A 57,671-nucleotide genomic window follows, 5' to 3' on the forward strand; every position below is an offset into this window, starting at 1 on the left:
CGGTTCCTACGATGTCCGCCGTGCCGACGAACGAACAGCGCCGGAAGGCCGCCAAGAAGAAGCTGGAGCGTCAGCTCGAGCGACGCGCGGAGCGGGCGAGGCGACGTCGGCAACGCCTGACCATCATCTCGGTGGTCGCGGTCGTGGCGGTGGTCGCCGTGGCGGCGGGGATCTACTTCGTCGTGACCGCCGAGGACGACCCGGCGCCGGTCGCCGCGCCGTCGACCTGCACGTACAACCCGTCGGAGGCGGCGGCCAAGCCGAACACCCCGCCCGACGCCAACCCCCCGACCACCGGCACCGTCGACGTCACCCTGCAGACCACGCAGGGCGCGATCCCGATGACGCTCGACCGCGCCTCGGCACCCTGCGCGGTCAACGCGGTGGTCAGCCTCGCCTCGCAGGGCTTCTACGACGACACGCCGTGCCCGCGCCTCGTCACCGGCCAGGGTCTCCAGGTGCTCCAGTGCGGCGACCCGACCGGCTCCGGCTCGGGCGGCCCGGGCTACCAGTACGCCGAGGAGCCCCCGGCCGGCCTGCCGCCGTTCCCGGGCGCCGAGGGCCAGGCGTCGACCTACGCCCGCGGGCTCGTGGCCATGGCGAAGAGCTCGCAGCCGGGCTCGACGGGCAGCCAGTTCTTCCTCGTCTACGGCGACTCGGCCCTGCCGCCGGAGTACTCGGTGGTCGGGCGGATCGCGACTCCCGGGCTCGCGGTGCTCGACCGCGTCGGCGCGGGCGGGGACGACGGCTCGAACCAGGCCGGGGGCGGCGCGCCGCGCATCCCGGTGCAGATCCAGCGCGCCGTCGTCGCGGCGCCGCCGGCGCCCTGACGTCGATGTCAGCGGCGTGGCGCCGCAGACGTTGAGTGTCCGTACCGCCACGCAGACGACCGCGACATCCGATTCGTCCAAGCCGCCGAGGCGGGCGTCGCCCTAGCGTTCCCCCATGGATGAGGACGCTGTCGCGCGCGAGATCGTCGCGCTCGCCCGGGACTGGAACACGGCGATCGTCTCGGACGACGCCGACAAGATCGCCGAGTTCATGACCGACGACTGGGTGATCGTCTCGTGGACCGGGGTCACGGGACGGGACGACTTCCTCGCGTACGTCCGCTCCGGCGCGCTCGGCCACACGCGGATGGAGCCGGCGAGCGAGCCCGGGTACGCGTCCACGGGGACGTCGCGACCCTCGTCGTCCGCGTCGTGAGCACCGCCCAGTTCGGCGGCGCGGACATCGACGCCGACGAGTGGACGTCGGACGTCTTCGTCCGCGCCGACGGACGCTGGCGCTGCGCGCTCACGCACATCACCCCGGTGTCGCCGACGTCCTGACGCGAACGGGGACTTCGCGCGCACAGAAGCAGCGAACATCCCATTGAGCACGCCGACAGGGCGTTCGCTGCGACTCCTCAGGCGCTCAGGGGCAGCGCACCCGGGTGCAGAGGCGCCGGGAGGTCGGTGGTGCCGTCGGGGTCGAGGTAGCGATCGACGGCCGCGGCGGCCGAGCGGCCCTCGGCGATCGCCCACACGATCAGCGACGCACCGCGGTGGGCGTCGCCGCAGACGAAGACACCGGGCGCGTCGGTCTGCCAGTCCGAGCCACAGCCGACCGCGCCCTTGGGGTTGCGCTCGATCCCGAGGGCGGGCAGGAGCGCCCGGTCGTCGGGGCCCGTGAAGCCGATGGAGAACAGCACGAGGTCGCACGGCATCTCGTGCACCTCCTCCGAGGTCGGCACGACCTCCCGCCGACCCTCGGCGTCCCGGCGCACCTCGACCGACGAGAGCTCGACCGCCCGGACGTGGCCGCGCTCGTCCCCCACGAACCGGCGCACGGCGGTGGCGAACAGGCGCTCGCCGCCCTCCTCCAGCGCCGGCGGCGTCCGGAAGACGTACGGCCAGGTCGGCCACGGCGACGACGAGTCCTGCCGGGTCTTCGGCGGCGGGGGGTACTGGTCGAGCTGGTGGACGGCCAGCGCGCCCTGGCGGGTCGCGGTGCCGTAGCAGTCCGCCCCCGTGTCGCCGCCGCCGATGATGACGACGTTCGCCCCGCGGGCGTTGATCGGCGACGGGCCGTCGCCCTCGCACTCGCGGTTCGCGGGCACGAGGTACTCCATCGCCAGGTGCACGCCGTCGAGGTCGCGGCCCTCGATGGTGCGGTCGTCGCGGCCCTCGAGCGCGCCGACGGCGAGCACCACCGCGTCGTGCTCGGCCCGCAACCGCTCCACGGGCAGCGCTGCGGTGCCGACCTCGCAGTTCGTCACGAACCGGGTGCCCTCGGCGCGCATCTGGTCGAGCCGACGGTCGAGCTCCCACTTCTCGAACTTGAACTCCGGGATGCCGTAGCGCATGAGCCCGCCGAGGCGGTCGTCGCGCTCGAAGACGGTGACGTCGTGCCCGGCGCGCGTGAGCTGCTGGGCCGCGGCGAGCCCCGCGGGCCCCGACCCGACGACGGCGACGCGACGCCCGGTGCGGTTGCTCGGCATCTGCGGGACGACGTGCCCGTCGGTCCAGGCGTTCTCCGCGATCGACCACTCGACGCGCTTGATCGCCACCGGGCCCGGCTGGCTGGTGATCGACAGGACGCAGGCGGCCTCGCACGGCGCGGGGCACAGGGCCCCGGTGAACTCCGGGAAGTTGTTCGTGGCGTGCAGGCGCTCGCTCGCGCGGTCCCACTCGCCCCGGCGGACGAAGTCGTTCCACTCCGGGATGAGGTTGCCCAGCGGGCAGCCGGCGCTGCCGGAGTGGCAGAACGGGATGCCGCAGTCCATGCACCGCGCCGCCTGGGTCTGCGTGCCCTCGCGGGTCGCGGGGTCGGTCAGCGGCGCGTAGAGCTCGTGCCAGTCGGTGCGGCGTTCCTCGATCGGACGCTTGGGGTTGTCCTCACGGGAGTACTTGAGGAACCCGCGTGGGTCAGCCACCGGCCGCCACCTCCATGATCACCTCGTGGGGGTCGCGCCCCTCGGTCTGGGCCCGCTGGGTCGCGTCGAGGACGCGCTGGAAGTCGTCGGGCATCACCTTGGTGAACCGCGGCACGGCCGCCGCCCAGTCGTCGAGCAGCGCCGCCGCCCGCGGCGAGCCGGTGAGGTCGCGGTGGCGCTCGACGACTCCGCGCAGCCAGTCCGCGTCCTCGTCGTCCACCTCGAGCAACGACACCATCTCGGGATTCACCCGCACCTCGGGCAGGTCGAGCACGAAGGCGATGCCGCCGCTCATCCCGGCGCCGAGGTTGCGGCCCGTCGTCCCGAGCACGACGACGCGGCCGCCGGTCATGTACTCGCAGGCGTGGTCCCCGGTGCCCTCGACGACGGCCAGCGCCCCGGAGTTGCGGACGCAGAACCGTTCGCCGACCTGGCCGCGCAGGAACACCTCGCCCCCAGTGGCGCCGTAGGCGATGACGTTGCCGGCGATGACGTGCCGTTCATCGTCGCCCAGAAACGGGGCGTCCGGGTGCGGACGCACGATCACCCGGCCACCGGACAGACCCTTGGCCAGGTAGTCGTTGCTGTCGCCGACGAGGTCGAGCGTCATCCCCGGCGGCAGGAACGCCCCGAACGACTGCCCGGCGGACCCGGTGAACTCGACGTGGACCGTGTCGTCGGGCAGGCCGGCGTCGCCGTAGCGGCGGGTGATCTCCGCGCCGGTGAGCGTCCCGACGGTGCGGTTGACGTTGCGCACCGGCATCTCGAGGCGCACCGGTGTCACGTCGGACAGGGCGCCCTCGGCGAGCTGCATCAGCGTGCGGTCCAGGGCCCGGTCCAGGCCGTGGTCCTGGGGGCGCGTGCGGATGCGGTCGGTGGGCGCGCCCTCGGGCACGTCGGGGACGGTGAACAGCGGCGTCAGGTCGATGCCCTGGGCCTTCCAGTTGTCCACCGCCTCCGCGGCGTCGATCAGCTCGGCGTGCCCGATGGCCTCGTCCAACGTGGCGAACCCGAGCTCGGCGAGGTACTCGCGGACCTCCTCGGCGATGAACCAGAAGAAGTTCTCCACGAACTCCGGCTTGCCGGTGTAGCGCTTGCGCAGCTCCGGGTTCTGGGTCGCCACGCCCACCGGGCAGGTGTCGAGGTGGCAGACGCGCATCATGATGCAGCCGTTGACGATCAGCGGCGCCGTCGAGAACCCGTACTCCTCGGCCCCGAGCAGGGCACCGACGATGACGTCACGGCCGGTCTTCATCTGGCCGTCGACCTGGACGGTGATGCGGTCGCGCAGCCCGTTGATCATGAGCGTCTGCTGGGTGTCGGCCAGGCCGACCTCCCACGGCGCCCCGGCGTGCTTGAGCGAGGTCAGGGGCGCCGCGCCGGTGCCGCCCTCCCACCCGGAGATCAGCACGACGTCCGAGTGCGCCTTCGCCACGCCCGCGGCCACCGTGCCGACGCCGACCGACGCCACGAGCTTGACGTGGATCCGCGCGTGCTCGTTGGCGTTCTTGAGGTCGTGGATGAGCTGTTTGAGGTCCTCGATGGAGTAGATGTCGTGGTGCGGCGGCGGCGAGATCAGGCCGACGCCGGGCGTGGAGTGCCGCACCTCGGCGATCCACGGGTACACCTTCTGCCCCGCGAGCTGGCCGCCCTCGCCGGGCTTCGCGCCCTGGGCCATCTTGATCTGGATGTCGGTGCAGTTGACGAGGTACTCGCTGGTCACGCCGAACCGGCCGGACGCGACCTGCTTGATCGCGGAGCGCTTCGACGGGTCGTGGAGCCGGACCGGGTCCTCCCCGCCCTCGCCGGTGTTCGACTTGCCGCCGATGTTGTTCATCGCGATCGCGAGGTCGGTGTGCGCCTCCTCCGAGATCGATCCGTACGACATGGCGCCGGTGGCGAAGCGCTTGACGATCTCCGTGGCCGGCTCGACCTCGTCGATCGGGATCGGCGTCCGACTCCCCGGATAATCTGGCCCGGTGCGCAGCCGGAACATCCCGCGCAGCGCGCCGCCGGAGGAGATCAGCCGGTTGACCTCGGCCGTGTAGCGCTGGAACACGTCCCACTGCCTGGTCCGCGTCGAGTGCTGCAGCAGGAACACCGTCTCGGGGCTGAACAGGTGCAGCTCGCCCTCGCGGCGGTAGGCGTACTCGCCGCCGACGTCGAGCGCGCGGTGGGCCCGCTCCCCCGGGTTCTCCGGGTGCGCCTGCCGGTGGCGCTCCGCGGTCTCGCGGGCGACGACGTCGAGCCCGCCCCCGCCGAGCTTGGAGGACGTGCCGGTGAAGAACTCGTCGACGAACTCCTGCGAGAGCCCGACGGCCTCGAAGACCTGGGCGGCGGTGTAGCCCGACACCGTGGAGATGCCCATCTTCGACATCACCTTGCGGACGCCCTTGACCAGCGCCTTCACGTAGTGGTCGATGGCCTCCGGGCACTCGATGTCCTGCAGCCATCCGCTGGTGATCATGTCTTCGATCGACTCGAACGCCAGGTACGGGTTGACCGCCGCGGCGCCGTAGCCGAGCAGCAGCGCGATGTGGTGCACCTCGCGGGCGTCGCCGCACTCGACGACGAGGGCGGCCTGGGTGCGCTCCCGGGTCGCGACGAGGTGGTGGTGCACCGCCGAGACCAGCAGCAGCGCCGGGATGGGCGCCCACTGCGCGTCGGAGTCGCGGTCGGAGAGCACGAGGATGCTCTTGCCGGCGGCGATCGCCTCGGACGCCTGGCGGCGCACGCGGTCGAGCGCGCCGGCCAGCGCCTGCTCGCCGCCGTCGACCTCGTAGAGCCCGGAGATCACCGTCGCGGCGAACCCGTGCATGTCGCCGTCGTCGTCGATGTGGATGAGCTTGGCGAGGTCGTCGTTGTCGATCACCGGGTCGGGCAGCACGACCTGCCGGCACGAGGCGGGGCCGGGGTGGAACAGGTTCTGCTCCGGCCCGATCGCCCGCGTCATCGAGGTGACGAGCTCCTCGCGGATCGCGTCGAGCGGCGGGTTCGTGACCTGCGCGAAGAGCTGGACGAAGTAGTCGTAGAGCAGCCGGGAGCGCGCCGACAGGGCCGCGGTGGGGGTGTCGGTGCCCATCGACCCCAGCGGCTCCGCGCCGGTGGTGGCCATCGGCGCGAGGAGGACCCGCAGGTCCTCCTCGGTGTAGCCGAAGGTCAGCTGCCGGCGGACCACCGACGCGTGGGTGTGGACGATGTGCTCGCGCGCCGGCAGGTCGTCGAGGTGCACCAGCCCGGCGTGCAGCCACTCGCCGTAGGGCGCTGCGGCGGCGAGCTCGCTCTTGAAGGCGTCGTCGTCGACGATGCCCGGAGAGCCTTCCCCCGTCGCTGCGCTCGCCCCGGAGCCTTCCCCCGTCGCTGCGCTCGCCCCGGAGCCTCCTTCCCCCGTCGCTGCGCTCGCCCCGCAGCCTTCCCCCGTCGCCCCGAGGCGGGTGTCGACGAGGAACATCCGTCCCGGCCGCAGACGCCCCTTGGCCAGCACCCGCGACGGGTCGACGTCGAGCACCCCGGATTCGCTGGCCAGCACCACGCGGTCGTCGTCGAGGTGCCACCAGCGGGCCGGGCGCAGGCCGTTGCGGTCGAGGGTGGCGCCCATGACCGTGCCGTCGGTGAACGTCACGCACGCCGGGCCGTCCCACGGCTCCATGAGGCTCGCGTGGAACCGGTAGAAGTCGCGCTGGTCGGTCGGCATCTCGGCGTGGTTCTCCCACGCCTCGGGCATCATCATCATCACCGCGTGCGGCAGCGGCCGGCCCCCGAGCTCGAGCAGCTCGAGCACCTCGTCGAAGCTCGCCGAGTCCGAGACGTCCTCGGGGCACACCGGCATCGCGCGCTGGAGGTCGCCGGGGAACAGGTCGGTGGCGAGCAGCGCCTCGCGGGCCCGCATGCGGTTGCGGTTGCCGCGGATCGTGTTGATCTCGCCGTTGTGCGCCATCACCCGGTACGGGTGGGCCAGCGGCCAGCTCGGGAAGGTGTTGGTCGAGAACCGGCTGTGCACCACGGCGATGGCGCTGACCAGGCGCTCGTCGCGCAGGTCGGGGAAGAACAGCGGCAGCTGGTCGGTGGTGAGCATGCCCTTGTAGGTCATCGTGCGGCTGGAGAGCGACGCGATGTAGAGCCCGCACCCCTCCTCGGCGGACTGGCGCTCCGCGCGCTTGCGCACGATCCAGGCGAGACGGTCGAGCTCGATCCCGGCGACCTGACGGTCGGGGGTGGCGACGACGATCTGCGCGAAGTGCGGCATCGCGCCGCGCGCGACCGACCCGACGTCGGCGCCGCCGGGGTCCACCGGGACCTCGCGCCAGCCGAGGACGTCGAGGCCCTCCTCGGCGACGATGCGCTCGAGCAGCGAGACGGCCTTCGCGCGGTCGTCGGGGTCGGCGGGCAGGAACGCGAGGCCGGTGGCGTACGCGAGGACCGGCGCGCCGCCGTCGGGCGACGTCCTGGGCTCGGGCAGCCCGAAGTCGACCGTGGCCCGCAGCAGCGCGTCGGGCACCTGGAGCATGATCCCGGCACCGTCCCCGCTGGTCGGCTCGCTGCCGGCGGCGCCGCGGTGGTCGAGGTTGTGCAGGACGACCAGCGCGTCGCGCACGATCGCGTGGCTGGCCACGCCGCGGGTGTGGGCGACGGCGCCGACCCCGCAGGCGTCGTGCTCGTACGCGGGGTCGTAGAGCCCCTGCGGGCCCGGGGCCGAGCCGGCCTTCGACACAGGCATCTCGTGCCTCCTCGTCGTCGCGCGGGTGGTGGAGACCCGGGGACGACGGTGGCCCAGGATGAGTGACGGCGTTGCCACCGCCGCGCGTCGTGCGTGCGGCGGGTCCGTGGGTCGAACCCGGTGGGAGGGTGACGGGCACGGGAACGGCGGCGCCGGACCCCGACGTCCTGCGCGGTGCGTGCCCGATCCTAGTCCGTCAGCGAGCCCGTGGCAGGCCCGCCGGTGAGGTGTGCGTCAGCTCTTCGCGGCCGACGGGGGCTCCGCCGGCGCGTCCTCCTCGCGCTCCTGCTCCGGGTCGGCGGGTGCGGCGTCGACGCTGCTGCTGTTCGCCGACCCGCCCTTGCCCCCGGGCTCGGCGGCGGGCGACCTCTCGTCGCGGCGCACGCTCGCCTCGTTGCGGGCGCGCTGGTCCTCGTCGGGATCCCCGGTGCTGTTGGTGCTGGCCACGGACGCAGGCGTACCCGGGTCCCCGTCGCCCGAACCGGCGGCGTCGCGGCCGAACACCTCGCGCGGTCCGCGGACCCACCACAGGTAGAACACGGCGCCGAGGAACACGACGGCGGAGACCACGACGTTGATCCGCACGTCCCCGAACACCCGGGTCGCCGGGTCGGTGCGCAGGAGCTCGATGACGAAGCGCCCCGCGGTGTAGCCGGCCACGTAGAGGGCGAAGGCCCGCCCGTGGGCCAGCTGGAAGCGGCGGTCCGCCCACACGACGAGGGCTGCGACGGCGAGGTTCCAGAGCAGCTCGTAGAGGAACGTCGGCTGCACGATCGCGATCGGCGTGGTGTCGACCGCGATGCCGGTGAGGTTGTCCGGCGCGCCCGTGACGGGGTCGATCCGGCGGTAGATCTCCAGTCCCCACGGCAGCGTCGTCGGCGCCCCGTAGAGCTCCTGGTTGAACCAGTTGCCCAGGCGGCCGATGGCCTGAGCGGTGACGATGCCCGGCGCGGCGGCGTCGGCGAACGCCGTCAGCGGGACGCCGCGCCGCCGGCAGCCGATCCAGGCGCCGACACCACCCAGCGCGATCGCGCCCCAGATCCCGAGCCCGCCCTGCCAGATGAACAGCGCCGCGATCGGGTTCCCGCCGGGGCCGAAGTACGTCGGCCAGTCGGTGGCCACGTGGTAGAGCCGCCCGCCGATCAGCCCGAACGGCACCGCGTACACCGCGATGTCGGTGACCGTGCCCGGCTCGCCGCCCCGCGCCACGAAGCGCCGCTCGGTCCACAGGATCGCCACGACGATGCCGGCGATGATGCAGAGCGCGTACGCCCGCAGCGGGACCGGCCCGAGCTCCCACACACCCTGGGGCGGGCTGGGCAGGTAGGTGGGCAGGACCGCGGCAAGCACGGCGCCACGCTATCTGCCGTGGGTCAACGACCCGTGTGCTGGCCCCGGACGCCCGCGGCGAGCTCGGTGGTGAGTCGGGCGACGGCCGCCCGGCCGTGCTCGGCGGCGCTCACCAGGGCAGAGCCCACGATCACGCCGTCGGCGAAGGTGGCGACCTCGCCGGCCTGGGCGCCGTTGCGCACGCCAAGCCCCACGCCGATCGGCAGGTCGGTGTGCGTCCGGGCCCGCGCGACGAGGCTGGTGGCGGTGTCCGAGACGGCGTCCCGGGCGCCCGTGACGCCCATCGTCGAGGCGGCGTAGAGGAACCCGCGGGTGGCCGCCGTGGTGGACGCGATCCGCTCGTCCGACGACGACGGCGCGACGAGGAAGATCGGGGCGAGGCCCTCGCGGTCGGCGGCGGCGAGCCAGCTCCCGGCCTCGTCGGGCACGAGGTCCGGCGTGATCACGCCGAGCCCGCCGGCGGCCGCGAGGTCGCGCGCGAAGGCGTCGACGCCGTAGCGCAGCACCGGGTTCCAGTAGGTCATCACCACGGCGCGCCCGCCCCGCTCCGCGAGCTGCTCGACGATCGCGAGGGTGTCGCGGACCCGGACCCCGCCCTTGAGCGCGGCGTCGACGGCGTGCTGGATCACCGGGCCGTCGAGCACGGGGTCGGAGTACGGCAGGCCGACCTCGACGAGGTCCGCGCCCGCGTCGAGGGCCTGCGTCAGCAGCCCGAGCGAGCCCTTGATCGTCGGGTAGCCCGAGGGCAGGTAGGCGATCAGCGCAGCGCGATCCTCGGCCTTCGCGGTGGTGAAGACCTCGGCGAGGCGGGTGATGCCGGTGCCGGTCGCCGTCACAGCTCCCGCTCCCCGCTCGCGACGGCCCCGTCGGCGTCCTCGGCCGGCGGCGGTTCCTCGGTGGGCAGCGACTCGGGGTCGACCACCCCGAACCAGCGCGCGGCCGTGTCGACGTCCTTGTCGCCCCGGCCGGAGAGGTTGACCAGGATCGTGGCCTCCGGACCCAGGGTCCGGCCGAGCCGCACGGCCCCGGCGATCGCGTGGGCCGACTCGATGGCCGGGATGATCCCCTCGGTGCGGCACAGGAGCCGGAAGGCGTCCATGGCCTCGGCGTCGGTGACGGGCTCGTAGCTCGCGCGCCCGGAGTCGGCGAGGAACGCGTGCTCCGGGCCGACGCCCGGGTAGTCGAGGCCCGCCGAGATCGAGTGCGTCTCCAGCGTCTGGCCGTCCTCGTCCTGCAGCAGGTAGGACATCGCGCCGTGCAGGGCGCCCGGCGTGCCGCCGGTGATCGAGGCGGCGTGCCGCCCCGTCGCGACCCCGTCGCCCGCGGCCTCGTAGCCGATGAGGCGGACGTCGGCGTCGTCGAGGAACGGGTGGAAGATCCCGATCGCGTTGGACCCGCCGCCCACGCACGCGACGACGGCGTCGGGCAGGCGCCCGTACGCGGCGAGCACCTGCTCGCGGGCCTCCAGGCCGATGACGCGGTGGAAGTCGCGCACCATCCGCGGGAACGGGTGCGGGCCCGCGGCGGTGCCGAGGATGTAGTGGGTGTGCCCCACGCTCGCGACCCAGTCGCGGTAGGCCTCGTTGAGCGCGTCCTTCAGCGTGCGCGAGCCCGTGGTGACGGGCACGACCTCGGCGCCGAGCAGGCGCATCCGTGCGACGTTGAGCGCCTGGCGCTCGGTGTCGACCTCGCCCATGTAGACCATGCACTCGAGGCCCATGAGCGCCGCCGCGGTCGCGGTGGCCACGCCGTGCTGGCCCGCGCCGGTCTCGGCGATGACCCGGGTCTTGCCCATCCGCTTGGTGAGCAGCGCCTGGCCCAGCACATTGTTGATCTTGTGCGAGCCGGTGTGGTTGAGGTCCTCCCGCTTGAGCAGGATGCGCGCCCCGCCCGCGTGCTCGGAGAGCCGGCGCGCGTCGGTGACCGGCGAGGGACGGCCGGCGTAGTCGCGCTGCAGGCGGTCGAGCTCGGCGAGGAATGCCGGGTCGTGGCGCGCCTTCTCGTACTCCGCGGCCACCTCGTCGACCGCGGCGATGAGTGCCTCGGGCATGTAGCGCCCACCCCAGCGTCCGAAGTGCCCGGTGTCGTCGGGTTCGTGCGTGGTCCCGGCGAGGCCCTGGCTGGCCGTGCTCGCCGTGCTGGCCGACGTCATCGTGGAGCTCTTCCTGCGGGATGTGCGGGGGTCGTCGGCGATGCTACGAGGCCGAGGGCCGGGAATTCAGGGCGACGGGGATTCAGCGCGCCGGCTTCGGGCACGCGGGGTGCGAGCCCGCAGTGACCAGCTGGCGCACCGCCGCCCGCGGGTCCTCCGCCGTGGCCATGGACTCGCCGACGAGCACGGCGTCGGCACCGTGGCCGGCGTAGGTCATGAGGTCGCCGGGGCCGCGCACGCCCGACTCGGCGACACGCAGCACCTCGCCGGGCAGGCCGGGGGCGATCCGGCTGAACACCGAGCGATCGACCTCGAGGGTGTGCAGGTCGCGGGCGTTGATGCCGACGAGCTTGGCGCCGGCACGCAGCGCCATGTCGGCCTCCTCCTCGTTGTGCACCTCGACCAGCGCCGTCATCCCGAGGGAGTGCACGCGGTCGACGAGGGCGTCGAGGGCGTTCTGCTCGAGCACCGAGCACATGAGCAGGACCAGGTCGGCGCCGTGGGCGCGCGCCTCGTGCACCTGGTAGGTGCCGATCACGAAGTCCTTGCGCAGGATCGGGATGTCGACCGCGGCCCGGACGGCGTCGAGGTCGTCCAGCGAGCCGCCGAAGCGCCGCTGCTCGGTGAGCACGCTGATGACCCGCGCTCCACCGTCGACGTAGCGGCCCGCGAGCCAGGCCGGATCGGGGATCTCGGCCATCGGACCCCGCGACGGGCTCGCGCGCTTGATCTCCGCGATGACACCGATGCCGGGGCCCTGCAGCGCGGCGAGGGCGTCGAGAGCCGGCGGTGCGGCCGCTGCGAGGTCCTTGACGGCCGCGAAGGGAACGGCGGCTTCGCGGGCGGCGAGGTCGGCCCGAACCCCGTCGAGGATCTCCTCCAGGACGCTCACGCCGGGTCTGCCCCTTTCCCCCGTCTGAGTTCGCTCCATGTTAACCCGCTGCCCCTTCCGTGCTGCCCACCCCGTCGGGAGGGCCGGAGCCCTGCCTGCGGGCGGTGTCCGGCGCTGGTTCGCCCGAGGGATCGTGGGTCGGTTCCCGGGTCGGGTCCCGGCCGTCGTCGAGCGCCTCCCACAGCGCCCGGTCCGGGTCCGCGGGTGGCACGCGGGGCGCGGCCGGGCCGCCGGGGGCGTCGTAGCGCGCCCCCATGCGCGGCAGGACCGCGGCCCACCGGGCGGCGAGCAGGCCCGCCGCCAGCATGAGCAGCCCGCCGACCACACCGACGATCGGGCCCGCGGGCACCGCCTCGGCGGGCAGGGGCCGGTCGCCGGGGCGCAGGCCCACGGGCAGCGCGGTGGCCGCCGGCGCGACGAGTCCCACCACGCCGCGCAGCACCGCCCAGAGGCCGGCGACGGCGACGAGGGTGCCGACGACCCGCCGGCCCCATCCCGACGTCGCGAGGAGCCCACCGACCGCGGCGAGGCACAGCAGCGCCCACGGCACGAGGATCGGTTCGGCGCGGGCGCCCTCGGCGGTGTTCGTGCGGGGCGCCGGGAGGCCGTCGATCACCTGGCTCACCCACGTGGCGCGCGACGAGCCCCACAGCACGGCGGAGGCGACCACGAGCAGCACCACGACGAGGCCGAGCAGGCGCGCCGGGGCGTGCCCGCCGGCGGGTGGCTGCGGCGCCGCCGCGCTCACGGCGCCGCCGGGAGGCGATCGGCGAGCGGGACCGCGGCGGTGCCGTTCGAGCCCGTGCCCGCCGTGCCCGACGGCGCGGCGAGCGTGCCCGCGGCCGCGACGGCGGCGAGGACCGCGCGCGCCTTGTTGACGCACTCGGTGTCCTCGGCGACCGGGTCGGAGTCCGCCACGATGCCGCCGCCGGACTGCACGTGGGCGACGCCGTCGCGCAGCAGGCCCGTGCGGATGGCGATCGCGGTGTCGGCGTCGCCGGCGAAGTCGAGGTAGCCGACGATGCCGCCGTAGAGCCCGCGCCGGGTGGGCTCGAGCTCCTCGATGATCTCCAGCGCCTTCGGCTTCGGCGCGCCCGAGAGCGTGCCGGCCGGGAAGCACGCGGCCACGGCGTCGAACGCGGTGCGCCCGGCGGCGAGGCGCCCCGTGACCGTGCTGACGAGGTGCATCACGTGGCTGTAGCGCTCGATCTCGAAGAAGCGGCGCACCGTCACCGTGCCCGGCACGCAGACCCGTCCCAGGTCGTTGCGGCCGAGGTCGACGAGCATGAGGTGCTCGGCGCGCTCCTTCTCGTCGGCGAGGAGGTCCTTCGCCAGCAGCGTGTCCTCCTCGGCGTCCGCCCCCCGCCAGCGCGTGCCCGCGATCGGGTGCGTGGTGGCGACACCGTCCCGCACGGTGACCAGCGCCTCCGGGCTCGACCCGACGATCTCGAAGGGCCGGCCGTCGGCGTCCGCGAGCCGCAGCAGGTACATGTACGGGCTGGGATTGGTCATCCGCAGCATCCGGTAGATCTCCATCGCGTCGGCCGACGTCTCGGTCTCGAAGCGCTGGGAGAGCACCACCTGGAACGCGTCGCCGGCGCGGATCCGCTCCTTGGCGACCTCGATCGCGGCGTGGTGCTCCTCGGGCGAGCGGCGCCGCCGCACCGTCGGAGGACCGGCGGGCGCATCCACCGAGGCGACCGTCGACGGCGCGGGCGCCCCGAGCTCGGCGGTCATGCGGTCGAGCCGGGCGAGCGCGTCGTCGTAGGCGGCGTCGGCCCGCTCGGGGCTGTCGTCCCAGTTCACCGCGTTGGCGATGAGCGTGACCGTGCCCTCGTGGTGGTCCAGCGCCGCGACGTCGGTGGCGAGCAGCATGACCATCTCGGGCAGCCGCAGGTCGTCGGTGGCGTGCTCCGGCACGCGCTCGAGCCGACGGACCGCGTCGTAGCCGACGTAGCCGACGAGACCCCCGGTGAGCGGCGGCAGGCCGGGCAGCGGGTCGGTGCGCAGGCGCTGCAGGGTCTCGCGCAGGACGACCAGCGGGTCGTCGGAGTGCGCCTCGTCGTCCGGGCCGCCGGGCAGGCCGACCGGCACCTGCCCGGTCCACACCGCGCGGCCGTCGGCCTCGGTCAGCGTGGCGGCGCTGCGTGCCCCGACGAAGCTCCAGCGCGACCACGACTCGCCGTGCGCCGCGGACTCGAACAGGAACGTGCCGGGTCGCCGGCCGGCGAGCTTGCGGTAGAGCCCGACGGGCGTCTCCCCGTCGGCCAGCAGCCGCCGCGTCACCGGGATGACGCGGTGGTGCGCCGCCAGGGCGTGGAACCCCGCGCGATCGGGTACGACCGCACCGAGCGGGGCGGCGGAGGGGTCGGAGACGGCCACGGCCCCATTCTGGCCCCCGGCCCCGACACCCCTCGGCAACCGGGGTCGCGGTCGCGTGCGCGCGACCCGAGAGCAGCGAACGCGCCGTTCGCTGCTTCTATGCGCCGGAACTCCCCGTTGATCGGCGCGGGCACCGCGGCTCTGTCGAACGAGGGGCACGTTCGGCAGGCGCGCCTGCCCGATGACCATGCGCAACGTGCCCGTCGCGGCGGGTCGGACGGGCAGCTCTCCATCTCGATCTCCCGGGAGTGCCGTCAGCGTGGTCTCACCCGAGAGCACTGGTGACACTCCGGAGAGATCGAGATGGAGAGGTCCACCCCCGGAGGTGGGGCCGGCCCGTCCCCGGTGGAGCGACCGTCACCGACGAGGGGTCGCGGGGGCCTCCGGCCCGGCCACGTCGGCGTCCGGCGCGGGCTCCCCCGCCGGCGCCGTCGGCGTGGCCCGGGTCCGCGCCGCCACCGCCACGGCGCCGAGGACGACGGCGCAGCCGACGAGCTGGAGCACCCCGGGCACCTCGGCGAGGATCAGCGCGCCGAGCAGGACCGCGCCCACGGGCTGCAGCAGGAGGATCGAGGCGCCGGTGGAGGACGCGAGGCGCGGCAGGGCGGACGCGATGAGCACCCAGCCGACGACCTGGCCGACGATCGCCAGCACGACGAGCCACATCAGGGAGCGCGCGTCCGGCGCGAGGTCGATCCCCTGCCAGAACGAGCCGACGGCGAACGACGTCACCGCGGCCCCGACGGTGGCGATCGCGACCGGGGTGAACCGCTGGCCCGGACCGGCGCCGAGGCGCACGAAGAGCAGATAGCCCGCGTAGGCGGCCGCGGCGATCAGCGCGGTCACGGTGCCGCGGACCGGGGCGACGCCGGTCACCGCCTCCGGGTCACCGAGGAGGCCGCCCGCCAGGGCGACACCGACGAGCATCACGGGCACGGCGAGCACGAACGTGCGGCGCACCCGCTCACCGAGGACGAGGAACGCGAGCAGCGGGAGGATCACCACCTGCACGTTGACCAGCACCGTCGACACCCCGGCCCCGACGGCGTGCACGGACTCCGCCCACAGGGTCATGTCGAGTCCGAGCAGCGCGCCGCCGACGAACAGCACGAGCGGACGGTTGCCCGTCGTCGGCGACGACCGCAGGCGGCGCCGCCGCTCGAGCAGGGCCAGCGGCACGAGCAGCGGGAGCGCGAGCGCGCAGCGGAAGAACGTCGCGGTGCCCGGGCTGACGTCGGCGAGCGCGATGAAGATCGGCGAGAACGCGATGCACAGGCTGCCGGCGACGGCGACCAGACGCGGGTCGACGCGGGGCACGACCGAGGGACCGGCCGGGGCGGGGCCGACGAGGGATCGCGTCACGCCCTCGATGGTCGGTCCGATGACCGTTGAGGACCAGCGAGGTTTCCTGCCTCGAACTCGTTAGAGTCGCTACCGTGTTCGCCCTCGACCGGCTCCGGGCCCTCGACGCTCTCGCGACGCACCGGTCGGTGGCCGGCGCGGCGGCCGCCCTGCACCTCACGCCGTCGGCGGTGTCGCAGCAGCTGGCGAAGCTCGACCGCGAGGCGGGCGCGGTGCTCACCGAGCCGGCGGGGCGGGGCCTGCGCCTCACGCCCGCGGGCCGGATGCTCGCCGAGCACGCCGCGGACATCCTCGCCCGCGTCGCCACCGCCCGGCTCGACCTCGACCGGCTGCGCGACGAGGTCGTGGGCGAGCTGCGCATCGGCGCGATCCCGACGTCGGTGCACGCCCTCGCCCCGGCCGCGCTCGCCCGCCTCCGGGCGACCTACCCGGACCTGCGGGTCGCCCTCGCCGACGGGGAGGCCGAGGAGACCGTGCCGGCCGTGCTGGCCGGTGACCTCGATCTGGCGATCGTGGAGAACTGGGACGGCTCGCCCGCCCCCGTCCCGGCCGGCACCTCGCGCGCCCGCCTCTGCGACGACGTCATCGACCTCCTCCTGCCGGCCGGCCACCGTCTGGCCGGTCCGGGACCGGTCGACCTCGCCGAGGTCGACGACCTCGACTGGGTGGCCGACGGCGTCCACACCCGGGCGGGCGCGTGGCTGCTCCAGACGCTGCGCCGGGCGGGACTCCAGCCCCGGGTGACGTGCCAGGTCTGCGGGTTCGGGATGCACGTCGAGCTGGTCGCGGGCATCGGGGTCGCGGGGCTGGTCCCGCGCCTCGCGCGTCCCCCGCTACCGGCGGGCGTCGTCGCGGCGACGACGACGCCGCCGCTGCGCCGGAGCATCGACGCCGTGTGGCGCACCGACCGCGGGACGGCGGCGGTGCGGGCCGCGGTCGCGACGTTCACCGACGTCGCCGCCGAGCGCGACGCGGCCCAGGAGGGGCCGGCTCAGGCCTCGGGGCCGAGCAGCTGGTCGGCGTCGAAGCAGGTGTGATCGCCGGTGTGGCACGCGGCGCCGGACTGGTCGACCAGCACCAGGACGGTGTCGCCGTCGCAGTCGAGGCGCACCTCGACGACCTTCTGCACGTGGCCCGACGTCGCACCCTTGATCCACAGCTCGCCGCGCGAGCGCGACCAGTAGGTGCCCTCGCGGGTCGCGAGCGTGCGCGCCAGGGCCTCGTCGCTCATCCACGCGACCATGAGGACCTCGCGGGTGTCGTGCTGCTGGGCCACCGCGCAGACGAGGCCGTCGGGGGAGCGCTTGAGCCGGGCGGCGACGGCGGGGTCGAGCGTCCACGTCTCGCTCACCGGACCTCCACCCCCTCCTCGCGCAGGGAGTCCTTGACCTCACCGATCCGCATGATCCCGAAGTGGAACACGCTCGCCGCGAGCACCGCGTCCGCCCCCGCCGCCACGGCCGGCCCGAAGTGCTCGACGGCGCCCGCTCCCCCGCTGGCGATCACCGGCACGTCGACGAGCGAGCGCACCTTGCTGATCATCTCGAGGTCGAAGCCGGCCTTCGTGCCGTCGGCGTCCATGGAGTTCAGGAGGATCTCGCCGACGCCGAGCTCCTGGCCGCGCTGCGCCCACTCCAGGGCGTCGATGCCGGTGCCGCGGCGACCGCCGTGCGTGGTGACCTCGAAGCCCGACGGCGTCGGCTGCCCGTCCGCGGGCACGCGCCGGGCGTCGACCGACAGGACGACGCACTGCGAGCCGTAGCGGCGGCTGGCCTCGCCCAGGAACTCCGGGCGGGAGATCGCGGCGGTGTTGATGCCGACCTTGTCGGCGCCGGCGCGCAGGAGCTTGTCGATGTCCTCGTTCGTCCGCACGCCGCCGCCGACGGTGAGCGGGATGAAGACCTGCTCGGCGGTGCGCCGCACGACGTCGTAGGTGGTCTCGCGCTCGCCCGAGGAGGCGCTCACGTCGAGGAAGGTGAGCTCGTCGGCGCCCTCGGCGTCGTAGAGCCGGGCCATCTCGACGGGGTCGCCCGCGTCGCGCAGGTCGACGAAGTTGACGCCCTTGACCACCCTGCCCGCGTCGACGTCCAGGCAGGGGATCACGCGGACGGCGACACCCATACCGCCCAGCCTAACCGCGTCCCCCGTGAGTGATCTTCCCGGCCATAGCCGGGAACTCCACTCACGTACGGGTCGTCGCCAGCGCCTCCGCCAGGGTGAAGTTGCCGGCGTAGAGGGCCTTGCCGACGATCGCGCCCTCGACGCCCTGGTCCGCGAGGCCGTTGAGGATCCGCAGGTCGTCGAGGGACGAGACCCCGCCGGAGGCCACCACCGGGCGGTCGGTGCGCGCGCACACCGCCTCGAGCAGCTCGGTGTTCGGCCCGGTGAGCGTCCCGTCGCGGCCCACGTCGGTGACGACGTAGCGCGCGCAGCCCTCGGCGTCGAGGCGGGCGAGCACGCTCCAGAGGTCGCCGCCGTCGGACACCCAGCCGCGCGCCGCCAGCCGGTGGCGCCCCTCGGAGATCTTGACGTCGAGCCCCACGGCCACCCGGTCGCCGAACTCCGCGATCGCCGACGCGCACCAGGCGGGGTCCTCGAGCGCCGCGGTCCCGATGTTGACCCGCCGGCAGCCGGTGTCGAGCGCCCGGCGCAGCGAGGCGTCGTCCCGGATGCCGCCGGACAACTCGACCTTGATGTCGATCTTCTCGACCACCGAGGCGAGCAGCTCCGCGTTGGACCCGCGCCCGAAGGCGGCGTCGAGGTCGACGAGGTGCAGCCACTCCGCCCCGTCGGCGGCCCAGGCCCGCGCCGCGTCGAGGGGGTCGCCGTAGCCGGTCTCGGTGCCGGCGACGCCCTGGACGAGGCGGACGGCCTGTCCGTCGACGACGTCCACGGCGGGCAGCAGGTCGATGGTCACGGCGCGCGATCGTAGCCAGCGGCCGTCAGGAGCCGAGCAGAGCCGCCTTCCGGCGCTCCAGCAGCTCCCGTTCGGCCACGGTGCGGACGAGATCGAGGGCGCGCTCGATCTCGGCGACGGCCTCGTCGACGCGGCCCAGCGTCGTGAGCATGTCGGCGCGCACCGCCGGCAGCAGGTGGTAGCCGGCGAGCGTCGGCTCCCTGGTCAGGGGCTCGAGCACCGCGAGCCCGGCCTCCGGGCCCTCGGCACGGGCGACGGCCACGGCCCGATTGAGCTCGATCACCGGGGACGGGGTGAGCGCCGCGAGCTCGGCGTAGAGGGCCGCGATCGCCGCCCAGTCGGTGTCGTCGGTGGACCGGGCGCGGGCGTGGCACGCGGCGATCGCCGCCTGCAGCACGTAGCGCCCGCGCCGCCCGTCCGCCTCGGCGCGGGCCAGCGCGGCCAGACCACGCCCGAGCAGCACGCGGTCCCAGCGCGCGCGGTCCTGGTCGCCCAGCAGCACCGGCTCCCCCGACGGCCCGACGCGCGCCCGCAGGCGCGAGGCCTGCAATTCCATGAGCGCCACGAGCCCGTGCACCTCGGGCTCCTCGGGGGCCAGGGCGGCGAGGACGCGCCCGAGGCGCATCGCCTCGACGCACAGGGACGGGCGCGTCCAGTCCACGCCGGTCGTCGCGGCGTAGCCCTCGTTGAACACGAGGTAGATCACCTCGAGCACCGCGCCCAGCCGGGCGGCGAGCTCGTCGCCGACGGGCACGGCCAGGGCGTCGGGCCCCACGCCGGCCAGCCGCTTCTTCGCCCGCGAGATCCGCTGACCGATCGTCGGCGACGGGACGAGGAACGCGTGGGCGATCTCGTCGGTGGTCAGGCCGCCGAACAGCCGCAGCGTGAGCGCGACCCGGGACTCGCGGGCGACCGCCGGGTGGCAGGTGGCGAAGAGCAGGGCGAGGACGTCGTCGCCCACCGCCGCCGCCCCGTCCCCGACCGCCGCGTCCGCGGCCGGGGCGACGCCCGGCTCGTCCAGGAGCTCGGTCTTGCGCGCCAGGTTCTGCTCGCGCCGGATCACGTCGATCGCGCGGCGCCGGGCGGTCGCGGCGAGCCACGCACCGGGGTTGTCGGGGACCCCGTCGCGCGGCCACTGCTCCATGGCCGCGACGAGCGCATCGTGGGCGAGCTCCTCGGCGAGGCCGACGTCGCGCACGACCCGCGCGACGCCGGCCACGATCCGGGCGGACTCCATCCGCCACACCGTTTCGAGGAGGGCGAAGGGATCGGTGTGGGAGGGGTCCGTGGCGGTCGTCGTCATCAGCTCCCGTGCTGCTGCGCCTGCCGCGCCCGCAGCTCCTCCTCGGCGTCGAGCACCTCCTGCGGCGCGAGGCCCTCGAAGTCCTCGGCCTCGGACACGCGCCGCACCTCGAGGCGCTCCCCGTCCCGGAACGGCGCGCGCTTGGCCCAGGACAGCGCCTCCTCGAGCGAGTCGACCTTGAGGATCCAGAACCCGCCGACCAGCTCCTTGGCCTCGGTGAACGGGCCGTCGCTGACGGTCGGCTCCTCGCCGTCGAACGTGACCGCGGCACCCTGCGAGCTGGGGGCGAGGCCCTCGCCGGCGAGCAGCACGCCGGCGTCGACCATCGCGGTGTTGAACCGGCCCATCTCCTCGAACATCGCGGGGTCCGGCGGGGTGTCCTTCTGGGCGTTCTCGTCGTACTTGAGCAGCAGCATGAAGCGCATCGGGATCTCCTGGACTCGTCGGGGTGTCGGTGGGGTCAGGCCTGCTGGCGCTCGGCGATCCGCTGCCGCAGGGTGGTCTCGGCGTCGAGCACCTCGGCGGGCGCGACACCCTCGAGCTCGGCCATCTCCGGGATGCGGCGGACCTGGAGCGTCACGCCGGGGCCGATCGGGCAGCGCCGCGCCCACTGCACGGCCTCTTCGCGGGAGGCGACCTCGAGCATCCAGAACCCCGCGACCACTTCCTTGGCCTCGGTGAACGGGCCGTCGGTGACGCTCGGGCCCTCGCCGTCGTGGGTCACGAGGAACCCCTCGGAGCTGGGCGCCAGGCCCTCGGCGGCCAGCAGGACGCCGGCCTCGACGAGGTCGTGGTTGAACCGGCCCATCGCCTCGAAGACCTCGTCGGCCGGTGGGGCGTCGGCCTCGCCGATCCTCATCGACTCGGGGGCCTCCATGATCAGCATGTAGCGCATCGGTCGCTCCTCGTGGCTCGTCGACGGGGCACTCTGCCCCGCCGCTCACCCACGCGTCGAACGGCTCCGGGGGTCTTCGACACGGTCTCGGGAAAATCGTCGGGAAATCACCGGCGGAGTGCGCCGAGCCAGTTGGTCAGCAGCTCCGCGCCCGCGTCGCCCGACTTCTCGGGGTGGAACTGGGTGGCCGACAGCGGCCCGTTCTCCACGGCGGCCACGAAGTCCTCACCGTGGTGCGCCCACGTGACCCGCGCCGGCCGGAAGTGCTCGGGCGCCTCCTGCTCCCAGCGGCGCACCCCGAAGGAGTGGACGAAGTAGAAGCGCGTGGCCGGGTCCATGCCGGCGAACAGCACGCTGTCCTCCGGCGCCGACACCGTGTTCCACCCCATGTGGGGCAGCACGTCGGCCTGGAGCTTCTCGACGGTCCCGGGCCACTGCCCCGCGCCCCGGGCCTCCTCGCCGAACTCGACCCCACGCTCGAAGAGCACCTGCATGCCCACGCAGATGCCGAGCACGGGTCGTCCGCCCGCGAGGCGCTGCTCGATGAGGCGCTCGCCGGACACCGAGCGCAGGCCTGCCGCGCACGCCGCGAAGGCGCCCACGCCGGGCACGACGAGCCCGTCGGCGGCGAGGGCCGCGCGGTGGTCGGCGGTGACCTCGACGTCGGCGCCGACCCGCTGCAGGGCCCGCTCGGCCGACCGCAGGTTGCCCGAGCCGTAGTCGAGCACGACGACGCGCGGGGACCGGGTGCGGGCGGGGTTCTCCGTGGTCGACGGGGACGAGGTGGTCACGACCTCCAGGCTACCGAGGCACCTGGAGCACGAGCAGGCGTCCCGGGCCGTCCGGGTCGGGTCCGTCGGCGCCCGCGACGGGGCTCGCGTACCCCTGCTCGGCGAGCCCGGCGACCTGGGCGTCGTACCCGGCGTCGTTCCAGGTGTCCTCGGGGATCGCGGCCACCACGTACCCGCCGGCGACGACGGCCCGCGCGAAGCCCGTGAGGGCGCCCGGTCCGAGGTGGCCCGGGACGAGGGCGCCGACGCAGGTGACGACCCCGAACTTGGCGCGGGCGCCCGGCACGCCGCGACGCAGGTCGGCGGGGCCCAGGTCGTGGTAGACCCGCCGCCGCCGGGCCTGGCGGATCATGCCCCGGGACAGGTCGAGGCCGTCGACCGAGCCGAACCCCCGGGCGGCGAGGGCGACGCCGACCAGCCCCGTCCCGCACCCGGCGTCGAGGACGTCGGCGCGCGGGTCGACGAGCTCGGCGACCCGGGCGGCGACGCGCTCGGGCCCGGCGTGCCCGAGGAGAGCCGCGACCTCCTCGCCGTCGTAGGTCGGCGCCCACTCGTCGTAGAGGCGACGGACCTCCTCGACCTCGCCCGCCGCGAGGAGGGCCGCGAGCCGGTCCTCGACGTCGGTGGCCACCTCAGGCGCCGGGCACGAGACGCAGCACCGCGGCACCGAGCGCCAGCACGGCGAGCACGGCGCACACGACCGCGCCGAACCTGTTGCGCGACCAGAAGCTGACCACGCCGCCGATGAGGAACCCGGCGAGCGCCAGCAGCCCGACGATCAGGAGGTCACCGGAGTTCACGACTCCAGGACGCCCTTGGTCGACGCGGGGCCCTCGAGACGCGGGTCGGGCTCGGTCGCGGCGCGCAGGGCGCGGGCGAGCGCCTTGTACTCGGCCTCGGTGATGTGGTGGGGGTCGCGACCGCCGGTGACCCGCACGTGCAGGGCGATGCCGGCGTGGAAGGCGATCGACTCGAAGACGTGGCGGTTGAGCACCGTGGGGTAGTTGCCGCCGACGACGAACCCGGCCATGGAGTCGGGCTCGCCGGTGTGCACGCAGTAGGGCCGGCCCGAGACGTCGACGACGGCCTGCGCGAGCGCCTCGTCCATCGGGATCCAGGCGTCGCCGAAGCGCCGGATGCCGGACTTGTCGCCGAGTGCCTGCTTGAGCGCCTGCCCGAGCACGATCGACACGTCCTCGACGGTGTGGTGGGCGTCGATGTCGACGTCCCCGGTCGCCCGGACCACCAGGTCGAGCGCGCCGTGCTTGCCCAGCGCGTCGAGCATGTGGTCGAAGAAGGGCACGCCGGTGGCGACCTCCGTGCGCCCCGTGCCGTCGAGATCGATCTCGACGAGCACGCTCGACTCCTTGGTCACCCGCTCCACGCGTCCCGTTCGCCCCACGTGTCCAGGCTACGCACCCGGGCCAGGAGCACGCTGCCACCCCGAACGGCCGATCGTGGTGGTCCGCGTCGTCACCTAACGTTGACGCGGTCGTGTGGGTCGGGGGAACGGATCACACGGGCGAGGAGGGCCGCGGCGCGCGGTCGCTCCGTGTGAGGGGGACGACGTGGATCTGACGACCGGGCTGATCGTGGCCGCCGTCGTGACCGTCGTCGTCTACGTCGGTTCGCTGTACCGCTGGCCGCGCAAGCGGTGCCGACGCTGCTACGTCTCGACCGGCCGTGACTTCGCCCCGCGTCTGCTGGGTCGGCTGGTCTATCGGCGGTGCCGGAAGTGCAACGGCAAAGGATGGCACACGCGCTTCGGACGGCGGCTCCTCGGCGGGCGACTCGACGACGACGACATGGCCTACCAGGGACCGTAAAGCGCTACCGGCGCACGACCCGCGCGTGGACGTTCCCGCTCTCCCCCGGGACCAGCGCCTCGACCCGGTACCCCGCGGGCAGGGCGTCGAGCCCCTCGAAGAGCCGCTCCCCCGCGCCCGCGAGGATCGGGACGATCACGAGGTGCATCTCGTCGACGAGCCCGTCGGCGAGGAACGCCCGCACGGTGGACGCGCCGCCGCCGAGGCGGACGTCCACACCGCCGGCGGCCTCGGTGGCCTGCGCGAGGACCTCGGCCGGGGTCGCCTCGACGAAGTGGAAGGTCGTCCCGCCGTCCATCGGCAGCGAGGGCCGCGGGTGGTGGGTCAGCACGAAGACGTCGTGGCCGTAGGGCGGGGTCTCGCCCCACCAGCCGCGCCAGCCCTCGTCCGGCCACTCCCCACGGATCGGGCCGAACATGTTCCGCCCCATGATCGTCGCCCCGATGTTCTCGCTGCCGGCCAGGAACTCGGCGTGGTCGACACCGGTGCCCTCGCCGCGGAACGACGCGGACATCCACTCGTGGAGCCCGTCGACGCCGTCGCCGAACGGGGCGTCCGCCCGCTGGTCCGTGCCCGCGGCGAAGCCGTCGAGCGTGAGCGTGAGCGCGTGGACACGCAGGCGGGCCATGGCGTCCTCCTGGACTCGGCAGTGGTTGCAGTTCACAATCGGTGAAGAGAAGGTAATGACTTCCGGTGGTAAGTTGCAACCAGTCTTCCGGGAGGTCGGATGCGACAGGACGGGCGATCGGGCTGCCCGATCAACAGGGCGGTCGAGGCGCTCGGCGACTCGTGGACGCTGCTGGTGCTGCGCGACATCGTCTTCGGCGGGCGCCGCCACTTCCGCGAGCTGCTCTCGAACTCCGAGGAGGGCATCGCCTCGAACATCCTGGCCGACCGGCTCCAGCGTCTCGTCGCCGACGGCATGCTCACCCGCGACGACCCGGGCCGCGGCCGGCGCGCCACCTACAGCCTCACCGAGTCCTCGATCGCGCTCGTGCCGGTGTTCGCCGCCCTGGGCTCCTGGGGTCGCCGCCACCGCGAGACCACCGAGGAGCTCGCCGTGCGCGCCGAGCTGCTCGAGGAGGGCGGCCCGGCGATGTGGGAGGACTTCATGGCCGAGCTGCGCGTGACCCACCTGGGCGCGCCGGACCCGCCCCACCCCCGCGAGCCGGTCCTCGCCCGCCTGCGCGCCGCGCGCGACGCGGCCCGGGAGCGCGCGGCCGGCTGAGTGCGCGGCACGAGAGGCACGCTGCGCATGATCGACGGGCCCGGGCGCCTGCCGAACGTGCCCCTCGACGGAACCTCTCCCGTTCGATCTCTCGACAGTGCCGCCGGTGCACGAGCGCTGCGTGCACTTCCGAGAGATCGTTGTGGAGAGCCCCGGATCACCCGCGCAGGACGTCTGCGCTGACCTCGAGGAACCGGTCGTTCTCCTCCGGCGTGCCCACCGTGACCCGCAGCATCCCCGGGATGCCGACGTCGCGGACGAGGACGCCGGCGTCGAGGTAGGCCTGCCAGGCGGCGTGGGCATCGCCGTGCCGGGACGGGAACCCGCCGTAGAGCAGGAAGTTCGCGGTGCTCGGCACGACCCTCGCGCCGAGGTCGGTGAGCGCCGCGGCGATCCGGTCGCGCTCGCGGGACAGGGTGGCGACGAGGGCCAGGGTGTCGTCGGCGTGCTCCAGCGCCGCCAGCGCCGCGGCCTGGGTGAGGGCCGAGAGGTGGTAGGGCAGCCGGACGAGCATCAGCGCCTCGATCACCGCAGGCGCGGCCGCGAGGTAGCCGAGCCGGCCGCCGGCGAAGGCGAACGCCTTGGACATCGTGCGGCTGACCACCAGCTTGTGGCCCAGGGGCTCGAGCAGCTCGACGGCCGAGGGACCGGACGAGAACTCGACGTACGCCTCGTCGACCACGACGAGCCCGGGGGCGGCCTCGGCGATGGCCCGCAGCTCGTCGAGCTCGACCGACTGGCCCGTCGGGTTGTTCGGCGTGGTCACGAACAGCACGTCGGGCTGCTTCTCGGCGATCACGCCGACCGCCTGGTCCGCGTCGAGCGAGAAGTCGTCGCGCCGGGGCGCGGGCACCCACTCGGTGCGCGTGCCGGCGGCGAGGATCGGGTGCATCGAGTACGACGGCTCGAAGCCCAGGGCCGTGCGCCCCGGGCCCCCGAAGGCCTGCAGGAGCTGCTGGAGCACCTCGTTGGAGCCGTTGGCCGCCCAGAGGTTCTCGGTGGTGAGCCGGACGCCCGTGGCGCGCGTGAGGTAGGCGGCCAGCGCCGCGCGCAGGGCCGTGTGGTCGCGGTCGGGGTAGCGGTTCAGGGTCGCCGCGGCCTCGCGGGTGGCGACGGCCACGCTCTCCACCAGGGCCGGCGGCGGCGGGAACGGGTTCTCGTTGGTGTTGAGGGCGACCGGGACCTCGAGCTGCGGCGCGCCGTAGGGGCTGCGCCCGCGCAGGTCGTCGCGCAGCGGCAGGGCGTCGAGGGTCACCCCGGCGCCGATCACGTCGGACATCTCAGCGGTCCTTCCGACGCCCGAAGCGCGCCGTGACGGCCTGGCCGTGCGCGGGCAGGTCCTCGGCGTCGGCGAGGGCCACGACGCGGTCGGCGACCTCGGCCAGCGCGTCGGCCGAGTAGTCGACGACGTGGATGCCGCGCAGGAACGTCTGCACCGACAGGCCGCTGGAGTGCCGCGCGCAGCCGCCGGTGGGCAGCACGTGGTTGGAGCCCGCGCAGTAGTCGCCGAGCGAGACGGGGCTGTGCGGTCCGACGAACACCGCGCCGGCGTTGCGCACCCGGGCGGCCACGTCGCGGGCGTCCGCGGTCTGGATCTCCAGGTGCTCGGCGGCGTAGGCGTCCACCACCCGGAGCCCGTCCTCGACGTCGCCGACCAGGATCGTGCCGGACTGGGGACCACCGAGGGCCGTGGTGATCCGCTCGGTGTGCTTGGTGGTGGCCACCTGGGCGTCGAGCTCGGCGTCGACGGCGTCGGCGAGCGCGGGCGACGTCGTCACCAGCACCGACGCGGCGGCGGGGTCGTGCTCGGCCTGGCTGATGAGGTCGGCGGCGACGTGCACGGGGTCGGCGGTGTCGTCGGCGAGGATCGCGATCTCGGTGGTGCCGGCCTCGGAGTCGATGCCGATGCGCCCGCGCAGCACCCGCTTCGCCGCGGTGACGTAGATGTTGCCCGGCCCGGTCACCATGTCGACCGGCTCGAGCGCCGACCCGTCGGTGTCCGTGCCGCCGTAGGCGAGCAGCGCGACGGCCTGCGCGCCGCCCACGGCCCACACCTCGTCCACGCCGAGCAGCGCGGCCGCGGCGAGGATCAGGGGGTGCGGGCGCCCGCCGAACTCGGCCTGCGGGGGCGAGCACACGACGAGGCCCTCGACGCCCGCGGTCTGGGCCGGCACCACGTTCATCACGACGCTCGACGGGTAGACCGCGAGCCCGCCGGGGGCGTAGAGCCCGACGCGGGACACCGGTACCCAGCGCTCGGTGACCGTGCCGCCGGGCACCACCTGCGTCGTCGTGTCGACCCGGCGCTGGTCGGTGTGGACCGTGCGCGCCCGCTCGATCGAGGTCTCGAGGGCGGCGCGGACCTCGGGGTCGGTGGCGTCGAGCGCCTCGCGCAGGGCGGCGTGGGGCACGCGGACCGACTCCGGGCGCACCCGGTCGAACTGCTCGGCGTACTCGAGGGCCGCCTCCGCGCCGCGGTCGCGCACCGCGTCGATCACCGGGCGGACCCGCTCGACGACGGCGTCGACGTCGACCGCCGCCCGCGGGAGCAGCGCCCGCAGCTCGGTGGGGGCGGGGACGGAGGCACGCAGGTCGATCCGGGACAGCACGGCTCCAGGGTAGACACGCTGCTCAGGTCCGAGCGCGGCTCCCGGGACGGCCGAACACGAACCAGCGCATCGCGGCGTACATGAACACCGCCTCGCACGCCCCGGCCGCGAGCCGCGCGAGCTGGTACGGGGCGCCGGCGGCCACCAGCCCGTGGGTCACGCCGAGCACGATCACCGCGTAGTTCGCGGCGACGACCGCCACGTAGCGCCCGATCTGGGTGCCGACGGGACGCTCCGGCTCGAAGTTCAGCCACCGGTTGAGCACGAAGCTCAGCGCGAACGCCGTGCCGTAGGCGACGGTGACCCCCGCCCACAGCGGGAGGCCGAGGCCGTCGACCAGCAGGGACAGCAGCAGCAGGTCGACGGCGAAGGTGAACCCGTTGACGACGGCGAACCCGAGCATGCTCGGCGCGACGACCGTCCGCAGGCGCCGCGGCAGGACGGCGACGACGGCCGCGCAGGCGCCGCGGAAGCGCGTCCGGGCGTCCGACTCCGTCACCCGGCCATCCCACCGGGCGGCCGGTCCCGTCCATGGAGGACCGGCGGACGGGGGCGTGACCGTCAGGTGAACAGCGTCTCCGGAGGACCTAGGCGCCGTTGCGCGTCACCGAGAACGACGAGGTCCGCAGGCCGGTGCCCCCGGTCCAGGGCTCGGAGCCTGCCTGGACGCTGGTCATCAGTGCCCCGATCAGCCAGCGATTCGCGTACCGCAGTCGTACCAGGCCCTCGGCCACCGTCGTCCCCCGCAGAAGTCGTCGGCCGCTCAACTGCGGGCGCCACGAAAGGATGTGATCCGGACGGGTGTGTTGTGGCCGGGGCGACGGGCCACACTGTGCGGCGTGAGTGCGAAAGCCGAGATCGGCGTCAGCGGACTGGCCACCATGGGGCGCAACCTCGCCCGCAACCTCGCCCGTCACGGGCACGCCGTGGCTCTGCACAACCGGACCTATCAGAAGACCAGGGACCTGGTCGACCAGTTCTCCGACGAGGGCACCTTCGTCGCCGCCGAGTCGGCGCAGGAGTTCGTCGACTCCCTCGAGCGCCCGCGCCGGATCGTGCTGATGGTGCCCGCGGGCGCCGCCACCGACGCGGTCATCGACGAGTTCACCCCGCTGCTCGAGCAGGGCGACGTCATCATCGACGCCGGCAACGCCCACTTCCTCGACACCCGGCGTCGCGAGAAGGCGCTCTCCGAGAAGGGGCTGAACTTCGTCGGCATGGGTGTCTCGGGCGGCGAGGAGGGCGCCCTCAACGGGCCGTCGATCATGCCGGGCGGGCCCAAGGAGGCCTACGACGCGCTGGGCCCGCTGCTCGAGGACATCGCGGCGAAGGTCGACGGCGAGCCCTGCTGCACCCACATCGGGGCCGACGGCGCGGGCCACTTCGTGAAGATGGTCCACAACGGCATCGAGTACGCCGACATGCAGCTCATCGCGGAGGCCTACGACCTCCTGCGCAAGGGGCTGGGCCTCGACCCCGCGGCGATCGCCGAGACGTTCCGGTCGTGGAACTCCGGGCGCCTCGACTCCTACCTCATGGAGATCACCTCCGAGGTGCTCTCGCACGTCGACGCCGACACCGGCAAGCCCTTCGTCGACGTCGTCGCCGACGAGGCCGAGCAGAAGGGCACCGGCCGCTGGACCGTCCAGGGCGCCCTGGAGCTCGGCGTCCCCGTCACGGGCATCGCCGAGGCCGTGTTCGCGCGCTCGCTCTCGGGCGCCCGCACCCTGCGCGACGCCGCCCGCGACCTGCCCGGCACGTCCGGGGCGGTGCTCGAGGGCGCGGCGGCCGAGGGCTTCGCCGACGACATCGAGCAGGCGCTCTACGCGTCGAAGATCGTGGCCTACGCCCAGGGCTTCAACCAGATCCAGGCCGGCGCCGCCGAGTACGACTGGTCGATCGACCTGGGCGCGGTCGCGTCGATCTGGCGCGGCGGCTGCATCATCCGGGCCCGCTTCCTGGACGAGATCACGGCCGCCTACCGGCGCGATCCGGCGCTGCCCACCCTGCTCACCGACACCTCGTTCCGCGAGGCGCTGGCCGGCGCGCAGGACTCCTGGCGGCGCGTGGTGGCCGTCGCGGCACAGCTCGGTATCCCGGCGCCCGGGTTCTCGACGGCGCTGTCCTACTACGACGCGCTGCGGGCCGAGCGGCTGCCCGCGGCCCTCGTCCAGGGCCAGCGGGACTTCTTCGGCGCCCACACCTACCGGCGCACCGACCGCGAGGGCACGTTCCACACCCTCTGGGCCGAGGACGGACGCCCGCAGGAGCAGCGCTGACCCTCGCCGACCTGCTCCCCGAGGCTCAGGCCTCGGGACGCTCGAACAGCTCGGTCGGCGCGTTCATCGCCTTCACCTTCCGACGGTGGCGTCGGTAGCGCTTGAACAGCATGAACGCGACCAGGGCGACGAGCAGGACCAGCACGACGACCTGGAACACACCGGAGTACCGCTCGACGAGGTACCACCGCGTGCCCAGGGCGTAGCCACCGTAGACGAACACGGTGTTCCAGATGAGGCTCCCGAGGAGCGTCAGGACGCCGAATTCCCACCACGGCATGTGCCGGGCGCCCGCCGGGAGCGACACGAGGCTCCGGATGCCCGGCACCATCCGACCCAGGAACACCGCCCACCGGCCGTGCCGGTCGAACCAGCCCTCGGCGCGGCGCACGTCCTCGAGGTGCACCATGGGGATCTTCGAGAGCGCCTGGCGCACCCGGTGCTCCGGGGCGAGCATGCCGATGAGGTAGAGCGCGATCGCACCGACCACGGAGCCGCCGGTGGTCCAGGCGATCGCCGCGTACACCGAGAACTCACCGCGCCCCGCGGCGAACCCCGCCAGCGGCAGGATGACCTCGCTGGGGATCGGCGGGAAGACGTTCTCCAGGGCGACGATGATCCCGGCGCCGGGCGCTCCGAAGGAGGCCATCAGCTCCTGCGCCCACCCGGCGAGTCCTCCCCCACCGGGTGCGGGTGCTGCTGCGTGCATGATCGTCCAACGTCCGCCCACGAGCGTGGGGTTCCCGGTCAGGCTGTGATCAGGCCAGCCCCTGCTTCGAGCGGTTGCGGGCCTTGTGGCGCTCGTTCGAGTCCAGGATGACCTTTCGGATGCGCACCGCGCCGGGCGTGACCTCGACGCACTCGTCCTCGGAACAGAACTCCAGGGCCTGCTCGAGGGACAGGATGCGCGGCGGGGTGAGGCGCTCGAGGACGTCCTGCGAGGACTGACGCATGTTGGTCAGCTTCTTCTCGCGGACGATGTTGACCTCCATGTCCTCGGACCGGGAGTTCTCGCCGATGACCATGCCGGCGTACACCGTGGTGGTCGGGCCGACGAAGAGGTCGCCGCGGTCGGCGAGCAGGCCGACGGCGTGGCCGGTGACCGCACCCGGGCGGTCGGCGATCAGCGAGCCGGAGATGCGCGCGCGCAGCTCGCCGACCCAGGGGCCGTAGCCGTCGAAGAGCTGGTTCGCGATGCCCGTGCCGCGGGTCTCGGTGAGGAACTCGGTGCGGAAGCCGATGAGGCCCCGCGACGGCACGCGGAACTCCATGCGGACGTTCTGCGACGACGCGGAGTGCTGCATCTCGAGCAGCTCGCCCTTGCGGGCCGCGAGCAGCTGGGTGACCGCGCCGAGGTGCTCGTCGGGCACGTCGACCGAGAGGCGCTCGAACGGCTCGTGGACCTTGCCGTCGACCTCCTTGGTGACGACCTCGGGCTTGCCGACGGTGAGCTCGAAGCCCTCGCGGCGCATCTGCTCGACGAGGATGGCCAGGGCCAGCTCGCCGCGGCCCTGCACCTCCCAGGTGTCGGGGCGCTCGGTGGGCAGCACGCGCATCGACACGTTGCCGACGAGCTCGGAGTCGAGCCGGTTCTTCACCAGGCGCGCGGTGAGCTTCGAGCCCGGCTTGTCACCTGCCCCCCCACCCCGCCCGGCCATCGGCGAGGTGTTGGTCCCGATGGTCATCGCGATCGCCGGCTCGTCGACGGTGATGCGCGGCAGGGGGTGCGGGTCGTCCGGGTCGGCGAGGGTGTCGCCGATGGTGACCTCGGAGATCCCGGCCACCGCGACGATGTCGCCGGCGTCGGCGTACTCGGCCGAGACCCGCTCGAGGCCCTCGGTGCGCAGCAGCTCGGTGACCTTGACGCGGGTGACGGTGCCGTTCTCGCGGCACCAGCCGACCTGCTGGCCGCGGCGGATGCGCCCGGAGCGCACGCGGCAGAGCGCGATGCGGCCGAGGTAGGCCGAGGCGTCGAGGTTGGTGACGTGGGCCTGCAGGACACCGTTCGGGTCGTCGGCCGGGGCCGGCACCTCGGTCATCAGCGTGTCGAACAGCGGCTGGAGGTCCGGGGAGTCCGGGACCTCGCCGTCGACGGGCCGCTGGATGGAGGCCTTGCCGGCGCGGGCGCTGGCGTAGATCACCGGCAGGTCCAGCAGGTGCGCGACGACGTCGTCGTCGAGGTCGAGGTCGGTGGCCAGCTCGAGCAGGAGCTCGAGGGACTCGTCGACGACCTCGGCGCAGCGCGCGTCGGCGCGGTCGGTCTTGTTGACGACCAGGATCACCGGCAGGTGCGCCGAGAGCGCCTTGCGCAGCACGAAGCGGGTCTGGGGCAGCGGGCCCTCGCTGGCGTCGACGAGGAGCACCACGCCGTCGACCATCGACAGGCCGCGCTCGACCTCGCCACCGAAGTCGGCGTGGCCGGGGGTGTCGATGACGTTGATCGTCACGCCGTCCCGGTGGATCGCCGTGTTCTTCGCGAGGATCGTGATGCCCTTCTCGCGCTCGAGGTCGCCCGAGTCCATGACCCGGTCGACCAGCTCGGCGCGCGCGGCGAACGCCCCGGACTGACGCAGCATGGCGTCCACCAGGGTCGTCTTGCCGTGGTCGACGTGCGCGACGATCGCGACGTTGCGCAGGTCGGCGCGTCCCGAAGTGGACTCGGAACGCTCGGGGGCGGTGACGGACACGCGAGGGACTCCAGCCGGAGAAGACAGTTCGACCTCTCCAGGTTACGGCCCGTGATCTCGACCACCGGCGGCGACCGGGGTGTCCCCGGACACGTCGGCCGCGAGCACCTCCCCGATCCGGGGTGCGAGCTTGGCCAGGTTGTCACCCCAGACGGCGTGCACGACCCCCGATCGGGCCCGGTGGACCCCGTCGCCCAGGCCCCGTCCGGACACGCAGCGCAGCTCCGCGACGGGCCTCGGGTCGAGGCGGGGCAGGTGCCGGCGGACGTGGTCGACGACCGCCTCGCGCGACCGGCGGGCGACCTCGTCGGCGCCCAGCTCCCACGCCGTGTCCTCGTCGGGCAGGTGTCCGCCGACGGCCCAGTGCCCCGAACTCGTCCGGTGCTGGTAGGTGCTGGCGAGCGGCCCGTCGGGGCGTCCGTCGAGGTGACACGGCCCGTCGGCGGGCCCGTCGAACGCGAACCGGGCGTGGTGCTCGAGCGCGTCGGGCACGTCGATGCCCAGCGGCGCCACCAGGGCGGGCGTGCCGACGCCCGCGGCGACGACGACGGCGTCCGCGGCGTCGCTGTCCCCGTCGGCGTACCGGACGGTGCCGTCGGCCGTCACGGCCTCGACGGCCCGGCGCTCCGGGCCGACGGCCTCGCGCAGGAACGCCCCGGCCCCGGCGAGGTCGAGCACCCCGCCCGCGGCGTCGTGCAGGACTCCGCGCACGACCCGGTGGACCGCGCCGGCCTCGGCCATCGCCGCCGCCCACGCGGGCACCCGCGGGCCGCTGACGATCGTGCCGCCGGCGCCGAGGAACGTGCGGCCCGCCCGGAACGACCACTCGTCCCACAGCTCCGCGGCGCGACGGGCCTCGGCGACCAGCGCGGCGTCGCCGTGCGCGGTGCGGAAGATGCGGGTGTCCCCCGCCGACCGCCCGGACATCGGCTCGCCCGCGTCGACGCACCGCACCGTCGCGCCCGCGCCGCGCAGCGCGTACGCCGCCGACAGCCCGACGATCCCGGCGCCGACCACCACGACCCGCATGTGCACCCCTCCCGACCCCGAGACGGGCTCAGGGTGCACCCCGATTCGCCGGGCCGCAGCGGCGCGCAGCATCGAGGCCATGAAGATTGTGGTGTGGGTTCTGGTGGGTGTCGGTGCGCTGGTGCTGCTCGGCGGGGTGGTCCTGCCGCTCGTGCAGTGGCTGCTCGGGACGCTGGTGTGGCTGATCCCGGCGGCGCTGGTCGTCGGCGGCGGGGTCTGGCTCGTGAAGCGGTCGAGGGACCGCAAGGAGGTGGGCGCGCCGGGGCGGCCGTACGAGATCCGCTGATCTCAGCCCTTCTGGGCCCGCGGTGACCGGGGTGAGAAGACGCCCTCGACCGCGAAGGCCGGCAGGACGGCCTTCGAGAGCGGGCGGGAGACCTCGGCGAGGCGCGCCATGCCCTCGGCGCCCAGGTGGCGCCAGGGCCCCAGGGACATCCGGGTGGTGTGCTCCTCGATCTCCCGGCGCAGCGCGGCACCGTCCTCGGTGAGGGCGCCGTCGCCGTCGAGCAGGCCGCGCTCGACGAGCCCGGCGGAGGCGTCGCTCCACTGCTCGGGCGACCACCCGCGGCTCTGCTGGGCGAAGCCGACGGTGAAGCCGGTGCCGGTGGCGACGTGGGTGATCAGCGCCTCGATGCCCGAGAGCCCCGCGGAGAGCAGGGCGTGCAGGTGGGCGTCGCCGCGGTGCTCGCGCAGGAGCGTCACCGCGTGCCAGAGCATGAGGTGCGGCTCCTCGGGCCAGGGCAGGTCGGCGTGGGCGGCGTAGAGCGGGCGGTCCTCGCCGGTGGCGCCCTCGCAGGCCTTGCGGGCGAGCTCGGCGGACTCGGTCACCGCGGCCGAGGACACCTGCTCGCCCAGCAGCCGCCGCAGCGACGAGTCGGCGGCGCGCAGCCGGGCGTTGACGATGTCGGTGGGGGCCGCCGACGCCCAGACGCCCGGCACCGAGCGCGCGACCAGGCCTGCGTTGAAGTTGAAGAACGTGGCCGCGACGACGCCGGGCCCGACCGCGCCCATCGGGGCGGCGCGCTGGGCGAAGTACTGGGCGCGCGGCTTCGTGATCCCCAGGGGTGCGAGCTCCTCGCCGACCTCCGGGACGAAGTAGATCTGCGAGTGCAGGGGCTCGAGCCGGCCGGCGAGGGCGGCGGCGTCGGCGGGGACGACGGTGTCGGTCGGGGCAGCCACGGCGATCACCGTCTCACGCGGAGCCCGCCCGCGCGCCCGGCACACTGGGACCCATGGCGTCCTGGCCCCCGCGGGCCCCGCTCGGCGGGCTGGCCCCGCGCCGGCGTGCCTTCGTGCTCGCGCTGCTCGGTGTCGGCGCCGTGCTGCTGGTGCTGATCGGGGTCGCGGTGGCCCGCGAGTACCGGGTGCCGCCGCGCGCCGACCCCGCCGTCCCCGGCGCCGTGGTGCTCGTGCCCGGCTACGGCGGCAACCGCGCGGCCTTCATCGCGCTCACCGAGCGCCTGCGCGCCGAGGGCCGCCGCTCGGTGATCGTCGAGCTGCCGTCCGGCGGGACCGGCGACCTCGTGACCCAGGCCGCCACGATCGACGACACCGTCCGCGGGCTGCTCGACGAGGGCGCGCCGTCGGTCGACCTCGTCGGCTACTCGGCAGGCGGGGTCGCCACCCGCGTCTACCTCGACCGCGGGCGGACCGCCCCGGCGGTGCGCCGCGTCGTCACCCTCGGCTCGCCGCTGCAGGGCGCCGAGCTCGCCGCCGCGGGTGGCGCGCTCGTCCCCGGGGCCTGCCCGCGCGCGTGCCAGCAGCTCGCGCCCGGCAGCGCGCTGCTCACCGGCCTCGCGACCGCGCCGGCCGGGGTGCCCTGGCTGTCGCTGTGGACCGCCGACGACGAGACCGTCACCCCGCCCGACTCCGCCGAGCTCCCCGGTACCGACGCCGTGCGCCTCCAGGACGTCTGCTCCGACGCGACGATCCCCCACTCGCGCCTGCCGGTGGACCCGCTGGCGGTCGGGCTCGTCCTGCGGGGGCTGGGCACCGGACCCCTGCCCACCGCCGACCCGGACGCCTGCGACGCCCTGCGCGACGAGGGCCGGAGCTGACCCCGTCGCTCATGATCGACGGAAGGATACGGACGCTCGACGTCTGCATCAGGGGAGCACGCCGATAGGGGCACTCCGCTGACACCGAGACCTAGCTCGTCACGTCCTTCGTCGTGAAGTTCGCCCAGGCGGCGAGCATGAGCACGACGACGTAGCCCGCCTGGAGCCACAGGCCGGACGTGATGTCGCGTAGGAAGATCGGGTCGCGGAAGAAGTCGACCCAGGCCAGCCAGTAGCGCGTCGGCAGGTAGGGCGTCACGGACGACGCCGCGTCGAGGCTGACGAGCACCTGGCTGGTGATCAGCGCGGCCAGGGCCCCGAGGGTCGCGCCGAGCGAGGACGCCGTGACCGTCGAGAGGAACAGGGCGATCGCGGCCACGCCGAGCATCGACACGACGACGTAGCCCATCGCGCCGAGCAGGCGCGCCGCGAGGTCGGCGGGCCCGAGCGCCTCGCCGGACAGCGACGACACCGACGACTGCGCCCGCTCGCGCGCGGCCTGGTCGTCGGCGACCGCCGTGCTGTCGCCGGTGTCGGCGCCCGGCTGCGCCCCGGACTGCGACGCGTCGGAGCCGCCGACCTGACCGCCCGCCGACGCCGGCTGTTGGCCACCGGCCGGTCCCGCGCCGGCGACCGCGTCGTCCCCGCCGGTGACCTCGGGCAGCGCGCGGACCACGGCCACCGGGTCGCCCGCCCCGAACAGCGAGACCCCGACGACGTACGACGTGCCGGCGACCGAGAGCACCGCGACGACGACGAACACCACGATCGCCACGAGCTTGGCGCCCAGCAGCGCGGTGCGGCGCACCGGGCGCACGAGCAGGTACCGCAACGTGCCCTGCGACGACTCGCCCGCCACGGCGTCGCCCGCGACGACGGCGACGGCGACCGGCAGGAAGATCGGCAGGACGAGCGCCAGCGCCGCGGCGGGGTAGAGCGAGCCGGACTGCAGCACCGCCGACAGGAACGCCGCGCCCTGCCCCGGCGGCGGGGAGATTCGGGTGGTCGCGAGGAAGACGGCCACCACCGCCGGCAGCAGGCACAGCAGGCCGATCGCCACCCAGGTGCGGGGACGGCCGGCGAGCTTGATCAGTTCGACGCGGATCACGCGCGGGCCTCCCGGGCGCGCGCGGTGTCCGACCCGGGCCCTGTCAGTGCGACGACGACGTCCTCCAGGCTGCGGCGCTGTTCGGCGAGCCCGTCGAGGGGCACGCCGTGCTCGACGAGGTGGCGGGCCAGCGCCGACGGGCCGCCGGGCGCGGCGTCGACGACGAGCGTGTGGTCGTGGCGCTCGGCGACCGCCCGCCCGAGCAGCCGGGCCGCGCCGTCCGGGTCGGGGGTGCGCACCACGAGCCGTCCCGTCGGGCCCCGCACCGCGTCGAGGGCGTCCTCGAGCACCAGCCGGCCCCGGTCGACGACGCCGACGGTGGTGCACAGCGCCTCGATCTCGGCGAGCAGGTGGCTCGACAGGAAGACCGTGGTGCCCGCGGCGTTCAGCTCGATCAGCAGGTCCCGGACCTCGCGGATCCCGTGCGGGTCGAGCCCGTTCGTCGGCTCGTCGAGCACCAGCAGCCGCGGCCGGTTCAGCAGCGCGCCCGCCAGCCCGAGGCGCTGGCGCATGCCGAGCGAGTACGTGCGCACCGGGCGCCGGTCCACCGCGGCGAGCCCGACGCGCTCGAGGACCTCCTCGACCCGCTGGCGCCGCCGCCCGTCCCGGCCGCGCCGGGGCCCGGACGCGTCGAGCAGCGCGAGGTTGGTCCGCCCGGACAGGTGCGGGTACGCGGCCGGTCCCTCGACCATCGCCCCGATCTCCGGCAGCACGTCGGCCACCCGGTTCGGCACCGTCGCCCCGAGCACCGTGATCTCGCCGCGCGTGGCGTACACGAGGCCGAGCAGCATCCGGACCATCGTCGTCTTGCCCGACCCGTTGGGGCCGAGGAAGCCGTAGCGGGCGCCCTCGGCGACGTGCAGGTCGACGTCGTCGACGGCGACGTGCGAGCCGAAGCGCTTGGTGACGCCGCGGGTCTCGATCACGAGCCCGGACGACGGCGGTCGGGCGTCGATGCGCTGCGTCTCCCGCGTGCTCACTGACGGCCCCCCGCCAGCAGGTCCGCGGCGCCGGAGTCGAGCGCGGCGGGCGGGACGAGCCCGGCCAGCACCCAGGCCCGGGCGCCGTCCTCGCTGCGCACCACGGCGAGCGAGAGCAGCGGGGTCTCCAGCGCCGAGCCCTGACCGTCGACGGTCAGGGTGCGCCCGGCCCCGGCGCGGTCGATCCCGCCGATCAGGGTGCCGGCGAAGTCGGCGGGCAGCGGGACCGCGATCAGCTGCCCGAGGGTCCTGCCGTACTGGCCGAGCGCCGGGAAGCGCCGCTCCGGCGGCACGCGCTCGCGCCCGGCGAGCACCGCGGGCAGCGTGCTGCCGTCGCCGCGGCCGAGGACGCCGAAGAGGTCGGACGTGGGGCTGCGCGTGACGCCGGCGCCCGGTCCCCGGCGCGGCTCGAGGGCCGTCGGGTCGGGCGGGCCCTGCTCCAGGTCGCCGAACGCCGTGCTGATCATCGGCTCGGCGACCCCGCGGGCCCGCACCTCGACGGCGACGGGCAGCCCGGTCGCCGGGTCGGCCCAGACGTCGAGTGCGTCGACCGTGGTCTCCGGGTCTGCGACCGTGACGCGGACCCCCGCGGCGTCGACGCCCGCGACCCGCCGCGCGGGCAGGGCGGTCGCCGGGTCGTCCGGGGCCGTGCCGGCCAGCAGGCGCCGGGCCAGGTCGGGCGGGAGGAGGTCCTCGGAGCGGGGCAGGCGGACCTCCGGGTCGCGGGCGACGATGGTCAGCAGCTCGGCGCCGTAGTCCCAGACGGCCTGGCCGCGCGGGGTGACGTAGCGGTCGCGCTCCCCCACCGCCGACAGCACGTCGGTGCGCGCCCGGTCCGGCCCCGCGTACCAGCCGCGCATCCGGGTCACGCCCGAGAGCAGCGTGGTGACGTCGGCGAGGGCGGCGATCCGCGGCAGCCCGAGCGTCGCGCGGGCCTCGGCGTAGCCGGTCCACCCGATGCCCGCGGACGCCGCGATCCGGTCGCGCAGCTCCTGCGGGTCGGCCTGCGCGTCGCCGGGACGCGCCGCCAGCAGCGCGGGGACCCCCACCAGGAGTGCGCCGACCACGGCCACCACGGCCCATCGCCACAGGGCACGCCCCGCGGCCGTCCCCGACCGTCCCGCCACCGGCGCCCCGACTCCCCTCGCTCACGTCCCCGTTCGAGGGTGCCACCGAACCGCGCGGGCGGTGGCTCCCTGGTGAGCCGCTAGTCGCCGGGGGTGCGGGCGACGGTGACAGGGTCGCTCGTGCCGGGCTGGTCGGTCGGCTGGTCGGTCGGCTGGTCGCTCGGCTGGTCGGACGGCTGGTCGGACTCGGGCGCCGTGGAGTACCGGACCTTGACGAGGCTCGCCACGGTCGTGATCAGCAACACACCGACGATGACCGCCAGCGAGACCTCGATCCCGATCACGGGGACGTCGAGGGGCTGGCCGTCGTTGAGGAACGGCAGCGTGTTCGTGTGCAGCGCCTCGAGGACGAGCTTGACGCCGATGAAGGCGAGGATCACGCCCAGGCCGTACGAGAGGTAGACCAGCTTCTGCAGTAGCCCGCCCAGCAGGAAGTAGAGCTGGCGCAGACCCATCAGCGCGAACATGTTCGCGGTGAACACGATGTAGGGGTCGCGGGTGAGGCCGAAGATCGCGGGGATCGAGTCCAGCGCGAACAGCAGGTCGGTCATGCCGATCGCGATCATCACCATGAGCATCGGCGTGACCATGAGCCGCAGGCGGCCCCGGGCGTCGGGGCGCCGGACGACCGACCTGGTGCCGACGTAGTCGTCGGTCACCGGCAGCACCCGGCGCACGAGGCGCAGCGCGACGTTCTCGCGGAACTCCTCGTCCTCGTCGTTCGTCATGACGACCTTGATCGCCGTCAGCACGAGGAACGCGCCGAACAGGTAGAACACCCAGCTGAACCGCTCGATCACCGCGGCGCCGGCGAGGATGAACCCCCCGCGCAGCACCAGGGCGATGAGGATGCCGAACAGCAGCACGCGGTGCTGGTGCACCTTGGGCACGGCGAAGGCGCCCATGATCAGCAGGAAGACGAAGAGGTTGTCGACCGAGAGCGAGTACTCGGTGACGTAGCCGGCGACGAACGCCGTCGCCGGCTCCTGGCCGGCCACGACGAACAGGCCGACGGCGAAGACCGCAGCCAGGGCGATGTAGACCGCCACCCAGCGCGCCGCCTCGCGGACACCCACCTCGTGGGGGCGGCGGCCGACGATCGCGAGATCGAGCGCGAGGACGGCCAGCAGGCCGACGATCGTGGCGGCCCACACCCAGAAGGGCACGTTCACAGGGGGTTCTCCGATCTCCGGGGGAACGTCGGGACAGACGCCATCCACCGGAGGTCTCTCCCGCCGCCGACCGGCGACCGAGGGCCCCGGGCACCGAGTCTCCGATGCCGTGCTGACGAGGCCGACGCGTGGGGATACTCCCCTCCGCGACGGAGTGTGTCATCGATGTGAGCGCAGGGCGAAGGCGGCCCTCGGTGGCGATGCGCACCGGCTGGTGGGGAATAGGTCGCTCACGACCGGTTCAGACGAACCGGGATAACGTGCGCAGGTGATCAGCCGCCCGCTCCGGGCCCTCGGAGTCCTGTTCGCCGTCCTGCTCGTCGGGATCGCGACGGTGGCCGCCGCCCCCGCGCCCGGCGGCTCGGTGCGCAGCGAGGACCTGCGCATCGACGTCCTCGACGGCCCGGCGCGCGACCAGCCGCAGAGCCTCGACGCCACGCTCTGGCTGCCGGCGACCTCCGGGCCGGCGCCTGCGGTCCTGGTCGCGCACGGCTTCGGCGGCAGCAAGGACTCGGTCGCCGACGAGGCCCGCGCGTGGGCGGAGCGCGGCTACGTCGCCCTCGCCTGGTCGGCGCGCGGGTTCGGCGCGAGCACCGGGCAGATCGCCCTGAACTCCCCGGAGTACGAGGTCGCCGACGCCCGCCAGCTCGTCGACCGGCTCGCCGCCCGGCCCGAGGTCCGCCAGGACGCGCCCGGCGACCCGCGGGTGGGCGTCACGGGCGCGTCGTACGGCGGGGCGCTGTCGCTGCTGCTCGCGGGCGCGGACCCGCGCGTCGACGCGACGATCCCGATCATCACCTGGAACGACCTCGGCCAGTCGCTCTTCCCCAACCGCGCCGGCCCCGACCCCGCCACCACGCCCGCCGCCAGCGCCGCCGCCCCCGACGGGGTGTTCAAGCGATCGTGGTCGGCGCTGTTCTTCGGCAGCGGCTCGCGTCCCGCGCCGGGGCAGGAGGAGGCCCCGCCGCAGGTCTGCGGGCGCTTCGTCCCCGAGGTGTGCGCCGGGTACGTCGCCGCCATCACCACCGGTCGCGAGCCCGCGGCGCTCGCGTCGTTCTTCGACCGCGCCTCGCCCGCGAGCGTGGCCGGCCGCATCACCGCGCCGACGCTGCTCGTCCAGGGCGAGCAGGACACCCTCTTCGGCCTCGACCAGGCCGACGCCACCGCGCGCCAGATCGCGGCCGGCGGCGGCACCGTCGCGGTGAGCTGGTTCGCCGGCGGCCACGACGGCGGGGAGCCCGACCAGCGCACCACCGACCGGATGCAGGCCTGGTTCGACCACCACCTGGCCGGGACCGGCGCCGACCCCGGCGCGGCGTTCACCTACGTCGTCCCGTCCGGCGTGCAGGCCCGCCGGGCGCCCACCCAGCGCACGATCACCGCGAGCGTCTACCCCGGCCTCGACGGCGGGCCGGGCACGGTCCGCACGCCGCTGCCGCTGCGGGGCGAGGCCCAGGACGTCGTGGCACCGGCCGGTGGCGCCCCGTCCGCGATCTCGTCGGTGCCGGGCCTCGCGGGCCTGGCCGGGGGCGCGCCCGGCGGCTCCGGGGACGACTCCGGGGACGACGAGGAGGACGACGGCGGCGGCAGCTCCGGCGGTGGTGGGGGCGGCGGCGGTGCCGGCGGCGGGGGCGGCGGGGCCTCGGCGCTGCTGGGCCGGCTCGCCAACGACCTGCCGGGCCAGTCCGCGCGGTTCTCCACCGATCCGCTGCCCGCCCGCACCGTCGTCGCCGGCACCCCGGAGGTCCGCCTCACGGTGTCGTCGGTGCCGGGGGCGGTCGCCGGCGAGCCGGTGCTCTTCGCGAAGGTCTACGACGTCGCGGCCGGGGACGGCGCGCCGGGCACCCGCACGCTGCTGGGCAACGCGGTCTCGCCGATGCGCCTGCCCGCCACGGGACCGACGCCGACCGAGGTGTCGGTCAGCCTCCCCGCGGTGGTGGCGACGCTCGCCGCCGGCCACCGCCTCGAGGTCGTCGTCTCGACCACCGACCAGGCCTACGCCGCCGCGACCGCCCCGGCCGTGCACCGGATCGGCCTGGCGGGCCCTGCAGGATCGGCCACGCTCTCGGTGCCGTCGGTGCCCGGCGACGTCCGCAGCGGGACCTCGGTGCCGATCGCCCCGCTCGTCACGGCGGGCGTGCTGCTGCTCGGCGTGCTCGTCGCGTGGCTCGTCGCACGGGTCCTCGCGGTCCGCCGACGCCGGCGTGACCTCGAGCCCGGCGGCGCCCTCGCCCTCGAGGAGGAGCTCGCCGGCACCCCGCTCGTCGTCCGCGGGCTCTCCAAGTCCTGGCCCAGCGGGCTCGTGGCCGTCGACGACGTCTCGTTCACCGTCGAGCGCGGCCAGGTCCTCGGCCTGCTCGGCCCCAACGGCGCCGGCAAGACGACGACGCTGCGCATGCTGCTCGGGCTCATCGCCCCGACGTCGGGCGAGCTGCGCGTCTTCGGTCGGCGCGTCGTCGCGGGGGCGCCGGTGCTCGGGCGCGTCGGCGCGTTCGTCGAGGGCGCCGGGTTCCTGCCGCACCTCACCGGGCGGGACAACCTCGAGCTCTACTGGGCGGCCACCGGACGCCCGCGCGACGAGGCGCACCTCGAGGAGGCCCTGGAGATCGCGGGCCTGGGCTCCGCCGTCGACCGCACGGTGCGCACCTACAGCCAGGGCATGCGCCAGCGCCTCGCGATCGCCCAGGCGATGCTCGGCCTGCCCGACCTGCTCGTGCTCGACGAACCCACCAACGGCCTCGACCCGCCCCAGATCCACGCGATGCGCGAGGTGCTGCGGTCCTACGCGCGCGCCTCCGAGGGCCGCACGGTCCTGGTCTCGAGCCATCTGCTGGCCGAGGTCGAGCAGACCTGCGACCACGTGGTCGTCATGCACCGTGGCCGGGTCGTCGCCACCGGCGAGGTGACCGAGCTCGTCGCGAACGGGCAGGTCGCGGTGTCCGTGTCCCCGGACCGGCGCGACGAGGCCGTCTCGGTCCTGCGCGGGCGCAACGGGGTGCGCGACGTCGAGGCCGACCCGGGCGACGCCGACGTGGTCCTCGTCGACCTCGGCGACGTCGACCGCGCCGCCGTCGTCCGCACGCTCGTGGAGGCCGGCTTCGACGTGCGCGGCGTCGGTCCCCGGCGACGTCTCGAGGATGCGTTCCTCGCGCTGATCGGTGAGGAGGTGCCGCGCTCGTGACCACCACCGTGGACGGGTCCCGCACGCTGCCCGTGCGTGTCGAGCTGACCCGGCAGTGGCGGCGGCGCCGCACGCAGGTGACGCTCGCGCTGTTCGCGCTGCTGCCGGTGATCCTCTGGATCGCCTTCTCCGTCGGCGACGCCCCCGATCAGGGCGCCGCGGCCACCAGCCTCACCGACCTCGCGCAGGCGTCGGGTATGAACTTCGCGGTCTTCGCGCTGTTCTCCTCGGCGAGCTTCCTGTTCGTGGTGGTCGTGGCGCTGTTCTTCGGCGACACGGTCGCCAGCGAGGCGTCGTGGTCGTCGCTGCGCTACCTGCTGGCGATCCCCGTGCCCCGGGTGCGCCTGCTGCGCCAGAAGGCGATCGTGGCCGCTCTGCTCTCGCTGGCGACGCTGCTCGTGCTGCCGCTGGTGGCCGTGGTGCTCGGCACCCTGGTGTACGGGGCGGGCGACTACCTCTCCCCCACCGGCGAGTCGCTGCCCTACGGCACGGCGCTCGTCCGCATCGCCCTCGCCGTCGCCTACCTCGCGATCCATCTGCTCTGGGTGGCCGGCGTGGCCTCGCTGCTCTCGGTGGTCACCGACGCCCCGCTCGGCGCCGTCGGCGGCGCGGTCCTGATCTCCATCCTGTCCCAGATCCTCGACACGGTCGACGCGCTGGGCTCGATCCGGAACGCGCTGCCCACCCACGACGTGTTCGCCTTCGCCGACCTGCTCACCCTCGACGTCGACGGCACCGACCTCGCCCGCGGCGTGCTGTCCGCCCTGGTCTGGTGCATCGCATTCGGCGCCACGGCCGTCTGGTGGTTCCGCCGCAAGGACATCACGAGCTAGCCCGACCGGCGCACTCCGTGTGCAAGCCCTGCGTCCACGCTGGCATTCAGTGCCAGGAAATCCGCGTCGATCACCGAGGGCAACGCCAGGCGCTCCGGCGCGCCGCGACGGGCACGTTCCGCAGGCCGCGACGCCGGTCGATCATGCGGAACGTGCCCCTCGCGGGGTCAGGAGTGCAGGGTCCACTCGCGCACCAGCCGTCGCACGGTCCGCGCCACCTCCACGGCCTCGGCGTCGGGGAGCCGCAGCACAGCCGTCGCGGCCGAGAGCGGCGCCGCGAGGAGCCCGACCCTCCGCCCACGGCGAGGACCAGCACGCTCGCGATCACCCGGTCGTCGTCGCTCCCGGCGCGCTGCCGGATCTCGACCACCGCGAGCCGGGTGCGCACGGTGACGTGCCGGGCGTCGAGGACGACGACGAATGCGTCGGAGTCCACTCCGGCGACGGAGTGCAGGACCCCTACGGTTGACCTCTCCAAGTCGATCTCTCGACGGTGTCGTCAGTGCGGTCGCGCCGGAGGACACCGACCACACTCCCGAGAGATCGAGATGGAGAGCCCGGTCAGAGCCCGCGGACCCTCAGCCCGTGACCTCGATCGTCAGCGGCCCCTCGGCGTCGGGCGCGTCGATGGTCGCCTTGCCTCCCGGGCGCAGGGCACCGGCGACGATGCGCTTGGACAGCGCGCGGTCGACCTCGCGGGTGACGACGCGGCGCATCGGGCGGGCCCCCAGCGCCGGGTCGTGCCCGCGCACGACGAGGGCGTCGACGGCGGCGGGCGTCACCTCCAGCGACACCTCCTGGGCCGCCAGGCGCTCGCGCGTGCCGTCCAGCAGGAGCTCCACCACCCGGCGCCGGGCGTCAGGGTCGAGCGGGGTGAACAGCACGACCTCGTCGACGCGGCCGAGGAACTCCGGACGCAGCGCCCGGGCGAGGGCGGAGAGCACCGCCGACCGCGCGTCGTCGGGGTCGCGACCCTCGGTCAGCGCGCTCGCGCCCAGGTTGCTGGTGAGGATGACGACGGCGTCGGCGAACGAGACCGTGCGCCCGCGCCCGTCGGTCAGCCGGCCCGCGTCCAGCACGCCGAGCAGCAGCGCCAGCACGTCCGGGTGCGCCTTCTCGATCTCGTCGAGGAGCACCACGCACGACGGCGTGCGGCGGATCGCCTCGGTGAGCTCGCCGGGCCGGTCGTGGCCGATGTAGCCGGGCGGCGCGCCGGTGAGGCGGGCGACGGTGTGGGCCTCGCGGAACTCGCCGAGGTCGAGGCGCACGAGGCGCTCGTCGGAGCCGTGCAGGGCCTCGGCCAGGGCGCGGGCGAGCTCGGTCTTGCCGACCCCGGTGGGCCCCGCGAACAGGAACGACGCCACCGGTCGCCCAGGCGCGCCCATCCCCGCGCGTCCGGCGAGCACGGCGTCGGTGACGGCGTCGAGCGCGTGGTCCTGGCCCACGACGCGCCGCCGCAGGTGGTCGGCGAGGCCGAGCAGGCGGGTCCGTTCGGAGTCGGTGAGGTGGGCCACGGGCAGGCCGGTGCGGTCGGCGACGACCTGGGCGATGTCGGGGACCGACACCGTCCCCGAGGCGCCCGGGTCCTCCGCCCGCCGCAGCCGCACCCTCGCCGCGGCGGTGTCGAGGGCGTCGATGGCCTTGTCGGGCAGGAAGCGGTCGCGCACGTGGCGGGCGGTGAGCTCGACGGCGGCCCGGCGGGTGTCCTCGGGCAGCCGCACGCCGTGGTGGTCCTCGTAGCGGCCCTTGAGGCCGTCGAGGATCGCCACGGTCTGCTCGATCGTCGGCTCGTCGACGGTGATCGGGGCGAAGCGCCGCTCCAGCGCCTGGTCGGACTCGACGTGGCGGCGGTACTCCTCGAGCGTCGTCGCACCGACGACCTGTAGCTCGCCCCGCGCCAGCGCCGGCTTCAGGATGTCCGCGGCGTCCATCGTCCCCTCGACGCCCGCGCCCGCCCCGACGACGGTGTGCAGCTCGTCGAGGAAGAGCACGACGCCGCGGTCGGTGGCGGTGACCTCGTCGACGAGCCGCCGCAGCCGCTCCTCGAACTCCCCGCGGTACTTGGTGCCGGCGACGAGGCCTGCGAGGTCGATGGCCACCACGCGCCGCCCCGACGGCCCGGGCACGGTGCCGGCGGCGATGCGCGCGGCGATGCCCTCGACGATCGCGGTCTTGCCGACGCCCGGGTCGCCGACGAGCACCGGGTTGTTCTTGGTGCGGCGTCCCAGGATCTCGAGAACGGCGGCGACCTCCCGCTCGCGTCCGACCACCGGGTCGAGCCGACCGGCGCGGGCCTCGGCCGTGAGGTCGCGCCCGAAGCGGTCGAGCACCGGCGTGCGGGTGTTCCCGCGCGGCCGCCCGGGCGGCGGATCGTCCCGTCCGTCCCGTCCGTCGGGGGCACCCAGATCACCGAAGCCCTCGACGAGCTTGCCGATCAGGTCCTCGAGGGGGTTGGACCACTCCCCGGGACGGTCGGGCCCGCGGCGGGCGTCGTCGCTCACCGCTCCATCATGCGCCTACGCGGGAATCAGCAGGCGGGCTCCACCGACAGGACGCCCGGCAGGGTGCGGACGCGGTCGGCGAACTCGGCGCACTCGGCGCTGGTCAGCGCGACGGTGCACTGGATGCACGAGCAGCTGACGCCCTCGTGGACGTCGACCGAGAAGTCGGGGACGCGGTAGCCGAACGAGCAGAGCGCCGACGCCAGGTCCATGACCCCGGGCATGCCGCCCGTGGTGAGGATCGTGAAAGGGCGCGGCAGCCGGGACATGCGGCGGGGGGCGGGGGCGAACGCCGGGGTGGCGGGCTGCTCGAGCGTGGTCACGAGGTGACTCCAGGGATCCGTGGGAGAGGTGGATCCGAGCCAGGTCTCGGCGGACCGCTCATCGGTCGTGAGCGGTGGTGCGCGCCGGGGCCCTGGCTACCCGGCGCGCCGAAGTACTACCTCAAGACGCTTCGCCTGCATGACGATGATGTTACCCCCGCCACTCCCGCCGCGTCGAACCGACCCGCCCGCCCGTCGGGATCAGACCATGACGATCCCGCCGTCGATCATCACCGCCTGCCCGGTCATGTAGTCCGCGTCGCGGCTGGCGAGGTAGGAGACGAACGACGCGACGTCCTCGGGCGTCTGCACCCGGCCCAGCGCGATGAGCTGCGAGTACTGCGCCAGCGCCTCGCCCTTGCCGGTGCCGAGGTAGCCGCCGAGGCCCTCGTCGATCTCGTCCCACATCGTGGTGCCGACGATGCCCGGGCAGTAGGCGTTGACGGTGATCTGGTGCGGTGCCAGCTCCTTGGCCGATGCCTGGGTCAGCGCCCGCACCGCGAACTTCGACGCCGAGTAGTGCCCGAGGTGGTCGAAGCCCTGGTGCCCGGCGATCGACGCCGCGTTGATGATCTTCCCGCCGTGGCCCTGCTCGATCATCGCCTCGGCGGCGGCCTGCAGGCACCACAGCACCCCGCCGACGTTGATCGACAGCATCCGCTGCAGGTCCTCCGGCGAGACCTCGAGCAGCTTCTTGACCTGCGCGACCCCCGCGTTGGCGACCATGACGTCGATCGACCCGAACCGCTCGCGGGTCGCGGCCACGAGCGCCTGGCACGCCTCGCGGTCGGCGACGTCGGTGACGGTCGACGCCGCCTGCCCGCCCTTGTCGGTGATCTCCTGGGCGACCTCGGCCGCGGTCGCCGCGTCGATGTCGGACACCATCACGGCCAGCCCGTCCGAGGCGAGCCGGCGGGCGATGGCCGCGCCGATCCCCCGTCCGGCGCCGGTGACGACGGCGACGCGTGTCGTAGCGGCGGTCACGGGTGCACCAGAATCTTCACGTTGGTCTCCTTGTGGTCGATGAGCTCGCGGAATCCCTGGTCGACGATGTCGGCGAGGGCGATGCGGCCGGTGATGAACTGGTCGACGTCGACGACGCCGTCACGGATGAGGTCGATGACCTCGGGGTGCCGGCCGGCGTAGGCCAGCGACCCGATGAGCCGGATCTCGGAGAACACCAGCGAGTTGACGTCGAAGGTCGCCGGGTGGCCCCAGATCGAGACGTTGATGCAGGTCCCGCCGGGGCGGGTGGACGCGACGGCCTGGGCGAGGACGGGATCGAGGCCTGCGCACTCGAACGTCACGTCCGCGCCCGCGCCGTCGGTGAGCTCGCGGATCGCCTCGGGCACGTCGACCTCGGTGGGGTCGAGGACGTGGTCGGCACCCGCGCCCGGCGCCTTGGCCTTGCGGGCGTCGGCGGGCTCGACCACGACGACCTGGCCGGCGCCCAGGGCCTTCAGCGCGGCCGCGGTGACCAGCCCGATCGGACCGGAGCCGAAGACCGCGGCGGTCTGCCCCTTCTCGATCCCGGAGAGCTTGGTGGCGTGGTAGCCGACGGCCAGGGGCTCCACCAGCGCGCCCTGCTCGGCGGTGAGGCCGGCGATCGGGTGCACCCAGCGCTGGTCGATCACCATCTTCTCGGCGAACCCGCCCTGGTCGCCGTCGAGGCCGACGAACCCCAGGGAGCGGCAGATGTTGTAGCGCCCGGCCCGGCACGCGACGCAGGTCCCGCACACGTCGTAGGGCTCGGCGACGACCCGGTCGCCCACGGACACGCCCGTGACGCCCTCGCCGACTCCGGAGACGATCCCCGAGAACTCGTGGCCGAGCGTGATCGGCACCGCGCCCCCCGTCAGCGGGTGCGGGGCCTGCGGCGTCGGCGCGAAGATCGGCCCGTCGAGGTACTCGTGCAGGTCGGTGCCGCAGATGCCGCACCACTCGACGGCGATCTGCACCTGCCCGGGCCCGGGTCGGGGTTCCGGGACGTCCTCCACGCGGACGTCACCGCGACCGTGGAAGCGAGCGGCCTTCATGGGTCCTCCTGGGGTGGGCGTGGCCCCATCCCACGGGAGTGACCCCGATCACGGCCAGGGTTGCAGCGGTGTTGCGTTGCCGGCGCCGAAGAGGCGCGTCTCGTCCAGCGGCGTCGGCGCGAGCACCTCGACGCCGGGCGCGATCCGGTACGGGCGCGCGGCGATGAGGCCGCCGAGCACGCGCCGCAGCCGCGAGAGCTCGGCGCGGACGGTGACGAGGTGGGCGCCGTCGTCGTAGAGGACGCGACTGATCGCCGCGGCGTCCATGCCGTGGCTCCCGGCGCGCATGAGGAGCGCGAGGATCTGCAGGTGGCGGCGGCTCAGGGCGTGCCGCCACACCTCGTTGCCCTCGACCACCGCGCCCGCGGGCTCCGCGTCGAGGTCGAGGCGCAGGCGCGTCCGGCCCGGGCCGGCGGCGTCGGACGGGCGCAGCAGCCAGCCGCCGGGCACGCGGTCGGGCAGGCAGGCGCCCAGACCGTGGACGAGCATCGCCTCGCCCGCCCGGGGCACGCCGACGCGCTCGCGCGGGGCGAGTCCGGTGGCCGCGGCGACCCAGCCGTGGTCGTCGACGACGAGCGCGGGCCCGGTGGCGCGCGCGAGCATCGGGGCGGCGATGGCGCGCAGGCCCTCGAGGCGCGTCTCGTGCGCGCCCCACAGGCCGGTCTCGGCGAGGCGGACCGCGGTGTGCACGAGGGCGACCGTCGTCGGGTGCACGGTCGGCGCGGGCCCGGAGAGGTCGACGACGCCGAGCATCTCCCCGGTGCGCGGGTCGTGGATGGGGCTGGCGGTGCAGGTCCACGGGTGCTGGGCGCGCACGAAGTGCTCGGCGGAGAACAGCTGCACGGACGCGTGCTCGGCCAGCGCGGTGCCGATGGCGTTGGTGCCGACGGAGGCCTCGGTCCAGTCCGCACCCGGCATGAAGCCGAGGGAGTCGGCGAGCCGCCCGACCCGCACGGCTCCCTCGCGCCAGAGCACGAAGCCGTCGGCGGCGGTGACGACCATGATGTGCTCGGCGTCCTCGGCGACCGCCGTGAGGCTCGCCCGCAGCTGGGGCAGCACGCTCGCGATGGGCGACTCCGCCCGCCGGCGCTCGACGACGTCCGGCGCGGCGGGGTCCTCGAGGGACCGCCCGTCGGGGGCGACGCCGTAGGACAGGACCCGGTCCCAGGAGCGGCTCACCACCCGGCGCAGCGCCGTCGTCGGACGGGTGCCCTGCAGGCGCGCGTCATGGGCCTGGTGGAGCAGGCGGGCGTGCTGACGGAGGTCGGTGCTGCGCGTGACCGCGCAGACCCCGTCGTCCCCGTGAGGCACGAGAACCCCCTCGACGTCGACGGACCTCGCCGCAGCCTAGGCAGCGCTCGTGAGCCGCGCCATAGACCAACCGCCCTTCCCTACCCGCGGAACCTCGCGGCGAGGCGGACCGCACCTGTCCGCCATCGGTGCGAGCCTGCGGGCATGAGTCGCGACATCCAGATCACCGTCGACTGCGCCGACCCGGGAGAACTGGCGACGTTCTGGGCCGAGGTGCTGGGCTACCGCGTCCAGGACCCGCCCGAGGGCTTCGCCACCTGGGACGACGCCCTCGAGGCGTTCGGCGTCCCGCCCGAGCACCGCAACGACGCCTCGGCGGTCAACGACCCCGACGGCTCGGGCCCGCGGGTGTTCTTCCAGAAGGTGCCCGAGGGCAAGCAGGTCAAGAACCGCGTGCACCTCGACGTCCGCGCGGCGCCCGGGCTCGCGGGCGAGGAGCGCATGGCGGCGCTCGAGGCGGAGGCCGCGCGGCTCGTCGGCCTCGGCGCCACCCGCCTCGAGCGGCACGAGCCCTCGCCCCCGCTGCAGGCCGGGCACATCATCCTGGCCGACCCCGAGGGCAACGAGTTCTGCCTGGACTGAGGGCTCTCGCGGCCGGGCACCCCTCCGCGTGACCGAACCGCTGGACCTCTTCGCCGACGACGGGACGGCCGACGCCCCGCCGGCGCCCGACCTCGACACGTTGCGCGCGCAGGCCGCCGGGTGCACCCGCTGCGAGCTGTACCACGACACCACCGGGACGGTGTTCGGCTCCGGCCCGCCGCAGGCGCGCCTGGTGATGGTCGGCGAGCAGCCCGGCGACCAGGAGGACCGGCAGGGCGCGCCGTTCGTGGGCCCGGCCGGGCGCCTGCTCGACGAGGCCCTCGACGGCGCGGGGATCGCCCGCGACGACGCGTACGTCACCAACGCCGTCAAGCACTTCAACTTCCGCTACCAGGGCAAGCGGCGGATCCACGAGACGCCGAAGGCCGGGCACATCAAGGCCTGCCGGCCGTGGCTCGACGCCGAGCTCGCGCTGGTGAAGCCCCAGGTGCTGCTGACCCTCGGCGCCACGGCGGGGAAGGCCCTGCTCGGGCCCAAGTTCCGGATCACCGCCGAGCGCGGCGAGCCGCGTCCCTGGAACGACCTGACGCTCGTGCCGACGATCCACCCGTCGGCGATCCTGCGCGCCGACCCGAGCCGCGGGCAGGACCGCGACGAGATGATGGAGGGCTTCGTCGCCGACCTGCGCCGGGCGGGCGAGCTGCTGCACGCCTGACTACACCGGCAGCCCCAGACCCCGGGCGATGAGCATCCGCTGCACCTCCGACGTGCCCTCGCCGATCGTGAGGATGCGGGCATCCTGGTAGTGCCGGGTGACGGCGGTGTCGGCCATGAAGCCGTAGCCGCCCGCGACCTCGGTCGCCAGGTACGCCGCCTTGTTCGCCGCCTCCGAGGCCACGAGCTTCGCGGTGGCCGCCTCCTTCGCGATCGGCAGGCCGTGGTCGTACTTCCACGCGCCGTCGTAGGTCATCACCCGGGCGGTGGCGGCCAGCGCGGCGATGTCGGCCACCTGGAAGGCCACCCCCTGGTGGCCCCCGAGTGGCGTGCCGAACGAGGTGCGGTCGGCGACGAAGCGCCGGGTGTCGTCCAGGCACCCGAGGGCCAGGCCCGTGCTCATCGCGGCGATCGGGAACCGGGCCCAGGTGAGGAACCCGAGCGCCTCGCGGTACCCCCGCCCCTCTTCGCCGAGCAGGGCGGAGCCCGGGACCCGGACCTCGTCGAAGAACAGCGGGTGGGTGTCGGACGACCGCCACCCGAGCTTCGCGTAGGGCGCGCCGACGGTGACGCCCGGCGCGTCGAGCGGCACGAGGAACGCTGAGACCGGACGGCGGGACCGGCCGTTCGCACCCGGCGCGGCGTCGCCCGTGGCGGCGAAGAGGATCACGTAGCGGGAGAACGGGGTGCCCGAGTTCGTGATGAACTGCTTCGACCCGGAGATCACCCAGTCGCCGCCGTCGCGGCGCGCCGAGGTGGCGATGTTGCCGGCGTCGGAGCCACCCGTGGGCTCGGTGAGGCCGAAGGACACGAAGGTCTCCCCCGTGCACGCCCCGGGCAGCACCTCACCCAGCAGGTCCTCGCGGCCGTCGGCGAGGTGGGCGAGCAGGGCGACGCTGATGGCCTGGACGTGGACGGTCACGGCCAGGGAGGAGTCGACCCGGGCGAGCTCCTCGGCGGTGAGGCAGAGCGTGCGCAGGTCGGCGCCACCGCCGCCGTACCGCTCGTCGGCGAGCAGCCCGTAGGCGCCGAGCCGGCCGGCTGCGCGGGCGAGGTCGGCGTCGAAGACCCCCGCGATGCTGCGCTCGGCCGCGCCCGGGGCGACCTCGCGCTCGCAGAACCCCCGCAACGTCGTCTGCCAGTCCCGGTGGTGGTCCTCGAGCGCCCAGGGCACCCCGTAGTCCTGGTCGTCGAGCGTGTCGGGCTCGAGCTCGGGGTCGATGCCGCTGGGACGGTCGGACGTCTGTGTCATCGCGGGCTCCTGGTCGTGGAGGTCAGGCGCCGGCCACCCGACTGGCCTGCCCCGCCCAGTGCGGTTCGCGCAGGGCCTTGCGCAGCAGCTTGCCGACGACGTTCTTGGGCAGGGGGTCGTGGGTGAACTCGACGGCACCGGGCTTCTTGTAGGACCCCAGGGCCCCGCGCACCAGCTCGGTGATCTCCGCGGCGGTGACGGTCGCGTCGGGCGCCACCCGGCACACGGCCATCGGGGTCTCGCCCCAGCGCTCGTGCGGGATCGCGAACACGGCCACCTCGACGATCTGGGGGTGGTCGGCGATCGCGGACTCGAGCTCGGCGGGCCAGATGTTGAAGCCGCCGGAGACGATCATGTCGTCCGCGCGGTCGAGCACGTAGACGTAGCCGTTCTCGTCGATCCGGCCGATGTCGCGGGTGCGGACCCATCCGTCGACGAGGCGGGTGGCGGTGAGCTCGTCGTCGTCCCAGAAGCCGCGCATCTGGCCCTCGACCTGCGCCCAGAGCTCGCCCTCCGCGCCGAGGGGCAGCACGGTGCCCTCCTCGTCGCGGACCTCGATCCGCGCGAACGGCAGCACCTTGCCCGCGGCACGCAGCGGGGAGGACCCGGGGATGTCGGAGAACCACTCCTGCGGGGTCATCACGGTCAGCGGGACGGCCTCGGTCTGGCCGAACACCTGGTGCAGGACGTCGCCGAAGGCCGCCCGTCCGGCCAGCGCGGTGGCGTCCGTGATCGGCGCCCCGCCGACCAGCAGGCACTCCAGCGCCCCGAGGTCCCGTCCGGACCGCGACGGGTCGGCGGTGAGCATCTGCACCATCGAGGGCGGCGCGAACATGTGCGTGACGCGGTGGCGCTCCATCATCGCCAGCACCTTGGCGGGCTCGAACGCCCCGAAGAGCAGGTTGGCGCTGCCGTGCAGCCACGCCGGCAGGAACAGGTAGCCGGACGCGTGCGAGATCGGGCCGGCGTGGCCGACGACGCTGTGGTTCTGCAGGTTCGGCAGGCGGTAGTACCAGTTGCGGCAGTTCACGAGCCAGTCGTGCTGGGTGTAGCCGACGCCCTTGGGCCGGCCGGTCGTGCCCGCGGAGTGCCGGATGACGTACCAGTCGTCGGCCTCGACCCGGATCTCCGGGTCGACGGCGGACTGCGCCGCCAGCCACCCCTCGTAGCCCTCGTCGCGCACGACCACGTGCTCCAGGCCGGCCGCGTCGTCGGCGGGGTCCTCGAGACCCTTGACCTCGTCGGCGTGCGTCGCGTCGACGATCAGCACCCGTGTCTGCGTCTGCTCGACCATCTGCTGGTGCGCCCGGCGGGCGTTGCGCGCGTAGAGCGGGACGCGGACCGCACCGGCGATCGCGGCGCCGAGGAACAGGTCCGCCGCACCCAGGTCGTTGTCCTCCACGCTCGCGACGCGGTCGCCGGGCCGGACCCCGAGCGCCCGCAGACCGTTGGCGGTGCGCACCCCCCGGTCCCAGGCCTCGCCGAAGGTGAGGCTCCGGCTGTCGGTGACGAGGGCCGTGCGGTCACGGTGCAGCGTCATGGCCTGGCGCATCAGGCTGGGCACGTCCACGGGCCGCTCCTCGTCGTCCGACCGGGTCCGACGCGGCGGACGCTATGAGGGGCGTCGCGCCCCCACTACCCACGAACGAGGGGACGCCTCAGGGCAGCAGGCCGCCCGCGCGGGCGCGGTGGACGGCCTCGCCCCGCGTCCGGCTGCCCAGCTTGGCCATCGCGGACTTGAGGTAGGACTTGACCGTCTCGACGGTGAGCCCGAGGCGCGCCGCGACCTCGCCGTTCGCGTGGCCCACCGCCACGAGGGCGAGGACGTCGAGCTCCCGGGCCGAGAGGTGCACCGCCGGCGGGGACGCCGCCCCGGGCTGGTGCAGCCGCGCCGCGAGGGCGTCGAGCCGGGACCGGGCGGCCGGGTCGGTGGTGCCCGCCCGCGCCGCACGGAGCACCGCGTGCAGCTCGCGGGCCTCCTCGCGCGAGAGCAGGACGTCGCACCCGTCGGGACCCGGGGCGGGGTGGGTCCTCGACGGAGCCGGGCGGACGGCGGCCCGGACCGTCGCCGCCATGCGGGCGAGGAACCGCTCGCCGAACTCCACCGGGCGCCGCATCGCGCCGTACACGGCGCCGTGGAGCGTGCCGTCGACCCGGACGGGCAGCGCGAACACCGCGCGCAGGCCCTCGGCCGACACGGCCTGGTCGAACTGGTGGGTGATGCCCGGGGCGCGGGCGTAGTCGGCGACGGCGAGCGGCCGCTCGACCGCCAGGACCTTGCCGCCGAGCCCCTGACCGACCGCGGTGACCAGGCCGTCCATGCTCCCGGCCCGCGCACCGCTCATGTGCCCGAGGCGGAAGGTGCCGTCGCGGGCGTCGAGTGACGCGGCGAACGCCATGTCGAGGGCCTCGACCTCCGCGAGCGCCCGCACGGCGCTCGCGAGGGACGGGCTCGCCGCGGGACCGGGCACGGCGGGGACAGCAGCCACACCCACCTCCCCGAGCCCGGACCGGGCAGATCGATGCTAGGTCATCGATGTGGTCCGGGTCACGGATCGAGCGCCGGCGCTCAGCTGACCCCGGCCGCGTCCATCCCCCGCATCTCCTTCTTGAGGTCGGCGATCTCGTCGCGCAGACGTCCGGCCAGCTCGAACTGCAGGTCGCGCGCCGCCGCCATCATCTGGTCGGTGAGCTGCTGGATGAGGTCGGCCAGCTCCGCGCGCGCCATGCCCTCGGTGCTGCGGTGCTCGACGATGCCCGAGCTGCCGCGGCCGCCGGCCTCGCCCGCCGCGCGCCGGCCGCGCGAGCTGTTGCGGGCCGACCCGCCGACCTCGACCGACTCCTCGGTGTCCTCGGCCTCGCGGTAGACGCGGTCGAGGATGTCGGCGATGTTCTTGCGCAGCGGCTGCGGATCGACACCGCGCTCGGTGTTGTAGGCGACCTGCTTCTCGCGACGCCGGTTGGTCTCGTCGATCGCGTACTTCATCGAGTCGGTGATCTTGTCCGCGTACATGTGCACCTGGCCCGACACGTTGCGGGCCGCGCGGCCGATCGTCTGGATCAGCGAGCGCTCACTGCGCAGGAAGCCCTCCTTGTCGGCGTCGAGGATGGCCACCAGCGACACCTCGGGGAGGTCGAGCCCCTCGCGCAGCAGGTTGATGCCGACCAGGACGTCGTACTCCCCCGAGCGCAGCTGGCGCAGCAGCTCGACGCGCCGCAGGGTGTCGACCTCGGAGTGCAGGTAGCGGACCTTGATGCCGAGCTCGAGCAGGTAGTCGGTGAGGTCCTCGGCCATCTTCTTGGTCAGCGTGGTGACCAGGACGCGCTCGTCCTTCTCGACGCGCGTGCGGATCTCGCCGACGAGGTCGTCGATCTGGCCCTTGGTCGGCTTGACCACCACCTCGGGGTCGATCAGACCGGTGGGGCGGATGACCTGCTCGACGAACTCGCCGCCGGCCATCCGCATCTCGTAGTCGCCCGGCGTCGCCGACAGGTACACCGTCTGCCCGATGCGGTCGGCGAACTCCTCCCAGGTCAGCGGACGGTTGTCGGTGGCCGACGGGAGACGGAAGCCGTACTCGACGAGGTTGCGCTTGCGGGACATGTCGCCCTCGTACATGCCACCGATCTGCGGCACGGTCACGTGCGACTCGTCGATGACCAGCAGGAAGTCCTGCGGGAAGTAGTCGATCAGCGTGGCCGGCGCGGTGCCGGGACCGCGGCCGTCGATGTGGCGCGAGTAGTTCTCGATGCCGGAGCAGAAGCCGACCTGGCGCATCATCTCGACGTCGTAGCTGGTGCGCATGCGCAGCCGCTGCGCCTCGAGCATCTTGCCCTGGCGCTCGAGCTCGGCGAGGCGCTCCTCCAGCTCGGCCTCGATGGCCTTGATCGCCTTCTCCATGCGCTCGGGCCCCGCGACGTAGTGCGTCGCCGGGAAGATGCGGACGTCGTCGACCTGCCGGACCACGTCGCCGGTGAGCGGGTTGAGGTAGTAGAGCGCCTCGATCTCGTCGCCGAAGAACTCGATGCGGACCGCGAGCTCCTCGTACGCCGGGATGATCTCCACGGTGTCGCCGCGGACCCGGAACGTGCCGCGGGCGAAGGCCATGTCGTTGCGCTGGTACTGCACGTCGACCAGCGCGCGCAGCAGGGTGTCGCGGTCGAGCTCCTCGCCGACGGCCAGCTGCACCGAGCGATCGAGGTAGGACTGCGGCGTGCCGAGGCCGTAGATGCACGACACCGAGGCGACCACGACGACGTCGCGGCGGCTCAGGAGGTTGGACGTGGCCGAGTGGCGCAGCCGCTCGACGTCCTCGTTGATCGAGGAGTCCTTCTCGATGTAGGTGTCGGTCTGCGCGATGTACGCCTCGGGCTGGTAGTAGTCGTAGTACGAGACGAAGTACTCGACCGCGTTGTTGGGCAGCAGCTCGCGCAGCTCGTTGGCCAGCTGGGCGGCCAGCGTCTTGTTGGGCGCCATCACGAGCGTCGGGCGCTGCACCCGCTCGATGAGCCAGGCCGCGGTGGCCGACTTGCCGGTGCCCGTGGCGCCGAGCAGCACGATGTCGTGCTCCCCGCCCTTCACCCGCTTCTCGAGGTCCTCGATGGCCGCCGGCTGGTCGCCCGCCGGGGAGTACGGGCTGACGACCTCGAACGGCACACCGGTGCGCTCGATCTCGCCCACCGGGCGGTGCTCGGAGTGCGCGAGCGCCTCGTCGGGCAGCCCCTCGGGGTTCTCCCCCTCACGGGCCGAGCCGGGAACCTCTGTCGCGAACGCCATGGCATCGAGGTTAACCGCGCCCCCCGACAGCGGGGCGCGACCACGTCGGCCAGGGGGTCAGCCAGGGGTCAGCCGGGGCCGTCGCCGCCGCTCGCCACCCGCTGCCACGATCTCCGCAGCGGCGCGGTGTCGTAGCAGATGGTGAGCCGCGCGATGAGGTCACGCTCGTCGGTGAGCGTCACGAGGTCGACGACGTCGAACGGGGCGGGCGTGCCGTCGCCGAGCACCCAGGCGTAGTGGAAGGCCAGCGCGACCTCCCGGTCGTCCCGGGGATCGACGTAGACGCGCCGCAGCTCGGTGCTCGACGCCGACGAGTCCGCGAACAGCCCGGGGTAGAAGCGCTCGGCCGGCAGCGTCCCGTAAAGCGGGGACGCCACCTCGCCGCCCGGGGCGAAGCACGCGAGGACCGCGTCGACCGAG

Annotated in this window: 54 protein-coding genes (1 of these 54 running past the window's edge); 13 read left to right on the plus strand and 41 right to left on the minus strand. The window is 74.3% G+C overall.

Annotated elements, in window-relative coordinates; genetic code table 11:
- The first annotated feature begins 20 nt into the window (after nt 1–20).
- The 3 genes from PH191_RS13025 to PH191_RS13035 all read left to right on the plus strand — a co-directional run bounded on the left by PH191_RS13025 (nt 21) and on the right by PH191_RS13035 (nt 1,331).
- Complete coding sequence (locus PH191_RS13025) at nt 21–830, plus strand: peptidylprolyl isomerase (protein ID WP_274195020.1); 810 nt, start codon at nt 21–23, stop codon at nt 828–830.
- Between the two features lie 115 nt (nt 831–945).
- A complete protein-coding gene (locus PH191_RS13030) occupies nt 946–1,206 on the plus strand; it encodes a nuclear transport factor 2 family protein (RefSeq protein WP_274195021.1) in 261 nt (86 codons plus the stop codon).
- A complete protein-coding gene (locus PH191_RS13035) occupies nt 1,203–1,331 on the plus strand; it encodes a hypothetical protein (protein ID WP_274195022.1) in 129 nt (42 codons plus the stop codon). The genes PH191_RS13030 and PH191_RS13035 overlap by 4 nt, the downstream gene beginning before the upstream one ends.
- A gap of 77 nt (nt 1,332–1,408) precedes the next feature.
- On the opposite strand, the gene PH191_RS13040 is transcribed toward PH191_RS13035, so the two are convergent.
- The 9 genes from PH191_RS13040 to PH191_RS13080 all read right to left on the minus strand — a co-directional run bounded on the left by PH191_RS13040 (nt 1,409) and on the right by PH191_RS13080 (nt 15,772).
- Nucleotides 1,409–2,917: a glutamate synthase subunit beta gene (locus PH191_RS13040; protein ID WP_274195023.1), complete on the minus strand. Its 1,509-nt coding sequence runs from the start codon at nt 2,915–2,917 to the stop codon at nt 1,409–1,411.
- Nucleotides 2,910–7,634 (minus strand): glutamate synthase large subunit, encoded by a 4,725-nt coding sequence (gene gltB / locus PH191_RS13045; RefSeq protein ID WP_274195024.1) that lies wholly within the window; start codon nt 7,632–7,634, stop codon nt 2,910–2,912. The genes PH191_RS13040 and gltB overlap by 8 nt, the downstream gene beginning before the upstream one ends.
- 234 nt (nt 7,635–7,868) lie before the next feature.
- Nucleotides 7,869–8,984 (minus strand): prolipoprotein diacylglyceryl transferase, encoded by a 1,116-nt coding sequence (lgt, locus tag PH191_RS13050; protein WP_274195025.1) that lies wholly within the window; start codon nt 8,982–8,984, stop codon nt 7,869–7,871.
- 23 nt (nt 8,985–9,007) lie between these two features.
- A complete protein-coding gene (gene trpA, locus PH191_RS13055) occupies nt 9,008–9,799 on the minus strand; it encodes a tryptophan synthase subunit alpha (RefSeq protein WP_274195295.1) in 792 nt (263 codons plus the stop codon).
- 17 nt (nt 9,800–9,816) lie between these two features.
- A complete protein-coding gene (gene trpB, locus PH191_RS13060) occupies nt 9,817–11,136 on the minus strand; it encodes a tryptophan synthase subunit beta (protein WP_274195026.1) in 1,320 nt (439 codons plus the stop codon).
- Nucleotides 11,137–11,218: 82 nt separating this feature from the next.
- Nucleotides 11,219–12,028, minus strand: coding sequence for an indole-3-glycerol phosphate synthase TrpC (gene trpC, locus PH191_RS13065; protein WP_274195027.1), 810 nt, complete (start codon nt 12,026–12,028; stop codon nt 11,219–11,221).
- A gap of 40 nt (nt 12,029–12,068) precedes the next feature.
- Nucleotides 12,069–12,776 carry a Trp biosynthesis-associated membrane protein gene (locus PH191_RS13070; protein ID WP_274195028.1) on the minus strand — a complete coding sequence of 236 codons (708 nt, stop codon included), beginning with the start codon at nt 12,774–12,776 and terminating at the stop codon, nt 12,069–12,071.
- The gene (locus tag PH191_RS13075) at nt 12,773–14,410 is read right to left on the minus strand and encodes an anthranilate synthase component I (protein WP_274195029.1); all 1,638 of its coding nucleotides are present in this window, start codon (nt 14,408–14,410) and stop codon (nt 12,773–12,775) included. The genes PH191_RS13070 and PH191_RS13075 overlap by 4 nt, the downstream gene beginning before the upstream one ends.
- 357 nt (nt 14,411–14,767) lie before the next feature.
- Nucleotides 14,768–15,772, minus strand: coding sequence for a DMT family transporter (locus PH191_RS13080; RefSeq protein WP_274195030.1), 1,005 nt, complete (start codon nt 15,770–15,772; stop codon nt 14,768–14,770).
- A 74-nt stretch (nt 15,773–15,846) separates the two neighbouring features.
- Here PH191_RS13080 and PH191_RS13085 point away from each other — a divergent pair, with 74 nt between their 5' ends.
- Nucleotides 15,847–16,809, plus strand: a complete 963-nt coding sequence (locus tag PH191_RS13085; protein WP_274195031.1) for a LysR family transcriptional regulator — start codon at nt 15,847–15,849, stop codon at nt 16,807–16,809.
- Here the strand turns inward: PH191_RS13085 and hisI are convergent.
- From hisI to hisB, 10 genes are all read right to left on the minus strand, one after another.
- A complete protein-coding gene (gene hisI, locus PH191_RS13090) occupies nt 16,764–17,123 on the minus strand; it encodes a phosphoribosyl-AMP cyclohydrolase (protein ID WP_274195032.1) in 360 nt (119 codons plus the stop codon). The genes PH191_RS13085 and hisI overlap by 46 nt on opposite strands.
- Nucleotides 17,120–17,893, minus strand: coding sequence for an imidazole glycerol phosphate synthase subunit HisF (gene hisF / locus PH191_RS13095; RefSeq protein ID WP_274195033.1), 774 nt, complete (start codon nt 17,891–17,893; stop codon nt 17,120–17,122). The genes hisI and hisF overlap by 4 nt, the downstream gene beginning before the upstream one ends.
- 61 nt (nt 17,894–17,954) lie before the next feature.
- Nucleotides 17,955–18,689, minus strand: coding sequence for a bifunctional 1-(5-phosphoribosyl)-5-((5-phosphoribosylamino)methylideneamino)imidazole-4-carboxamide isomerase/phosphoribosylanthranilate isomerase PriA (gene priA / locus PH191_RS13100; protein ID WP_274195034.1), 735 nt, complete (start codon nt 18,687–18,689; stop codon nt 17,955–17,957).
- A gap of 25 nt (nt 18,690–18,714) precedes the next feature.
- Entirely contained in the window at nt 18,715–19,992 is a 1,278-nt protein-coding gene (locus PH191_RS13105) for an RNA polymerase sigma factor (protein WP_274195035.1), read from the minus strand.
- Nucleotides 19,992–20,417, minus strand: a complete 426-nt coding sequence (locus PH191_RS13110; protein WP_274195036.1) for a YciI family protein — start codon at nt 20,415–20,417, stop codon at nt 19,992–19,994. Before PH191_RS13110 ends, PH191_RS13105 begins: the two co-directional genes overlap by 1 nt.
- 35 nt (nt 20,418–20,452) lie before the next feature.
- Nucleotides 20,453–20,887, minus strand: a complete 435-nt coding sequence (locus PH191_RS13115; RefSeq protein WP_274195037.1) for a YciI family protein — start codon at nt 20,885–20,887, stop codon at nt 20,453–20,455.
- A 107-nt stretch (nt 20,888–20,994) separates the two neighbouring features.
- Entirely contained in the window at nt 20,995–21,678 is a 684-nt protein-coding gene (gene hisH, locus PH191_RS13120; RefSeq protein ID WP_274195038.1) for an imidazole glycerol phosphate synthase subunit HisH, read from the minus strand.
- Nucleotides 21,679–21,688: 10 nt separating this feature from the next.
- Nucleotides 21,689–22,309: a class I SAM-dependent DNA methyltransferase gene (locus PH191_RS13125; RefSeq protein WP_274195039.1), complete on the minus strand. Its 621-nt coding sequence runs from the start codon at nt 22,307–22,309 to the stop codon at nt 21,689–21,691.
- A gap of 1 nt (nt 22,310) precedes the next feature.
- Nucleotides 22,311–22,478, minus strand: coding sequence for a hypothetical protein (locus PH191_RS13130; protein ID WP_274195040.1), 168 nt, complete (start codon nt 22,476–22,478; stop codon nt 22,311–22,313).
- Nucleotides 22,475–23,080: an imidazoleglycerol-phosphate dehydratase HisB gene (hisB, locus tag PH191_RS13135; RefSeq protein WP_274195041.1), complete on the minus strand. Its 606-nt coding sequence runs from the start codon at nt 23,078–23,080 to the stop codon at nt 22,475–22,477. Before hisB ends, PH191_RS13130 begins: the two co-directional genes overlap by 4 nt.
- Nucleotides 23,081–23,246: 166 nt before the next feature.
- Between hisB and PH191_RS13140 the strand changes: the two genes are divergently transcribed.
- On the plus strand, nt 23,247–23,504 hold the full coding sequence (locus PH191_RS13140; protein ID WP_274195042.1) for a hypothetical protein: 258 nt from the start codon (nt 23,247–23,249) through the stop codon (nt 23,502–23,504).
- Nucleotides 23,505–23,508: 4 nt separating this feature from the next.
- Here PH191_RS13140 and PH191_RS13145 read toward each other — a convergent pair whose 3' ends face one another.
- Nucleotides 23,509–24,132: a dihydrofolate reductase family protein gene (locus PH191_RS13145; protein ID WP_274195043.1), complete on the minus strand. Its 624-nt coding sequence runs from the start codon at nt 24,130–24,132 to the stop codon at nt 23,509–23,511.
- A gap of 99 nt (nt 24,133–24,231) precedes the next feature.
- Between PH191_RS13145 and PH191_RS13150 the strand changes: the two genes are divergently transcribed.
- Complete coding sequence (locus tag PH191_RS13150; protein WP_274195044.1) at nt 24,232–24,732, plus strand: winged helix-turn-helix transcriptional regulator; 501 nt, start codon at nt 24,232–24,234, stop codon at nt 24,730–24,732.
- Between the two features lie 157 nt (nt 24,733–24,889).
- On the opposite strand, the gene PH191_RS13155 is transcribed toward PH191_RS13150, so the two are convergent.
- From PH191_RS13155 to PH191_RS13165, 3 genes are read right to left on the minus strand one after another with little or no spacing between them, the layout of a single operon-like run.
- Entirely contained in the window at nt 24,890–26,011 is a 1,122-nt protein-coding gene (locus PH191_RS13155) for a histidinol-phosphate transaminase (protein ID WP_274195045.1), read from the minus strand.
- Nucleotide 26,012: 1 nt separating this feature from the next.
- On the minus strand, nt 26,013–27,341 hold the full coding sequence (hisD, locus tag PH191_RS13160; RefSeq protein WP_274195046.1) for a histidinol dehydrogenase: 1,329 nt from the start codon (nt 27,339–27,341) through the stop codon (nt 26,013–26,015).
- A gap of 22 nt (nt 27,342–27,363) precedes the next feature.
- Complete coding sequence (locus PH191_RS13165; protein ID WP_274195047.1) at nt 27,364–27,840, minus strand: GtrA family protein; 477 nt, start codon at nt 27,838–27,840, stop codon at nt 27,364–27,366.
- A 340-nt stretch (nt 27,841–28,180) separates the two neighbouring features.
- On the opposite strand from PH191_RS13165, the gene gndA reads away from it, so the two are divergent.
- Nucleotides 28,181–29,620, plus strand: coding sequence for an NADP-dependent phosphogluconate dehydrogenase (gene gndA, locus PH191_RS13170; protein ID WP_274195048.1), 1,440 nt, complete (start codon nt 28,181–28,183; stop codon nt 29,618–29,620).
- 25 nt (nt 29,621–29,645) lie between these two features.
- Here gndA and PH191_RS13175 read toward each other — a convergent pair whose 3' ends face one another.
- From PH191_RS13175 to PH191_RS13185, 3 genes are all read right to left on the minus strand, one after another.
- Entirely contained in the window at nt 29,646–30,269 is a 624-nt protein-coding gene (locus PH191_RS13175; RefSeq protein WP_274195049.1) for a DedA family protein, read from the minus strand.
- A gap of 109 nt (nt 30,270–30,378) precedes the next feature.
- Nucleotides 30,379–32,307 carry a translational GTPase TypA gene (typA, locus tag PH191_RS13180; RefSeq protein WP_274195050.1) on the minus strand — a complete coding sequence of 643 codons (1,929 nt, stop codon included), beginning with the start codon at nt 32,305–32,307 and terminating at the stop codon, nt 30,379–30,381.
- Nucleotides 32,308–32,349: 42 nt separating this feature from the next.
- On the minus strand, nt 32,350–33,336 hold the full coding sequence (locus PH191_RS13185; RefSeq protein WP_274195051.1) for an FAD-dependent oxidoreductase: 987 nt from the start codon (nt 33,334–33,336) through the stop codon (nt 32,350–32,352).
- Between the two features lie 79 nt (nt 33,337–33,415).
- On the opposite strand from PH191_RS13185, the gene PH191_RS13190 reads away from it, so the two are divergent.
- Nucleotides 33,416–33,622: a hypothetical protein gene (locus tag PH191_RS13190; RefSeq protein WP_274195052.1), complete on the plus strand. Its 207-nt coding sequence runs from the start codon at nt 33,416–33,418 to the stop codon at nt 33,620–33,622.
- Nucleotides 33,623–33,624: 2 nt separating this feature from the next.
- Here the strand turns inward: PH191_RS13190 and PH191_RS13195 are convergent, their stop codons facing one another.
- The gene (locus PH191_RS13195; protein WP_274195053.1) at nt 33,625–34,515 is read right to left on the minus strand and encodes an SCO6745 family protein; all 891 of its coding nucleotides are present in this window, start codon (nt 34,513–34,515) and stop codon (nt 33,625–33,627) included.
- 53 nt (nt 34,516–34,568) lie between these two features.
- Between PH191_RS13195 and PH191_RS13200 the strand changes: the two genes are divergently transcribed.
- Nucleotides 34,569–35,393 carry an esterase/lipase family protein gene (locus PH191_RS13200; RefSeq protein ID WP_274195054.1) on the plus strand — a complete coding sequence of 275 codons (825 nt, stop codon included), beginning with the start codon at nt 34,569–34,571 and terminating at the stop codon, nt 35,391–35,393.
- A 91-nt stretch (nt 35,394–35,484) separates the two neighbouring features.
- Here PH191_RS13200 and PH191_RS13205 read toward each other — a convergent pair whose 3' ends face one another.
- From PH191_RS13205 to PH191_RS13220, 4 genes are all read right to left on the minus strand, one after another.
- Nucleotides 35,485–36,501, minus strand: coding sequence for an ABC transporter permease (locus PH191_RS13205; protein WP_274195055.1), 1,017 nt, complete (start codon nt 36,499–36,501; stop codon nt 35,485–35,487).
- Nucleotides 36,498–37,481 (minus strand): ABC transporter ATP-binding protein, encoded by a 984-nt coding sequence (locus tag PH191_RS13210; RefSeq protein WP_274195056.1) that lies wholly within the window; start codon nt 37,479–37,481, stop codon nt 36,498–36,500. The genes PH191_RS13205 and PH191_RS13210 overlap by 4 nt, the downstream gene beginning before the upstream one ends.
- Nucleotides 37,478–38,608: a hypothetical protein gene (locus tag PH191_RS13215; RefSeq protein WP_274195057.1), complete on the minus strand. Its 1,131-nt coding sequence runs from the start codon at nt 38,606–38,608 to the stop codon at nt 37,478–37,480. Before PH191_RS13215 ends, PH191_RS13210 begins: the two co-directional genes overlap by 4 nt.
- An 80-nt stretch (nt 38,609–38,688) precedes the next feature.
- A complete protein-coding gene (locus PH191_RS13220) occupies nt 38,689–39,780 on the minus strand; it encodes a TerC/Alx family metal homeostasis membrane protein (protein ID WP_274195058.1) in 1,092 nt (363 codons plus the stop codon).
- Between the two features lie 268 nt (nt 39,781–40,048).
- Between PH191_RS13220 and PH191_RS13225 the strand changes: the two genes are divergently transcribed.
- The gene (locus PH191_RS13225) at nt 40,049–42,961 is read left to right on the plus strand and encodes an alpha/beta fold hydrolase (RefSeq protein ID WP_274195059.1); all 2,913 of its coding nucleotides are present in this window, start codon (nt 40,049–40,051) and stop codon (nt 42,959–42,961) included.
- On the plus strand, nt 42,958–43,794 hold the full coding sequence (locus PH191_RS13230; RefSeq protein ID WP_274195060.1) for an ABC transporter permease: 837 nt from the start codon (nt 42,958–42,960) through the stop codon (nt 43,792–43,794). Before PH191_RS13225 ends, PH191_RS13230 begins: the two co-directional genes overlap by 4 nt.
- Nucleotides 43,795–44,372: 578 nt before the next feature.
- On the opposite strand, the gene PH191_RS13235 is transcribed toward PH191_RS13230, so the two are convergent.
- From PH191_RS13235 to PH191_RS13255, 5 genes are all read right to left on the minus strand, one after another.
- The gene (locus PH191_RS13235; protein WP_274195061.1) at nt 44,373–46,295 is read right to left on the minus strand and encodes an ATP-dependent Clp protease ATP-binding subunit; all 1,923 of its coding nucleotides are present in this window, start codon (nt 46,293–46,295) and stop codon (nt 44,373–44,375) included.
- 26 nt (nt 46,296–46,321) lie between these two features.
- Nucleotides 46,322–46,618 (minus strand): hypothetical protein, encoded by a 297-nt coding sequence (locus tag PH191_RS13240; protein WP_274195062.1) that lies wholly within the window; start codon nt 46,616–46,618, stop codon nt 46,322–46,324.
- Nucleotides 46,619–46,819: 201 nt separating this feature from the next.
- Nucleotides 46,820–47,602 carry an acetoin reductase gene (locus PH191_RS13245; RefSeq protein ID WP_274195063.1) on the minus strand — a complete coding sequence of 261 codons (783 nt, stop codon included), beginning with the start codon at nt 47,600–47,602 and terminating at the stop codon, nt 46,820–46,822.
- Complete coding sequence (locus PH191_RS13250) at nt 47,599–48,654, minus strand: 2,3-butanediol dehydrogenase (protein WP_274195064.1); 1,056 nt, start codon at nt 48,652–48,654, stop codon at nt 47,599–47,601. The genes PH191_RS13245 and PH191_RS13250 overlap by 4 nt, the downstream gene beginning before the upstream one ends.
- 48 nt (nt 48,655–48,702) lie before the next feature.
- Complete coding sequence (locus PH191_RS13255) at nt 48,703–49,965, minus strand: GAF domain-containing protein (protein ID WP_274195065.1); 1,263 nt, start codon at nt 49,963–49,965, stop codon at nt 48,703–48,705.
- Nucleotides 49,966–50,109: 144 nt separating this feature from the next.
- Here PH191_RS13255 and PH191_RS13260 point away from each other — a divergent pair, with 144 nt between their 5' ends.
- Both PH191_RS13260 and PH191_RS13265 read left to right on the plus strand, forming a co-directional pair.
- Nucleotides 50,110–50,547 carry a VOC family protein gene (locus tag PH191_RS13260; RefSeq protein ID WP_274195066.1) on the plus strand — a complete coding sequence of 146 codons (438 nt, stop codon included), beginning with the start codon at nt 50,110–50,112 and terminating at the stop codon, nt 50,545–50,547.
- 28 nt (nt 50,548–50,575) lie between these two features.
- Nucleotides 50,576–51,223, plus strand: a complete 648-nt coding sequence (locus PH191_RS13265) for a UdgX family uracil-DNA binding protein (protein ID WP_274195067.1) — start codon at nt 50,576–50,578, stop codon at nt 51,221–51,223.
- Here PH191_RS13265 and PH191_RS13270 read toward each other — a convergent pair whose 3' ends face one another.
- From PH191_RS13270 to PH191_RS13290, 5 genes are all read right to left on the minus strand, one after another.
- Nucleotides 51,224–52,474 (minus strand): acyl-CoA dehydrogenase family protein, encoded by a 1,251-nt coding sequence (locus tag PH191_RS13270; RefSeq protein ID WP_274195068.1) that lies wholly within the window; start codon nt 52,472–52,474, stop codon nt 51,224–51,226.
- A 22-nt stretch (nt 52,475–52,496) separates the two neighbouring features.
- Nucleotides 52,497–54,044: a class I adenylate-forming enzyme family protein gene (locus PH191_RS13275; protein WP_274195069.1), complete on the minus strand. Its 1,548-nt coding sequence runs from the start codon at nt 54,042–54,044 to the stop codon at nt 52,497–52,499.
- 88 nt (nt 54,045–54,132) lie between these two features.
- The gene (locus PH191_RS13280; RefSeq protein WP_274195070.1) at nt 54,133–54,963 is read right to left on the minus strand and encodes a LuxR C-terminal-related transcriptional regulator; all 831 of its coding nucleotides are present in this window, start codon (nt 54,961–54,963) and stop codon (nt 54,133–54,135) included.
- Nucleotides 54,964–55,043: 80 nt separating this feature from the next.
- The gene (uvrB, locus tag PH191_RS13285; RefSeq protein WP_274195071.1) at nt 55,044–57,251 is read right to left on the minus strand and encodes an excinuclease ABC subunit UvrB; all 2,208 of its coding nucleotides are present in this window, start codon (nt 57,249–57,251) and stop codon (nt 55,044–55,046) included.
- A 68-nt stretch (nt 57,252–57,319) separates the two neighbouring features.
- Nucleotides 57,320–57,671, minus strand: the 3' portion of a protein-coding gene (locus tag PH191_RS13290; protein ID WP_274195072.1) for a nuclear transport factor 2 family protein. 50 nt of this gene lie beyond the right edge of the window; only the last 352 of its 402 coding nucleotides appear in the window; its start codon lies off the right edge, out of view; the stop codon is at nt 57,320–57,322.

The organism is Actinomycetospora callitridis (genome assembly GCF_028737265.1).
Lineage (GTDB): Bacteria > Actinomycetota > Actinomycetes > Mycobacteriales > Pseudonocardiaceae > Actinomycetospora > Actinomycetospora callitridis.

What these genes read in the sequence shown, in the direction of transcription:
- PH191_RS13030 (WP_274195021.1), top strand. Translation starts at nt 946, where the DNA reads ATGGATGAGGACGCTGTCGCGCGCGAGATCGTCGCGCTCGCCCGGGAC.
- gltB (WP_274195024.1), bottom strand. Translation starts at nt 7,634, where the DNA reads ATGCCTGTGTCGAAGGCCGGCTCGGCCCCGGGCCCGCAGGGGCTCTAC.
- trpB (WP_274195026.1), bottom strand. Translation starts at nt 11,136, where the DNA reads ATGACGTCGGCCAGCACGGCGAGCACGGCCAGCCAGGGCCTCGCCGGG.
- hisF (WP_274195033.1), bottom strand. Translation starts at nt 17,893, where the DNA reads ATGGGTGTCGCCGTCCGCGTGATCCCCTGCCTGGACGTCGACGCGGGC.
- PH191_RS13105 (WP_274195035.1), bottom strand. Translation starts at nt 19,992, where the DNA reads ATGACGACGACCGCCACGGACCCCTCCCACACCGATCCCTTCGCCCTC.
- PH191_RS13110 (WP_274195036.1), bottom strand. Translation starts at nt 20,417, where the DNA reads ATGCGCTTCATGCTGCTGCTCAAGTACGACGAGAACGCCCAGAAGGAC.
- PH191_RS13115 (WP_274195037.1), bottom strand. Translation starts at nt 20,887, where the DNA reads ATGCGCTACATGCTGATCATGGAGGCCCCCGAGTCGATGAGGATCGGC.
- PH191_RS13145 (WP_274195043.1), bottom strand. Translation starts at nt 24,132, where the DNA reads ATGGCCCGCCTGCGTGTCCACGCGCTCACGCTCACGCTCGACGGCTTC.
- PH191_RS13150 (WP_274195044.1), top strand. Translation starts at nt 24,232, where the DNA reads ATGCGACAGGACGGGCGATCGGGCTGCCCGATCAACAGGGCGGTCGAG.
- PH191_RS13155 (WP_274195045.1), bottom strand. Translation starts at nt 26,011, where the DNA reads ATGTCCGACGTGATCGGCGCCGGGGTGACCCTCGACGCCCTGCCGCTG.
- PH191_RS13175 (WP_274195049.1), bottom strand. Translation starts at nt 30,269, where the DNA reads ATGGCCTCCTTCGGAGCGCCCGGCGCCGGGATCATCGTCGCCCTGGAG.
- PH191_RS13185 (WP_274195051.1), bottom strand. Translation starts at nt 33,336, where the DNA reads ATGCGGGTCGTGGTGGTCGGCGCCGGGATCGTCGGGCTGTCGGCGGCG.
- PH191_RS13190 (WP_274195052.1), top strand. Translation starts at nt 33,416, where the DNA reads ATGAAGATTGTGGTGTGGGTTCTGGTGGGTGTCGGTGCGCTGGTGCTG.
- PH191_RS13200 (WP_274195054.1), top strand. Translation starts at nt 34,569, where the DNA reads ATGGCGTCCTGGCCCCCGCGGGCCCCGCTCGGCGGGCTGGCCCCGCGC.
- PH191_RS13250 (WP_274195064.1), bottom strand. Translation starts at nt 48,654, where the DNA reads ATGAAGGCCGCTCGCTTCCACGGTCGCGGTGACGTCCGCGTGGAGGAC.
- PH191_RS13260 (WP_274195066.1), top strand. Translation starts at nt 50,110, where the DNA reads ATGAGTCGCGACATCCAGATCACCGTCGACTGCGCCGACCCGGGAGAA.
- PH191_RS13270 (WP_274195068.1), bottom strand. Translation starts at nt 52,474, where the DNA reads ATGACACAGACGTCCGACCGTCCCAGCGGCATCGACCCCGAGCTCGAG.
- uvrB (WP_274195071.1), bottom strand. Translation starts at nt 57,251, where the DNA reads ATGGCGTTCGCGACAGAGGTTCCCGGCTCGGCCCGTGAGGGGGAGAAC.